This window comes from Streptomyces shenzhenensis, from assembly GCF_021462265.1.
GTDB lineage: Bacteria > Actinomycetota > Actinomycetes > Streptomycetales > Streptomycetaceae > Streptomyces > Streptomyces shenzhenensis.
In genome coordinates this window covers 1-56,814 of the sequence record NZ_JAJONF010000005.1, presented here as the reverse complement: position 1 = coordinate 56,814, position 56,814 = coordinate 1, and the positions used below count along the sequence as shown (strand labels likewise).

53 protein-coding genes and 2 pseudogenes (1 of these 55 only partly in view) are annotated in these 56,814 nt (G+C 71.6%); 37 read left to right on the top strand and 18 right to left on the bottom strand.

Translation table 11 applies throughout. From position 1 onward, the window contains the following. From LQ326_RS08790 to LQ326_RS08770, 5 genes are all read right to left on the bottom strand, one after another. On the bottom strand, positions 1-1,071 hold the 5' portion of the coding sequence (locus LQ326_RS08790; protein ID WP_234534356.1) for a M1 family aminopeptidase. 771 nt of this gene lie to the left of the window's left edge; 1,071 of the gene's 1,842 nt are visible here — the first part of the coding sequence; the start codon lies at positions 1,069-1,071; its stop codon lies beyond the left edge, outside the window. A gap of 159 nt (positions 1,072-1,230) precedes the next feature. Further along, positions 1,231-1,854: a hypothetical protein gene (locus tag LQ326_RS08785; RefSeq protein WP_234534354.1), complete on the bottom strand. Its 624-nt coding sequence runs from the start codon at positions 1,852-1,854 to the stop codon at positions 1,231-1,233. Next, positions 1,851-3,554, bottom strand: a complete 1,704-nt coding sequence (locus LQ326_RS08780) for a PHP domain-containing protein (RefSeq protein ID WP_234534352.1) — start codon at positions 3,552-3,554, stop codon at positions 1,851-1,853. Before LQ326_RS08780 ends, LQ326_RS08785 begins: the two co-directional genes overlap by 4 nt. Before the next feature lie 225 nt (positions 3,555-3,779). Continuing rightward, complete coding sequence (gene katG, locus LQ326_RS08775) at positions 3,780-5,969, bottom strand: catalase/peroxidase HPI (RefSeq protein ID WP_234534350.1); 2,190 nt, start codon at positions 5,967-5,969, stop codon at positions 3,780-3,782. 36 nt (positions 5,970-6,005) lie between these two features. Then, complete coding sequence (locus LQ326_RS08770; protein WP_234534348.1) at positions 6,006-6,443, bottom strand: Fur family transcriptional regulator; 438 nt, start codon at positions 6,441-6,443, stop codon at positions 6,006-6,008. 208 nt (positions 6,444-6,651) lie between these two features. Here LQ326_RS08770 and LQ326_RS08765 point away from each other — a divergent pair, with 208 nt between their 5' ends. The 5 genes from LQ326_RS08765 (at position 6,652) to LQ326_RS08745 (ending at position 10,078) form a co-directional block, all read left to right on the top strand. Continuing rightward, a complete protein-coding gene (locus LQ326_RS08765) occupies positions 6,652-7,014 on the top strand; it encodes a Tat pathway signal sequence domain protein (protein WP_234534347.1) in 363 nt (120 codons plus the stop codon). Next, a complete protein-coding gene (locus LQ326_RS08760; RefSeq protein WP_234534345.1) occupies positions 7,011-7,622 on the top strand; it encodes a class F sortase in 612 nt (203 codons plus the stop codon). The genes LQ326_RS08765 and LQ326_RS08760 overlap by 4 nt, the downstream gene beginning before the upstream one ends. Before the next feature lie 95 nt (positions 7,623-7,717). After that, complete coding sequence (locus tag LQ326_RS08755; protein WP_234534344.1) at positions 7,718-8,209, top strand: RNA polymerase sigma factor; 492 nt, start codon at positions 7,718-7,720, stop codon at positions 8,207-8,209. Beyond that, complete coding sequence (locus LQ326_RS08750; RefSeq protein WP_234534342.1) at positions 8,193-8,651, top strand: hypothetical protein; 459 nt, start codon at positions 8,193-8,195, stop codon at positions 8,649-8,651. Before LQ326_RS08755 ends, LQ326_RS08750 begins: the two co-directional genes overlap by 17 nt. 305 nt (positions 8,652-8,956) lie before the next feature. Continuing rightward, positions 8,957-10,078: an acyltransferase family protein gene (locus LQ326_RS08745; protein ID WP_234534340.1), complete on the top strand. Its 1,122-nt coding sequence runs from the start codon at positions 8,957-8,959 to the stop codon at positions 10,076-10,078. A 14-nt stretch (positions 10,079-10,092) separates the two neighbouring features. Here LQ326_RS08745 and LQ326_RS08740 read toward each other — a convergent pair whose 3' ends face one another. After that, positions 10,093-12,225, bottom strand: coding sequence for a discoidin domain-containing protein (locus LQ326_RS08740; RefSeq protein WP_234534338.1), 2,133 nt, complete (start codon positions 12,223-12,225; stop codon positions 10,093-10,095). Between the two features lie 193 nt (positions 12,226-12,418). Next, the gene (locus LQ326_RS08735; RefSeq protein WP_234534336.1) at positions 12,419-13,120 is read right to left on the bottom strand and encodes an SDR family oxidoreductase; all 702 of its coding nucleotides are present in this window, start codon (positions 13,118-13,120) and stop codon (positions 12,419-12,421) included. A gap of 285 nt (positions 13,121-13,405) precedes the next feature. Here LQ326_RS08735 and LQ326_RS08730 point away from each other — a divergent pair, with 285 nt between their 5' ends. The 3 genes from LQ326_RS08730 (at position 13,406) to LQ326_RS08720 (ending at position 16,186) form a co-directional block, all read left to right on the top strand. Then, positions 13,406-14,329, top strand: coding sequence for an SGNH/GDSL hydrolase family protein (locus tag LQ326_RS08730; protein ID WP_234534334.1), 924 nt, complete (start codon positions 13,406-13,408; stop codon positions 14,327-14,329). 872 nt (positions 14,330-15,201) lie between these two features. Continuing rightward, positions 15,202-15,852 (top strand): hypothetical protein, encoded by a 651-nt coding sequence (locus tag LQ326_RS08725; protein ID WP_234534898.1) that lies wholly within the window; start codon positions 15,202-15,204, stop codon positions 15,850-15,852. Continuing rightward, complete coding sequence (locus LQ326_RS08720) at positions 15,779-16,186, top strand: transposase (RefSeq protein WP_234534865.1); 408 nt, start codon at positions 15,779-15,781, stop codon at positions 16,184-16,186. Before LQ326_RS08725 ends, LQ326_RS08720 begins: the two co-directional genes overlap by 74 nt. A gap of 31 nt (positions 16,187-16,217) precedes the next feature. Here LQ326_RS08720 and LQ326_RS08715 read toward each other — a convergent pair whose 3' ends face one another. The 3 genes from LQ326_RS08715 to LQ326_RS08705 form a co-directional block, all read right to left on the bottom strand. Continuing rightward, on the bottom strand, positions 16,218-16,814 hold the full coding sequence (locus LQ326_RS08715) for a TetR/AcrR family transcriptional regulator (RefSeq protein ID WP_234534332.1): 597 nt from the start codon (positions 16,812-16,814) through the stop codon (positions 16,218-16,220). A gap of 136 nt (positions 16,815-16,950) precedes the next feature. Further along, entirely contained in the window at positions 16,951-17,964 is a 1,014-nt protein-coding gene (locus LQ326_RS08710; protein WP_234534862.1) for an NADP-dependent oxidoreductase, read from the bottom strand. Positions 17,965-18,362: 398 nt separating this feature from the next. Further along, positions 18,363-19,178, bottom strand: a complete 816-nt coding sequence (locus tag LQ326_RS08705; RefSeq protein WP_234534330.1) for an oxidoreductase — start codon at positions 19,176-19,178, stop codon at positions 18,363-18,365. Between the two features lie 453 nt (positions 19,179-19,631). Here LQ326_RS08705 and LQ326_RS48255 point away from each other — a divergent pair, with 453 nt between their 5' ends. The 3 genes from LQ326_RS48255 (at position 19,632) to LQ326_RS08685 (ending at position 21,116) form a co-directional block, all read left to right on the top strand. Further along, a complete protein-coding gene (locus LQ326_RS48255) occupies positions 19,632-20,117 on the top strand; it encodes a zinc finger domain-containing protein (RefSeq protein WP_234534328.1) in 486 nt (161 codons plus the stop codon). Further along, the gene (locus tag LQ326_RS08695) at positions 20,006-20,326 is read left to right on the top strand and encodes a recombinase family protein (protein ID WP_308401886.1); all 321 of its coding nucleotides are present in this window, start codon (positions 20,006-20,008) and stop codon (positions 20,324-20,326) included. Before LQ326_RS48255 ends, LQ326_RS08695 begins: the two co-directional genes overlap by 112 nt. 298 nt (positions 20,327-20,624) lie before the next feature. Continuing rightward, positions 20,625-21,116 (top strand): peptidylprolyl isomerase, encoded by a 492-nt coding sequence (locus LQ326_RS08685; protein WP_234534326.1) that lies wholly within the window; start codon positions 20,625-20,627, stop codon positions 21,114-21,116. Positions 21,117-21,207: 91 nt separating this feature from the next. Here LQ326_RS08685 and LQ326_RS08680 read toward each other — a convergent pair. After that, positions 21,208-22,027, bottom strand: a pseudogene (locus tag LQ326_RS08680) (GNAT family N-acetyltransferase); the annotation flags it as partial. Between the two features lie 380 nt (positions 22,028-22,407). On the opposite strand from LQ326_RS08680, the gene LQ326_RS08675 reads away from it, so the two are divergent. The 6 genes from LQ326_RS08675 (at position 22,408) to LQ326_RS08650 (ending at position 28,590) form a co-directional block, all read left to right on the top strand. Then, positions 22,408-23,499: a sugar ABC transporter substrate-binding protein gene (locus LQ326_RS08675; RefSeq protein WP_234534323.1), complete on the top strand. Its 1,092-nt coding sequence runs from the start codon at positions 22,408-22,410 to the stop codon at positions 23,497-23,499. An 82-nt stretch (positions 23,500-23,581) separates the two neighbouring features. Continuing rightward, on the top strand, positions 23,582-24,670 hold the full coding sequence (locus LQ326_RS08670) for a mandelate racemase/muconate lactonizing enzyme family protein (protein WP_234534321.1): 1,089 nt from the start codon (positions 23,582-23,584) through the stop codon (positions 24,668-24,670). Beyond that, on the top strand, positions 24,667-25,731 hold the full coding sequence (locus LQ326_RS08665) for an ABC transporter permease (RefSeq protein ID WP_234534319.1): 1,065 nt from the start codon (positions 24,667-24,669) through the stop codon (positions 25,729-25,731). Before LQ326_RS08670 ends, LQ326_RS08665 begins: the two co-directional genes overlap by 4 nt. Then, positions 25,728-26,750 carry an ABC transporter permease gene (locus LQ326_RS08660; RefSeq protein ID WP_234534317.1) on the top strand — a complete coding sequence of 341 codons (1,023 nt, stop codon included), beginning with the start codon at positions 25,728-25,730 and terminating at the stop codon, positions 26,748-26,750. The genes LQ326_RS08665 and LQ326_RS08660 overlap by 4 nt, the downstream gene beginning before the upstream one ends. Further along, entirely contained in the window at positions 26,747-28,270 is a 1,524-nt protein-coding gene (locus LQ326_RS08655) for a sugar ABC transporter ATP-binding protein (protein ID WP_234534315.1), read from the top strand. Before LQ326_RS08660 ends, LQ326_RS08655 begins: the two co-directional genes overlap by 4 nt. Continuing rightward, positions 28,267-28,590 carry an L-rhamnose mutarotase gene (locus tag LQ326_RS08650; RefSeq protein ID WP_234534313.1) on the top strand — a complete coding sequence of 108 codons (324 nt, stop codon included), beginning with the start codon at positions 28,267-28,269 and terminating at the stop codon, positions 28,588-28,590. Before LQ326_RS08655 ends, LQ326_RS08650 begins: the two co-directional genes overlap by 4 nt. Here the strand turns inward: LQ326_RS08650 and LQ326_RS08645 are convergent. Next, entirely contained in the window at positions 28,580-29,320 is a 741-nt protein-coding gene (locus LQ326_RS08645; protein ID WP_234534312.1) for a GntR family transcriptional regulator, read from the bottom strand. The two genes, LQ326_RS08650 and LQ326_RS08645, sit on opposite strands and share 11 nt — an antisense overlap. Positions 29,321-29,502: 182 nt before the next feature. Between LQ326_RS08645 and LQ326_RS08640 the strand changes: the two genes are divergently transcribed. The 7 genes from LQ326_RS08640 to LQ326_RS08610 all read left to right on the top strand — a co-directional run bounded on the left by LQ326_RS08640 (position 29,503) and on the right by LQ326_RS08610 (position 35,730). Beyond that, positions 29,503-30,246: a YqjF family protein gene (locus LQ326_RS08640; RefSeq protein WP_234534310.1), complete on the top strand. Its 744-nt coding sequence runs from the start codon at positions 29,503-29,505 to the stop codon at positions 30,244-30,246. 115 nt (positions 30,247-30,361) lie between these two features. Beyond that, positions 30,362-31,570, top strand: coding sequence for a carbohydrate-binding protein (locus LQ326_RS08635; protein ID WP_234534308.1), 1,209 nt, complete (start codon positions 30,362-30,364; stop codon positions 31,568-31,570). A 128-nt stretch (positions 31,571-31,698) separates the two neighbouring features. Further along, entirely contained in the window at positions 31,699-32,475 is a 777-nt protein-coding gene (locus tag LQ326_RS08630) for a polysaccharide lyase family 7 protein (protein WP_234534307.1), read from the top strand. A gap of 102 nt (positions 32,476-32,577) precedes the next feature. Then, positions 32,578-33,090 carry a winged helix-turn-helix transcriptional regulator gene (locus LQ326_RS08625; RefSeq protein ID WP_234534304.1) on the top strand — a complete coding sequence of 171 codons (513 nt, stop codon included), beginning with the start codon at positions 32,578-32,580 and terminating at the stop codon, positions 33,088-33,090. A gap of 10 nt (positions 33,091-33,100) precedes the next feature. Then, on the top strand, positions 33,101-33,946 hold the full coding sequence (locus LQ326_RS08620) for an MBL fold metallo-hydrolase (RefSeq protein ID WP_234534303.1): 846 nt from the start codon (positions 33,101-33,103) through the stop codon (positions 33,944-33,946). A gap of 202 nt (positions 33,947-34,148) precedes the next feature. Then, the gene (locus tag LQ326_RS08615; protein WP_234534301.1) at positions 34,149-34,601 is read left to right on the top strand and encodes a hypothetical protein; all 453 of its coding nucleotides are present in this window, start codon (positions 34,149-34,151) and stop codon (positions 34,599-34,601) included. A 154-nt stretch (positions 34,602-34,755) separates the two neighbouring features. Further along, positions 34,756-35,730, top strand: a complete 975-nt coding sequence (locus tag LQ326_RS08610; protein ID WP_234534299.1) for an SMP-30/gluconolactonase/LRE family protein — start codon at positions 34,756-34,758, stop codon at positions 35,728-35,730. Between the two features lie 51 nt (positions 35,731-35,781). On the opposite strand, the gene LQ326_RS08605 is transcribed toward LQ326_RS08610, so the two are convergent. Both LQ326_RS08605 and LQ326_RS08600 read right to left on the bottom strand, forming a co-directional pair. Further along, on the bottom strand, positions 35,782-39,156 hold the full coding sequence (locus LQ326_RS08605) for a pyruvate carboxylase (protein ID WP_234534297.1): 3,375 nt from the start codon (positions 39,154-39,156) through the stop codon (positions 35,782-35,784). 190 nt (positions 39,157-39,346) lie between these two features. After that, positions 39,347-40,264, bottom strand: coding sequence for a hypothetical protein (locus LQ326_RS08600; protein WP_234534295.1), 918 nt, complete (start codon positions 40,262-40,264; stop codon positions 39,347-39,349). A gap of 308 nt (positions 40,265-40,572) precedes the next feature. On the opposite strand from LQ326_RS08600, the pseudogene LQ326_RS08595 reads away from it, so the two are divergent. From LQ326_RS08595 to LQ326_RS08540, 12 genes and pseudogenes are all read left to right on the top strand, one after another. Continuing rightward, positions 40,573-40,816 (top strand): annotated as a pseudogene (locus LQ326_RS08595) (serine hydrolase); the annotation flags it as partial. A 301-nt stretch (positions 40,817-41,117) separates the two neighbouring features. After that, positions 41,118-42,701, top strand: a complete 1,584-nt coding sequence (locus LQ326_RS08590) for a sensor histidine kinase (RefSeq protein WP_234534293.1) — start codon at positions 41,118-41,120, stop codon at positions 42,699-42,701. Beyond that, positions 42,698-43,105, top strand: coding sequence for a roadblock/LC7 domain-containing protein (locus LQ326_RS08585; RefSeq protein ID WP_181807431.1), 408 nt, complete (start codon positions 42,698-42,700; stop codon positions 43,103-43,105). Before LQ326_RS08590 ends, LQ326_RS08585 begins: the two co-directional genes overlap by 4 nt. After that, entirely contained in the window at positions 43,102-43,449 is a 348-nt protein-coding gene (locus LQ326_RS08580) for a DUF742 domain-containing protein (protein WP_234534291.1), read from the top strand. The genes LQ326_RS08585 and LQ326_RS08580 overlap by 4 nt, the downstream gene beginning before the upstream one ends. Continuing rightward, positions 43,430-44,056, top strand: a complete 627-nt coding sequence (locus LQ326_RS08575) for a GTP-binding protein (protein ID WP_372496781.1) — start codon at positions 43,430-43,432, stop codon at positions 44,054-44,056. The genes LQ326_RS08580 and LQ326_RS08575 overlap by 20 nt, the downstream gene beginning before the upstream one ends. Next, a complete protein-coding gene (locus LQ326_RS08570) occupies positions 44,053-45,261 on the top strand; it encodes a cytochrome P450 (protein ID WP_234534290.1) in 1,209 nt (402 codons plus the stop codon). Before LQ326_RS08575 ends, LQ326_RS08570 begins: the two co-directional genes overlap by 4 nt. A gap of 80 nt (positions 45,262-45,341) precedes the next feature. Continuing rightward, on the top strand, positions 45,342-46,568 hold the full coding sequence (locus LQ326_RS08565) for a cytochrome P450 family protein (RefSeq protein ID WP_234534288.1): 1,227 nt from the start codon (positions 45,342-45,344) through the stop codon (positions 46,566-46,568). Positions 46,569-46,882: 314 nt separating this feature from the next. After that, positions 46,883-47,872 (top strand): aldo/keto reductase, encoded by a 990-nt coding sequence (locus LQ326_RS08560; protein ID WP_234534286.1) that lies wholly within the window; start codon positions 46,883-46,885, stop codon positions 47,870-47,872. 109 nt (positions 47,873-47,981) lie between these two features. Further along, positions 47,982-49,154, top strand: a complete 1,173-nt coding sequence (locus LQ326_RS08555) for a PP2C family protein-serine/threonine phosphatase (RefSeq protein WP_234534284.1) — start codon at positions 47,982-47,984, stop codon at positions 49,152-49,154. Positions 49,155-49,522: 368 nt separating this feature from the next. Then, entirely contained in the window at positions 49,523-51,664 is a 2,142-nt protein-coding gene (locus tag LQ326_RS08550; protein WP_234534282.1) for a glycoside hydrolase family 9 protein, read from the top strand. Positions 51,665-51,725: 61 nt separating this feature from the next. Then, positions 51,726-52,058: a hypothetical protein gene (locus LQ326_RS08545; RefSeq protein WP_234534897.1), complete on the top strand. Its 333-nt coding sequence runs from the start codon at positions 51,726-51,728 to the stop codon at positions 52,056-52,058. A 285-nt stretch (positions 52,059-52,343) separates the two neighbouring features. Further along, complete coding sequence (locus tag LQ326_RS08540; RefSeq protein ID WP_234534279.1) at positions 52,344-53,129, top strand: NPP1 family protein; 786 nt, start codon at positions 52,344-52,346, stop codon at positions 53,127-53,129. 1 nt (position 53,130) lies between these two features. Here LQ326_RS08540 and LQ326_RS08535 read toward each other — a convergent pair whose 3' ends face one another. The 4 genes from LQ326_RS08535 to LQ326_RS08520 form a co-directional block, all read right to left on the bottom strand. Next, a complete protein-coding gene (locus LQ326_RS08535; RefSeq protein WP_234534277.1) occupies positions 53,131-53,592 on the bottom strand; it encodes an SRPBCC domain-containing protein in 462 nt (153 codons plus the stop codon). A gap of 77 nt (positions 53,593-53,669) precedes the next feature. Beyond that, a complete protein-coding gene (locus LQ326_RS08530) occupies positions 53,670-54,485 on the bottom strand; it encodes an SAM-dependent methyltransferase (protein WP_234534275.1) in 816 nt (271 codons plus the stop codon). 122 nt (positions 54,486-54,607) lie between these two features. Continuing rightward, a complete protein-coding gene (locus LQ326_RS08525; protein WP_177233215.1) occupies positions 54,608-54,844 on the bottom strand; it encodes a DUF397 domain-containing protein in 237 nt (78 codons plus the stop codon). A gap of 1 nt (position 54,845) precedes the next feature. After that, positions 54,846-55,721, bottom strand: a complete 876-nt coding sequence (locus LQ326_RS08520; RefSeq protein ID WP_234534273.1) for a Sco1979 family transcriptional regulator — start codon at positions 55,719-55,721, stop codon at positions 54,846-54,848. Positions 55,722-56,047: 326 nt separating this feature from the next. Here LQ326_RS08520 and LQ326_RS08515 point away from each other — a divergent pair, with 326 nt between their 5' ends. Continuing rightward, positions 56,048-56,725: an ATP-binding protein gene (locus LQ326_RS08515; RefSeq protein WP_234534271.1), complete on the top strand. Its 678-nt coding sequence runs from the start codon at positions 56,048-56,050 to the stop codon at positions 56,723-56,725. Positions 56,726-56,814 lie beyond the last annotated feature (89 nt).

Sequence of the window (56,814 nt, the reverse complement as noted above, 5' to 3'; positions counted from 1 at the left end):
GCTGGTGGGGTGGTCCAGGGTCACCTTGAAGTCGGCGGCCAGGGAGTAGAAGGACTCGCCGTTGTTGGTGTACGGGTCCAGGTGCCAGCCGGATCCGTCCTGGACCGCGAGGACGGGCAGGGCGTTGCCGATCATGCTGAAGGAGCCGTCGTAGCCGAAGCGGTCGGCGCCGCTGGGCACGGTGATGCCCAGGTCGAAGCCGATCGTGGTGCTCTGGCCCTGGGCCAGCGGTGCCGGCAGCGCGACCTGCAGCGCCGTGCAGGCGACCGAGAGCGCGCCCGCGGTGCCGCCGGTGACGTTGGTGACGGTGATCGGCGGGGCCGAGCAGGTGCCGTGGTAGTTGTCCCACAGCCTGAGGTAGACCTCGCTGAGCGCGGTCGCGGAGGCGTTGGTGAAGGTCACGCTCTCGTGGCCGGTCCAGCCGGTGCCGGTGGAGTTGCTGGTCAGGCTGACGGTGTACGACGGGGAGGCCGGCGTGCGGGTGGGGTCGCCCGGGGTGGTGGCGGCCGAGGTGTCCAGGGCGATGTCGTCCAGCACGAAGCTGGTCTGGAGGCTGGAGTCCTCGGCCCCGGAGAAGGCGACGGTCACGGTCTGGCCGGCGAACGCGGACACGTCGAACGACTTCTTCACGTACCCGGTGGTCTTGTCCAGGTTGGAGTAGGTCGCCAGCGTGGTGCTGCCGATCTTCGCGGTGAGTTTGTCGTAGGCCGTCGAGCTCGTCGTCTCGGCGGTGTCGGTGTGCAGCCAGAAGGAGAGGGTGGCGGCGCACCCCGAGGGGATGGTCACGCTCTGCGAGAGCGTGTCGGTGTGGGTGGCGCCGGTGCCGTCCAGCCAGGCGAAGCTGGTGCCGCCGTGGGCGGACTGGCCGGTGCGGTTGGTGATGACGCTGGCCGACGACTGGGTCCAGGGTGAAGTGCCGCTCTCGAAACCGCCGTTGGTGATCAGCTGGCTCGACGTGCAGGCGGCGGCGGAGGTCGCCGCCGACGCCGTGGTGCCGGGCAGCAGGGCCGCGGCCAGTGCCGTGACGGCCAACGCGCTGGTGGCGAGGGCCCTGTGGGGGGTCGATCTCACACGAAACTCCTTTGCAGGGGCCGGGATTCCGGCCTGCTCGGTGACCGCCGTTCCGGCTGGGGTGCGCCGGGGGTGGCCTCAGGTCACGCGTCATGAGTGGTGCGAGTCGGAAGCCTGACAGACTTGACCAGGCCATGTCACTAGGGGATTGCCCTCGCGTCAGTCGTGGTCCGCGCAGCACGGGGTGGGGTTGGGGACCTCGAAGGGGGCCAGCAGGCCGCCCGCCGCGGGGACCAGGGTGAGGGTGAGGGTTCCGGCGCGCCACTCGGGGCGTACGTGGTTCCGCGTCCACACCCGGGTGGTGCCGGGGAGTTCGCCGGCCGGCGCGCCGAGCACGACGAGGTGTTCGACGGCGGTCCGGTCCAGTACGTCCGCCACGGTGACCGTGCCGGTCAGCTGCTCCACGCCGGGGTAGAGGACCGCCCGGCCGGTGCTCGGGGGCGCGGCCGCCGCCTGCCGCGCGGTGCCGACGGCCTCGGCCGGTCCGTGCGAGCGCTCGCCCAGGACGAGACCGGTCCCCGCCGGCAGCGTCGTCAGCAGTTCCTGCCACACCGTGTCCGTGCCCGCCCGCGTGGCCGCGTCCCTGGCCGGCAGGGTCAGCGAGATCGTCGCACCCCGGCGTTCGCCGGTGCGGAACAGGTGGGTGCAGGCGAACGTGCCCGCCGGGAGCGTGAGCCGGTCGCGCAGCTCGTGGATCAGGTGATCGGCCTCACGCGGGGTCGCCGTACCGGCGTCCACCCCGATGACGGAGTGGACGCCGGACGCGTGGTGCGGGGAGGTCATGCGGGCAGGACCCACATCGGGTTGGAGTAGAACCACAGGTCCTTCCACGGGTCGGCGTCGCCGAGGACGTCGATGGCCGGGCCGGCCGGGTCCACGGCGGCACCGTTGATGCCGACCGCGGAGCGGTTGCCGTCGGTACCGCGCAGCCGGACGTAGACCGGCTTGTCGAGACGGCCGAGGGAATACCTCAGTCTGACCGAGCCGGTCGCCTTGTTCACCTCGAAGGACTTAACGACCTTGGTGGCGGGCGTGGCGAAGGTGTCCTTGTCCGAGACCGCACCGGTGACATCGCCCTGGATGACGTCGACGCGGGCCAGCGAGGGCACGAACTGGGCCCAGTTGGGGCCGTTGGCGAGGCTGATCTCGACGACGAGGTCGACCTGGCTGCCCTTGCGGACCTGGAGCGCCCCGCCCAGGGTCACCGCGCGGGACCCGGAGCGCAGCTGGGCGTTCAGGCCGCTGATCAGGCCGCCGTGGTCGACCCAGACCCGGCCCGCGCGGATGCCGTCCATGACCGACTTGTAGGAGAAGGAGGCCGCTCCGACGTGGGTGCGGGAGTACTGGCCCGGCCAGAAGTCGGTGTCGGTGAGGCTGATGCCGGTGCCGTAGACCGGGTCCTCGTAACGGCCGTTGGCGTTGAAGTCACTGTTCGGGCCACGCACCGCGGTGTCGGCGTAGACGTTGTGGGAGTCGGAGTTGGCGGTGATCCACCAGGGCTTGCCCTCGGCGAGCAGGCTGTCCCACAGGCCGCCGACGGTGGCGGTCATCCAGTCGAAGCCGCCCCAGGTGCGGTAGCTCTCCAGCGGGTACCCGGCGAAGGAGTCGGCGCTCGGGCTGTTGTCGTAGATGCCACGGGCCGATCCGGGGCCGTTCGGCTTGGGCAGGCCGCCCGCCTGGTGGCCGGGGGCGCCCTCGAAACCGACGGCGATCGACGGCTGGGCGTCGCGCCAGGCGCGGATCTCGTGCGGGGAGTCGATGCCCTTGCGCGCCGGGTGGTTGGCGAGGAACAGGACGTCCTTGACGTTGCGGCGCCGCACCTGCTCGGCGAGGAAGTTGAGGCCGGAGATGGCCAGCGCCTCGTTGGCGGGGGTGCTGGCGGAGGCGCCCTTCACCGAGCCGTCGAAGGAGGTCTCGAACTCCTTGAGGACGGCGACCTCGTTCTTGCCGGGGTGGACGAAGACCGTGCCGTGCTCGGCGGCCGGGATGTTCCACTCCAGGCCCTGGAAGACCAGCGTGTCGTCGATCTGGTCACGGGCGGCGACGATGTCCGGGTTGACCTTCTCGACACCGATCTTGGCGTGGGTCTCGCTGCCGTGGTCGGTGATGACCATCCAGTCCAGGCCGTGCGCGTTGGCCTGCCGGACGTGGTCGATGACCCGGTACTTGCCGTCGGAGCTGTGCTGGGTGTGGATGTGGTGGTCGCCGGCCAGCCACAGGTAGCCGCCGGAACGGCTGTCGTGGGAGTCGGCGGCGAAGACCGAGGCGGCGGCCTGGCCCGCGCCGACGAGGACACCGCCCGCCGCGAGGCCGGCGCCCAGCAGGCCGGTGCGGCGCAGCATCGAACGGCGGGAGAGCTGACCGGGCGTCAGTTCCGCGTCGGGCACGGACAGATCGAGGGCGGGCGGCAGCGAGGCGGCGTCGCCGTCCCCGTGGTGGTGATGGTGGTGGTGACCGTGGTCGTGGCTGTGACCGTGGCTCATGCTCGGAACTCCCGCGGGCGGCCGGTACAGGGGGGTGGCTCGGGACCTGCAGAGTCTGCGAAGGCCGCGTGAACAACGGGAGTCGAGGTCATGGTGGGGTAAAGAACGACTCGTGTGCAGCGTGCTACGCACGGGCCCCGGCGGGAGCCGGCCAGGCAGCCGTGGGCATGCCGATGCCCGGCCCGGCCCGCGAGGGCCGGTCCGGGCATCGGGTGTGCGGGACGGTCAGACCAGGTCGAACCGGTCCGCGTTCGCGACCTTCGTCCAGGCGGCGACGAAGTCCTTCACAAACTTCTCCTTGGCGTCGTCGCCGGCGTAGACCTCGGCCACCGCGCGCAGCTCGGAGTTGGAGCCGAAGACCAGGTCGGCACGGGTGCCGGTCCACTTGACCGCGCCGCTCGCGTCGCGGCCCTCGAAGGTGGACTGGTCCTCGGAGGTCGACTTCCAGGTCGTGCCCATGTCGAGCAGGTTGACGAAGAAGTCGTTGGTCAGCACGCCCGGCGTCTCGGTGAGGACGCCGTGCTTCGACTGGCCCTGGTTGGCGCCGAGGACGCGCAGACCGCCGACGAGGACGGTCAGCTCGGGGGCGCTCAGGCCGAGCAGGTTGGCACGGTCGAGGAGCAGGTACTCGGCGCGCAGGCGGTTGCCCTTGCCGATGTAGTTGCGGAAGCCGTCCGACGTCGGCTCCAGGGCCGCGAAGGACTCGGCGTCCGTGTGCTCGTCGGTCGCGTCGACCCGGCCCGGGGTGAAGGGCACCTCGATGTCGACACCGCCGTCCTTGGCGGCCTTCTCCACCGCGGCGGCACCGCCGAGGACGATCAGGTCGGCCAGGGAGACCTTCTTGGCGCCGGTGTTGAAGTCCCGCTGGACACCCTCCAGGACGCGCAGCACCTGGGCAAGCTCGTCGGGGTCGTTGACCTCCCAGCCGCGCTGCGGCTCCAGGCGGATGCGGGCACCGTTGGCGCCGCCGCGCTTGTCGCTGCCGCGGTACGTCGAGGCCGACGCCCAGGCGGCCTTGACCAGCTGCGAGACGGTCAGGCCCGAGGCGAGGAGCGTGGCCTTCAGGGCCGCGACGTCGGCCGCGTCGATGAGCTCGCCCTCGCGCTCCGGCAGCGGGTCCTGCCAGATCAGCGTCTCCTCCGGGACCTCCGGGCCGAGGTACAGGGACTTCGGGCCCATGTCACGGTGGGTCAGCTTGTACCAGGCGCGGGCGAACGCGTCCGCGAACTGGTCGGGGTTCTCGTGGAAGCGGCGCGAGATCGGCTCGTAGATCGGGTCGAAGCGCAGCGACAGGTCGGTGGTGAGCATCGTGGGCAGACGCTTCTTCGACGGGTCGTGCGCGTCGGGGACGATCGCCTCGGCGTCCTTGGCGACCCACTGCTTGGCGCCGGCCGGGGACTCCGTCAGCTCCCACTCGTAGCCGAAGAGGATGCTGAAGAAATCGTTGCTCCACTGGGTGGGCTTGGTGGTCCAGGTGACCTCCAGGCCGCTGGTGATCGCGTCGCCGCCCTTGCCGGTGCCGAAGGTGCTCTTCCAGCCGAGGCCCTGCTGCTCGATGGGCGCACCCTCGGGCTCGGCGCCCACGTTCTCGGCGGGGCCGGCGCCGTGGGTCTTGCCGAAGGTGTGGCCGCCGGCGATGAGCGCGACGGTCTCCTCGTCGTTCATCGCCATCCGGCGGAACGTCTCGCGGATGTCGCGGGCCGCGGCGACCGGGTCCGGGTTTCCGTTGGGGCCCTCCGGGTTGACGTAGATCAGGCCCATCTGGACGGCGCCGAGCGGGTTCTCCAGGTCACGGTCGCCGGTGTAGCGCCGGTCGTCCAGCCAGACCTTCTCGGGACCCCAGTAGACGTCGTCCTCCGGCTCCCAGACGTCCTCGCGGCCGCCGCCGAAGCCGAAAGTCTTGAAGCCCATCGACTCCAGGGCCACGTTGCCGGTGAGGATCATGAGGTCGGCCCAGGAGATGGCCTGGCCGTACTTCTTCTTGACCGGCCACAGCAGACGGCGCGCCTTGTCGAGGTTGCCGTTGTCCGGCCAGCTGTTGAGCGGGGCGAAGCGCTGCTGGCCGGCGCCGGCGCCACCGCGGCCGTCGGAGATGCGGTAGGTGCCCGCGCTGTGCCAGGCCATGCGGATCATCAGCGGACCGTAGTTGCCGAAGTCGGCCGGCCACCAGTCCTGCGAGCTGGTGAGCACCTCCGCGATGTCACGTTTCACGGCCGCGAGGTCGAGGTTCTGGAACGCCTCGGCGTAGTCGAAACCCTCGTCGAGCGGGTTCGCGACGGCGGGGTTCTTGGCAAGGATCTTCAGGTTGAGCCCCTCGGGCCACCACTGGCGGTTACCACCGCCCTGGGTGGGGTGCGGAGCGCGGTCGTGCGCGACCGGGCACTGGCCCGCGGCGTTCTCCTGGGTCTCAGACATGGGGGAAATCCTTCCGGAATGGGCGGATCAACGTACTCAGGAACTGTTGACGGTGGAACAGGCGGGGCACAGGCCCCAGTAGATGACCTCGGCCTCGTCGATCGCGAAGCCGTGGTCGTCCGAAGCGGTCAGGCACGGGGCGTCGCCGACCGCGCAGTCGACGTCGGCGAGGGCACCGCACGACCGGCACAGGACGTGGTGGTGGTTGTCGCCGACGCGTCCCTCGAACCGGGCCGGGCTGCCGGCCGGTTCGATACGGCGTATGAGTCCTGCCGTGGTGAGCGCGTGCAGCGCGTCGTACACGGCTTGGAGCGATATGTGGCCTACGCGCTCACGGACACCGGAGGCGATGGTCTCGACGTCGAGGTGGTCGCCGTGGCGGACGGTCTCCAGCAGCGCGACACGGGCGGCCGTCACCCGCAGGCCGGCATCGCGCAGCTCAGCGGCGGTTGTCGGGGGCTGGGACGCGGTCATGGCGCCAACCTATCGCCTTAAACATGAGTGATTCAAGAAAACAACCCACTCAAGTCTGGTGGCGACCCGGACGACCCCCGTCCCGCCGCACCACGCCACCCGCCTTTGCCATCTCTTTACAACCCGTCCCGGTGCCGGGTCGTCTCTCCGCTCGATCCGTAACTCAGCCCGCCCCGATCATCGCGGGCCGACGAAAGAGAGCGTCTTCATGCGCCGAACTGTCCTGAGCGCCGCGGCACTGGCCTGCACCGCCGTCCTGGCGGGCACCGTGCCCGCGTTCGCCGACAGCACCACCCCGCGCCCCGTCCCCACCGTCGTGGCGTCCGAGGCCCCCTCCACCGCGCAGTCCGCCCGCCCGTCCGAGGTCCCCTCCCCCGTGCCCACCCGGGTGTCGAAGCGGGACAGGGGCCAGGTCGCCGCCGTACCCGCGGGGGCGCCCGACACCGGGGTGACGGAGTCCTCCTCGGGCTCCGGCTCCGAGGCAGCGCTGATCGGCGGGGGCGCGGCGGCAGCGCTCGCCGCCGGTGCGGTGCTGTTCACCGTCCGTCGCCGCCGGGCCACCGGGGCATGACCTCGCTCTCCAGGCGCGCCTTCGTCACCGCCGCGACGGCCTCGCTGCTGGCGGGCTGTGCGGGAGCGGCACCTCACCAGGTGACCACGACCGCCCACCGGAGACAGGCGCCCGCGCCCACCGCCACGCCCACGGCGCGCACCGCGCTCGGCCGTTCCGTGCCGGTCCGGCTGCGCATCCCGGCGATCGGGGTCGACACCCCGCTGCTCCGGCTGGGTCTCGCGGCCGACGGCACCGTCCAGGTACCGCCGATCACCGCGCACGACCGGGCGGGCTGGTACCGCTACTCGCCCACCCCCGGTCAGGCCGGCCCGTCGGTCGTCCTCGGCCATGTCACGGTCGGCAGCTACGGGGACGGCGTCTTCCGGCGCCTCGCGGAGCTACGCCGGGGCGACGAGGTCGAGACGCGTCTGGAGAACGGCCGGTCGGCGGTGTTCACCGTCGGCGAGGTGCGTACGGTCGCCAAGGCACAGTTCCCGACGAAGGACGTGTACGGGGACGTGGACCGCCCGGAGCTGCGGCTGATCACCTGCGGCGGTCCGCGCAGCGGCCACGGCTACCTCGACAACGTGATCGTCTTCGCCACGCTGACCGGCACGCGGGGCTGATCCAGGGATGCCGGTCCGGCGGAACGAACGCCGCCGGACCGGCATCCTCCCCCACGGACCAGCGAACCCACGAACCCCCACGACCCTGGAGAACGTTGAAACGGTCCCGTGACAAGGCGGCCTCCGAGCTCTTCGCCGCCCTGTATCCGCGCCTGGCCGGCTGGTGCCGCCGTCTGGTCGACGACGACGAGACGGCGCACGAGATCGCCTCGGAGGCGTTCACCCGGCTGTGGGCCCGGTGGACGTCGGTGGAGGAGCCGCGCGGTTTCCTCTACGTCACCGCGGCGAACATCGTCCGGGACCACTGGCGCAAGCTGGAGCGCGAGCGCCGGGCCGTGCGCCGCGTCGGCTCGGAGGCCGCGACCCGCCCGCACACCGAGCAGACCGATCCCTCGGTACGGCTGCTGGTGCAGTCCCTGCCGGAGCGACTGCGGGTGCCGATCCTGCTGCACTACTACGCTGACATGCCGATCCGGGAGGTGTCCGAGCTGACCGGACGGAAGGAAGGAACCGTCAAGGCCGATCTGCACGCGGCCCGGGAACTGCTCCGCGTCCATCTGAGGAGAAGCCTTGATCACACGCTTTGACGACGAGCCGGAGTTCGACGGCCCGGACGATCCCCTTGCGGTCATCCTGCGACCGCCCTCCGCCCATCTCGGCCCGCCGCCGGGCCGCTACGAGGAGATCCGCCGCGCCGCGAGCCGCCGCCGGCTGGTCCGCGCCGCGGCCGGAGCCGGGGTGACCTGTGCCGTCGCCGTGCTCGTCGCCCTGCCGCTGCACCTGACGGCATCCTCGCCGCCGACGACACCGACGGTGCCCCTCGCGCCGCCGGCCGTCCGCCCCACGGCTCCGGAACGCCCCTCGGCGTCCCCCACGACCGCCGGTTCCAGGCCGAGCCGCAGCGCCGCACCCACCACGAGGGAGACCGCCCAGGCTCCCACCCGGAGAACGCCGTCGGCCCCTTCGGCGGTCCGGACCACACCGTCCGGCAGCCGGCCGAGCGTCGTCCCCACGCCGTCCCGCCGGTAACGGCGTCAACCGCGCACCGGACGAGTCATCCGTTCGTTTCGTTGCTGTGGCGTTTCGGCACACCGGCCGCGGCCCGAAGGCGCGGGCCAGGGCGTCGCGCCCGCGGGTGAGGGGGGTGGCGAGAGCCGTAGCCCGCGCCCGCCGTCCGGGTAGGGTCGCACCCGCCCGTCCGGCCCGCGCGGCCCGTATGGCCGAGGCCTTCCCTCGGCGTTGGTGTGATGTTCGTCCGTGGCCGGAGTGAAAGGTGTGGAACGGGCAACGCTCCGTTTCATGCTCCACGCGCGAACCCTCCGGCAGGTGACTCGATGACGACGGCGACCCAGGCCCCTTTGACCGCTCCGGCCGCCGCGCCACCCGCCCGCACCCTGCCGTCCGCCCCCGCCCCCGCACTGCCCTCGCTGACCGGACTGAGATGGATGGCCGCACTGCTGGTCTTCGGGCTGCACGTGCACAACTTCCGCTATTTCGGCGGCACCGGCGGCCGGTTCATGTCCTGGGGGTTCGAGGCCGGCGCCTCCGGGGTGTCGTTCTTCTTCGTCCTCTCCGGGTTCGTGCTGATGTGGTCCGCGCGGCCGGGTGACCGGGCGGCGCGCTTCTGGTGGCGACGGGTCGCCCGGGTCTACCCCGTGCACCTGGTCACCGCCGCCGTCGCGCTGGTCATGGTGTGCACGCTGCCCCGCCAGCCGAAGCCGACCCTCCTGCAGGGACTGGCCGACGTCTTCCTGGTGCACTCCTGGTGGCGGCCGTGGTGGCAGACGCTGGACCCGGTCAGCTGGTCGCTGGCCTGCGAGGCCTTCTTCTACGCCGCGTTCCCGCTGCTGGCACTGCTGCTGCGCCGCCTGGGCGCGCGGGGCGCCGCGGCGCTGGCGGCACTGGCCGCGCTGACGGTGCTGGCGCTGGCCTGGACCGACGCGCACCACTGCTGGACGCAGCCGATCAGCTCCTTCCCGGCCGCCCGGCTGCCGGAGTTCGTGCTGGGCGCGGCCATCGCGCGGCTGGTGCTGCTCGGCCGGTGGCGCGGCCCGGGACTGGAGGCCTCGCTGGCGCTGGCGATCATCGGCTACTTCCTGGTCCCGCAGGTCACCGCCGACTACGCGGCCACCGCCTGCACCATCACGGGCTTCGCCCTGCTCATCCCGGCGGCGGCCCTCGCGGACCTGCACGGCCTGCCGTCGCTGTGGCGGCGCCGGTGGCTGGTCCGCCTCGGCGAAGTGTCCTTCGCGTTCTACATGGTCCATCTGCTGGTGCTGCGGGCGGGCACCCATCTGCTCGGCACCCGCCCGCGGTACGACCTGCTCACCGGCACGGCCGTCACCGCCGTCGCCTTCGCCGTGTCGCTGGGCCTGTCCTGGCTCGTCCACGAGGGCGTGGAGCGGCCCGCGCGACAACTGCTGCTACGGCGTCCGGCACGACGGCGAACGGCCTAGCCGGATCCGGCCCGTTACGGGAACTGGGTCACCTTCGACGGAATCGTGCTGGTCCCCGACGTCGGCGACCCGGTGGTGTCGACGACGTGGGCGTACTGGCCGTTGCCGCCGAGGGAGATCACCAGCAGGTCGTGCATCCTGATCCCCGGACCGGTCGGCACCTGGAAGCCGTTGGACTGGACGATCGTCGGATCGGCCGTGTAGTTGCAGTAGCTTCCCAGGCCCCACGCCTCGTGGGTGGTCACGGTGTCGGCGACCTTGTAGGCCGCGTAGCCGACGACGCCGTCATGGGTGACGGCGGCGGCGTTCGGGGCGTCGTACGCCTTCTCGTTCTGGAAGAAGACCGTGCGGCCGCGTTCGCCGTTCCAGTAGACGTCGTACTTGTTGAAGTGCTCGACGAACAGGCCGGTGGCGAGGACGTCGTCGCCGTTGACGCGCAGGCCGTAGTCGGCGCGGTTGGTGTCCCAGCCGACGCCGCTGCCGTGGTCGGCGCGCCACAGCCAGGTGTGGTCGATGATCACGTCGTTGCTGTCGACGACCACGGAGTTGGTGGCGAGGCCGGGTCCGGCACCGCCGATACGGACGAACACGTCCTGCATGGTGGTGGGGTCGGCGGAGTGGTCGGCGCCGGAGCCGGGGTCCCCGATCCGCAGCAGCGTGTCGGTGTTCACGCTGCCCGCGTCGATGAGGAACCCGGCGAGCCTGACGCCGTCGACGTCGGCGACGTGCATGGCGTCGACGCCGTTGTCCGGGACCAGGGTGGCGAGGCCGAGGCCGAGGACCACGGTGTCCGCACGGGTGACGTCGATGGTCCGGTCGAGGTGGTACACGCCCGGGGTGAAGAGGAGGTTGAGGCCCTGGGCGAGGGCCTGGTTGATGGTGGCGGCGGTGGCGCCGGGCTTGACGACGTAGAACTGGTCCAGCGGGATCGAGGTGCCCGCGTCCGCCGGCCAGGAGACGCCCCGGGCGCCCGTGCGCTTGGCCGGGACGAAGACCTTGTAGTCGTTGCCGTCCAGGTAGAGGAACGGCTTCTCACGCGAGACGGGGGTGGTGTCCAGCGTGGTGTAGGGGCCGGTGTCGAAGTTGGTCGCGGGCGCGCCCTCGACTCCGGAGAAGGTCATGTTCCACACGCCGTTGGTCCAGCCGCCGACCGAGCTGTCGCGGGTGTACCACTGCTGCTGGGAGTACGGGCCGACGGTGCCGTCGATCTTCGAGTCGGCGATGTAGCCGCCGGAGGCCCAGCCGTAGCCGTTGGGGGCCAGGTTGAGTCCGCCCTTGACGTGGATGCGACGGAAGGGGGCCGCCTGAGCCACGGCCCAGCGGTCCGTGCCGTTGGACGGCGTGATGGCGAAGTTCTCCGCCGAACGCCAGAAGTTCTGGGTGGCGTTGCCGTTGAACCAGCCGGCGTCGACGGTGACGTCACCGTTGATCTGCGTGTCGTCGGGGTTCAGACCGAGGCCGGAGATCGAGGTGTAGAACCCGATCTGGGCGTTGATGCCGTTGTAGGTGCCCGGCTTGAGCAGGAACTGGTAACGGCCGGTGCCGAACTGCGCCGACTCCTGCTGGGCGAAGACGGAGTCGAACTTCGCCTGGAGGTTCGGCGTGGACGGGTCGACGACGATCACATTGGGCCCGAGGTCGCCGCCGCCCTGGACCGGGGTGGTGCCGGCGGTGGTGCCGTACACCTGGAACTCCCAGAGCGAGTAACCCCACTGGGTGGCCCGGTGCACGCCCAGCATCCGGACGTAGCGGCCCTGCCCGGACACGGAGAGGGTGTCCGTACCGCCGTCACCGCCGGTCACGGACCGCAGGTCGGTCCAGTTGCTGCCGTCCGGGGAGATCTGGACCTTGTAGTCCTTGCCGTAGGCGGTCTCCCAGGTGAGGACCACCTGGTCGACCTGGGCGGTGGCGCCGAGGTCGACCTGGAGCCACTGGTCGTCGCTGAAGGCGGACGACCAGCGGGTACCGGTGTCGCCGTCCACCGCGTTTCCGGCGGCGGTCCCGGCGTTCTCCTCGGAGGACGCGGTGGCCGTCCTGCCCTGGGACAACGGGGCGTCGGCGGCCTGGGCCGCCGGCGCGTGGACGGCGGGGAGGGCGAGCAGTGCTGCCAGGGCGGCGAGCACCACGCCCAGGGGTCTCAGTCTCATCAGCGGCTCCCGAGTCGGCACGGGGTGCGCGCGACCGGCGCACCTCCCTGCTTAGTTCAGGATTTGATTTAAGTGGTGAGGCAATCCGGCGACAACCCTTCGGCGGCGGAATTCTCATCGATCGGCCGGCGGCCGCCGCCGAGCGGGCCGCGCCCGCGGGCCCCGGCACGGCGAAGCCGGCCGGAGCACCCCGTCACCCGGCGAGCTGCTGGTACATGGCGGCGAGGTCGCCCGACAGGGCCCCCTTGGCCCAGCGGGTGATGTCGTCGGCGAGCACCTCGAAGGCACCCGACTCGACGCCGTCGAGGGCGGCCGCGGCGATGTCCCGCGGCTTCGACTTGGGGCCGTCGGCGCGGGCCGCCATGTCGGTGTCGACATAGCCCATGTGCAGGCCGGTGACGTCGATGCCACGCGGCCGGAGCGCCAGGCGCAGGCTGTTGGTCTGCGACCACAGGGCCGCCTTGGAGGCGCTGTAGGCGCCGCCCTCGGCGAGCCAGGACAGGACCGAGTGCACGTTCAGGACGTGGCCGCCGCCGTTGCGCTCGATGACCGGGACGAAGGCGCGGGTGAGCAGCAGCGGGCCGTAGAAGTTGACGTCGAACTCGCGGCGGATCTCGTCCAGCGGGGAGGTGAGGAAGCGGGTTCCGGTGGCGATCCCGGCGTTGTTGACGAGGACGGTGACATCCTGCGCCTGCTCGGCGACCGCGGCCACGGAGCCGGGGTCGGTCACCTCCAGGGCCAGGGCGACGGCGTCGGGGTGGGTGACGGTGCGCGGGTCCCGGGCGGTCGCGTAGACCTTGCCGGCGCCACGTGCGTACAGCTCCTCCACCAGCGCCTTTCCGATGCCTCGGCTGCCGCCGGTGACGAGGACGACGGAATCCTTGATCGCGGTCATGAGACTCACGCTCCAGTACAGACAGAGAATCGGGAAACCGATCGGTTTCCCTTGGTCGCCACCCATCGTAAACCGATCGGTTTCCAGGTTCAATCACGGAGGCCGTCCTTCGGCCGCCGGCCGGACCCGAGGTCCGTACGGGCAGAGCGGGTTGCCCGATCCGGTTCCTTGCGTCCGACCTCTGGCTACGGACTCCTACCGGGCGGTATACAGACCCCCGACACACGCGTGCGGACCGCCCGCCGGGACCGGTTCCGTGCGCGTCCTGGTTCCAGGGGGGACTCCATGGCGTACGGCATCCCGTCCGACGGTTCGGCGAGACGGCGCCGGCGGAAGGCCACCGTGGCGGCGGCGCTGGGCGGCTGCGCCCTGGTGGCCGCGTCCACGGCACCGGCCGCCGCGCACGGCGACCCCGGTCGCGGCTCCGGACACGACCGCGGCACCGGTTATGTGGCGCTCGGCGACTCCTACACCTCGGGCCCGGTCATCCCGACCCAGGTCGACGCGGGCTGCGCCCGCTCCGACCACAACTACCCCTCGCTGGTGGCGGCTGCCCGGCACGTGAGCGCGTTCAAGGACGTGAGCTGTGCCGGTGCGACGACCGCCGAGATGTGGAAGGCACAGGGCACCAACGGGCCCCAGCTCGACGCCGTCCAGCGCGGCACCGACCTGGTGACCGTCCAGATCGGCGGCAACGACGTGGGGTTCGGCTCGATCATCGCCACCTGCGCGGCCCTCAGCTCCCGGGACCTGACGGGCAACCCCTGCCAGCAGTACTACAACGCGTCGGGCACCGACCAGCTGGCGCTCAACGTCGCGCAGACCGCGCCCAAGGTCGACCGTGTGCTGCGGGCGATCCGCGCCCGGGCCCCGCACGCCCGGATCCTCGTCGTCGGCTACCCCGACCTGCTGCCGGACGACGGCAGCGGCTGCTACCCGACGGTGCCGTTCGCGGCCGGGGACTTCCCCTACCTCCGCGACACCGGGAAGCGGCTGAACCTCATGCTGCGGATGGTCGCCGCCTGGAACGGCGCCCGGTACGTGGACACCTACGGCCCGACGGTCGGCCACGACATGTGCAAGTCCCCCGCCGACCGCTGGATCGAACCCCTCCAGCCGGCCTCCCCGGCCGCCCCGGCCCACCCCAACGCCAAGGGAGAGGCGGCCATGGCCCAGGCCGTGCTCAACCGCCTGGTGCGGCACCACTAGCGCCGCACCGGAGAACCTTTGCTCTGCGGGGGCGTGACGCTTTGTCGGCGCTGGTCCGGACGGCGCGTTGTCGCCAGGCCGTACGGTGACGGAACACGCACGCCCCCGGCGGATCGCTCAAGACCAGAGGCAGCGCCTGCCGCAGATCATCCGTGGAGGCACCGGGTCGGTCGCGACCCGTACCTGGGGCATTGGCGAATGGCGTGCTGCGAGAGCACGCCGGTGTGGAACGCCGGTGGCGCGCAGCCAAACGGGCTGAAAACGCGGTACACCCGTGGCGCCCGGTCCGAGTCAGGAAGGAGTTGTCTGTTCGAGGGCGGCGACGAGGTGGCCGAGATCACGGCGGTGGGGGCCGGCGGGCCAGACCGCCCAGGTGCGTCGGACAAGGGGGTGGCCGATGAGCGGGGCCCAGGTAACTGTCTCGGGCAGGGCGTCCAGGTCGGCATGGCCCTGGAGGGCCTGACCGCGGCCGACCTCGCCTACCAGGGCTGAACCCGTTGCGCCCTCGGGTCCCGTCACCCGACAGGCCGGCGCGGCCGGAACCCGAGGGCGGTCCGACCTCACCGACTTTCACGCATCCCCCGCTCGGAGGTGACCTGTGCTGCGCAGACGCGTACTGATCACGGGAGCTGTCCCAGGGCATCGGACGCGCGGTCGCCGCACGGCTGTCGGCCGCCGGCCACCTGCCCGTCGGCATCGCCCGCTCCTGCGGACCGGAGCGGAGGACGCCGTACAGGACGCGTCGCCGACCGCGCCGCGGCGCACCGGCGACGTACGGCAGCATGTGCGACGACAGGTCGGGGAGGGGCGTATTTCGTTGGCCTCGCAGCGTCACCGCCGCTTAGGGTCACCGCAGCCCAGGAGGTGAGGTCGTGACCACGTACGGCACGATATTGATTCCCGCGCCGCTCGAACAGGCGGCCCCGGTCCTGCGTAAAACCTGCGCGGCGGGCTACGCGACCTCTGCCGGGCCGGGATTCTGCCTCGTCCATCCGGACCGGTCCCTCGACGAGAACGGCGTCTTCGCGCTCGCCGGGCCGATCAGCGCCGAATTGGGTGCTCCGGTACTGGCAGCCTTCCAGTACGACGGTGACCGGCTGGAGTTGGAGGTCTGGCGCGGCGGAGTTCGCGCCCACCGCTACGACTCCTGGCCAGCCCGGGACGACGACGCCGCCGACGACGCACCCGTGGGCGCGGACCCCGCCGCGTTCCTGGACTTCGCCGCCGGGTCCGTGGACAGCCACCGCCTGGCCTCCGCGCTCGCGGACACCCCTGTCGACGCGGAGGACAAGGACGTCGACGGCGACCCGGGGTACGTCTGGGCCCAGGCCCTGCACTGGGACGTGCTGCGCGCGCTCAGCCACCCGGACCGGGCGATCCGCCGCGCGCAGTGGGACTACTTCCACATGCGCGGGGCGCCGCAGGCGCTCTCGGAGGTGCTGGACAGCACTGAACTCGTCGTCCTGGGCTCAGCCGAGCACCCGTTCCAAAACCTCCCTCACGCGCCGCAACAAATGCGCTGAGGCCCACGCGGGGCGGGGAAGGGCCACGGAGTCGTCCCGGCCCGCCAGGCAGGCCTGTCCGCCCCCGGCCCTGCACCTGCTGCAGGCCGCCCTGGTCCACGTGAACACCCTGCTGCTGCAAGAAGTCCTGGCCGAGCCGAAGTGGGTGGAGCGCCTCGGCCTCGCCGACCGGCGCGCGCTCTCCCCGCTGTTCTGGACCCATGTCAACCCCTACGGCCGGTTCGAGCTGGGCATGAGCAACCGGCTCGACCTCCACCCGGCCGCGGTCATCCCCGGCCAGCGGGCGGATGCTCGGCAGACGGCGCCTTCCCGGGAGAGCACCGGGCAGTGGTAGGAGGGCACCTCGTCCCCGTCGAACAGCACCTTCAGCCGCTGCCCGGTGGTTGTGCGCTGAGCAGAGTGAGGGCGTTGCGGATGCCCTCTTCGAGGAGCCCGTCGGAGAGTCGCCGGTCGGCCAGGGCGCGGGAGAGCTGCAGCGTCCCGACCATCATGGCGTAGACGCTGAGGGTCTTCGTGCGCACCGAGCGCGGATCGGCAGGCGCCAGGCGAGCGGCGATACCGTCGATGACGGCGAGCACGCCGTCGGTGTACGCCTGCTTGGTCTCGTCCGCGCAGCGCCCGATCTCGTCGAGGAGTGCGGCGGAGGGGCAGCCGTCGTCGGGACTGTCGCGGTGCTGGGGCGACAGATACCACCGTACGATCTGCTCGACTCCGGCGATGCCGGGGGCCGCCTGCTCGATGACGTTCGCGTACTGCGTGCGCAACTGGTCCGCGACCGCGGCGGCCACGAGGTCGCCCTTGGTTTCGAAATGGCCGTAGAAGGCGCCGTTGGTCAGTCCGGCGTCCGCCATCAGCGTCGAGATGCCCGAGCCGTCGATACCGTCCTTCTTGAACCGGCGGCCGGCGGTCTCGATGATCCGCTGCCGGGTCGCCTGCTTGTGCTCTTTCCCGTAACGCACCACGCGCTCGCTCCTCTGTACGCCGGAAGGGTCGCCTGCCCTCCGCCGGCTTCGCCATCATATTGGATTATGAACGAACTCCAATGAGAGGCGAGCGCCATCTGGAGCACCGCCACGCCTTCTCTGCGGCCAGCCCGATTCAGTCGCTGCCGGGCGTCATCGAGATCACGACCTTTCCGGCCGTGGTACGCCCCTGCTCTACGTACGCCATCGCCTCGAGGGTCTGGTCGAAAGGGAAAGTGCGGTCGATGACCGGGCGGAGCCGCCCGCTGTCGTACAGGGCACCGAGTTCGCGGAGCTGGGCGCCGCTGGCCTGCATGAAGAAGAACTCATAGCGCACGCCCAGGGCCTTGGCCTGCTTGCGCACCTTGCGGCTGAGCGCGTTCATGGCCATGCCCATGAACGAGGGGGCGTCGAGTTGCCTGGCGAAACCGGCGTCCGGCGGGCCGGCGACGCCGATGGCCAGGCCGCCCGGCTTCAGCACGGTCAGCGACTTCTCGAGGTTCGCCCCGCCCATGGAGTCCAGCACCAGGTCGTAGCCGGACAGCACCTTGGAGAAGTCCTCTTTGGTGTAGTCGATGACGATGTCGGCGCCGAGGCTCCTGACCAACTTCTCGGTGCGGGTGTTCGTGGTCGTCGCCACCGTGGCGCCGAGGTGCTTGGCGAGCTGGATGGCCGTCGATCCGAGGCCACCGGCACCGGCGTGGATGAGCACCTTCTGACCCGGCATCACGTGGGCGCGGTCGACGAGGATCTGCCAGGCGGCCAGGGCCACCAGGGGCACCGCGGCCGCCTCGCGGGGGGTGAGGGACTGCGGCTTGGGTGCAACGTCGTCCTGGTCGATCGCGATGAACTCGGCGAAGCCTCCGATCCGCAGGTCGCGGGGACGTGCGTAGACCTCGTCGCCGACTGTCAAGTCGCGCACGGCCGACCCGACCTGCGTCACGATGCCGGCGACGTCGTGGCCGAGCACGAACGGAAGCCTGTGCTTCAGGAGTCGTTTGAACTCCCCGTTGCGGAGCATCCTGTCCAGCGGGTTGATGCTGGCGGCGCTCACCCGGACCAGGACGTCGCCGTCCCCGACGGTCGGCTCGGGAACGTCTGCGGCGCGCAGGCCGTCCCTGCCGTACATCTCGACGACGAATGCCTTCATGTCAGCCTTCCCTTCGCGTGATCTTCTCGGTTGCCTACTCGGCGGACGATGCGCATGTCCGGGCGGCTTCCACGTCAGCTGCCGAGGTGCCGGCGAAGCCAGCAGCGCCCTGTCGGGGTCGGCGCCCTCGGGGATGGCCCACAGGGCGGGGACGCCGTCGGCGTCCACGTCGGCGTAGGTGACGCCTTCCGGCTCGGTCGATGCCGAAGCGTGTGTGTCGACGATGTCGCGGACGACGGCCAGATCGAGGCCCGGAGTCGACGCCTTTACGCGCACGTTTTCGAGGAACTGCGCGAACTGCTGTGCTTCCGTACTGATTCCCATGGTGATGCTCTTGTTCAGGTCCGAGGGGCGCGCGCCTATCGCGCGCAGTGCAGGTCGATGAGCCGGGTGTGACGTCAGCCGGGCATCCGGTTGAATCTGCGGATCTGCCTGTCGAAGATCCCGGCGGGGACGAGGCGTCGCGCGGTGGTGATGCGCGAGGCGAGCGGTCCGGCGGTGTAGCGCAGCTTCGGCTTCGGGGCGGTGGCCGCCGTGACGATCTCCTTGGCGACGACGGCGGGGTCGTCGCCGGCCTTCATCGCCTCAGCGACCAATTCGTCGAAGACACGCCGCCGCTCCGCATAGAGCGGCAGCGGGGTGTCGGGCTGCGCGGCATTGGCATCGAAGGCGGTCCGGGTGTAGCCCGGTTCGACGAGCAGGACGCGGACACCGTGCTCGCGGACTTCGTGGTCCAGAGACTCGGAGTAGCCCTCGATGGCGTGCTTCGCGGCGACATAGAGGGCCATGAACGGCTGCGGGATGACGCCGAGGACGGACGAGAGGTTGACGATGCGCCCACGGCCCTGGGCGCGCATGTGCGGCAGGACGGCCTTCGTCATGCGGACGAGACCGAAGAAGTTGAGGTTGAAGAGGCGCTGGGCCTGGGCGACGGAGTTCTCCTCGGCGGCGCCGGCCGAGCCCAGACCGGCGTTGTTGACGAGGACGTCGATCCGTCCGAACCGTTCGATCACTTCCTGGACGGCGGCGGTGACGGATTCGTCGCTGGTCACGTCGAGGTCGAGGAAGGTCACACCGGCGGGCGGGGTGAGTCCCGAGGTGTTCCGCCCGGTTCCGATCACCTCGAACCCGGCTGCGGCGAAGGCGCGAGCGGTTGTGTTGCCGATCCCCGATGACGCCCCCGTCACGAGTGCTACCGGCCGCTGTGTCGCCATGACGGACTCCTGAGTAATTGAATTACGATCGTTTGGCTTACGATCGTAATGCTATGACGGTGCGGAGCGGATGGCAAGGAGCGGCCCCGGCGGCCCCGCACGGCCGAGAACCTCCGGCTTGACGCGGGTCGTCGGCAACGGACCGCAAGGCCACTCCGAAGGCGCCGAGTGCCACGCCGTGATCGCAGCCTGCGCGGTACGCACCGTCCCGCCGCCCTGGCTGTGGCAACTCGGTGATGCCGGCACCGTCACCACCACCCCGCGCGACCGGCTGCTCGCCTCGCGTCTGGTCCGGCCAGCGTCGTGCGTTCTCTCATGAACGACCCTTTCCGGGAGCACATCGGAAACGGCCGTCGGAGCCGGCCCGAGCACCCGTTCGGTTCTCAGAACTCGTTCTCACTCAAGCGGTGCCGGCACCCTGTTCCGGGAATGGTTTGTGAGGAAATTTCGAGTGTGACGGGCCCTCAGGACACCACCGAGAGCGACGCCGACGACGTCGGGCGCCACGACTGCCCGCGCTGCGGCGTCCAGCCCGGCTCACCCTGCCGCTCGCGCTCGGGCGCGGTCGCCGGGATCTACCACACCGGCCGGTTCAAGGAGGTCGCCCGGCTCGCCAAACTGCTGCGGGTGCCGGCCCCGGCCGACCGCGGACCCGGCCAGCCCTGGCGTCCCGGCACCCCGCCGCCGGCCGCGCCCGAGACGGACAACCCGGGCGCGGACATCCGCATCGGATACGCCCGCTGCAGCCGCCTCACCCAGGAGCTGCAGTCGCAACTGGAGGCGCTCAGCGCGCACGGCATCCCCGGGACAAGATCTTCTCCGAGAAGATCAGCACCCGCATCCGGGTCCGCCCCCAGTTCGAGGCCGCTCACACCCTGGCCCGCGAAGTCAGGGCCCACGCGCCGCACTGCCGCGTGCTGTTCACCGTCTACGAGATGAAACGCCTCGGCCGCGACGCCGCCGAGCTCACCGCGCTGGCCGACCGCCTGACCGCCCACGGCCTGGTCCTGGAGATGCCGGCCGGCCCGCTGCCCGGCATCTACGGCCCGTCCGGCCCCGGCCGGATGCTCTTCGGGTTCTTCGCCGCCATGGCCGAGACCGAGCGCGAGAGCATCCGTGAAGCCACCAGTGCCGGATGTGGCCACTGAACGGCAATGGCGCTACGTCGGCTCCGGACACACCCCGGGCGCTGCACTGACAGCCGCCGGCGTCGCCTTCGGCATCTTCCTCAACCGGGAGATCGCACGTAGTGAGGCGCGCATCGGCGACGGGGGTGCCGCCTGGTGAACGACCCGCGCACGGCCACCTCAATTCCGCGAGCGGCCTCGGTGACCGGCCTGCCGGCCGGGAGCTGCTGCGGACCCTGGTGGGCACCCGAGCGGCCCCCGCACCCCGACACCCCGGGCTGTGCGGCCCCGCAGGACGGTTCGCGATAGGTTGACCTGCATGAGCGACAACGTTTATTTCGACATCTCGATCAACAACGAGCCGGCCGGCCGGATCGTGTTCAACCTGTTCGACGACGTGGTGCCGCAGACGGCCCGCAACTTCCGTGAGCTGGCCACCGGGCAGAACGGCTTCGGCTACGCCGGTTCCGCCTTCCACCGGATCATCCCGCAGTTCATGCTCCAGGGCGGTGACTTCACCCGGGGTGACGGCACCGGCGGCAAGAGCATCTACGGCGAGAAGTTCAAGGACGAGAACTTCCAGCTCAAGCACGACCGGCCGTACCTGCTGAGCATGGCCAACGCGGGCCGCAACACCAACGGCTCGCAGTTCTTCGTCACCACCGTCGTGACGTCCTGGCTGGACGGCAAGCACGTGGTCTTCGGTGAGGTCGTCGAGGGCCAGGACATCGTCGACAAGATCGAGAGCTACGGCTCCCAGAGCGGCGCCCCCAAGGCCAAGGTCGAGATCACGGCGAGCGGCACCGTCTGATCCCCGACCGGCGTTCTTCCGCGGGGACCGGGCGGCCCGTCCGGTCCCCCGGCGCCGTACACCGGGTGCCGCGCTCGCGCCGCGGTTCCGGTCACCCCTTGCGCAGCCCGTCCGCCCGGCGGGCCGCGCGCAGCGTGCCGACGGTCCTGAGCAGCCGGTCCGCCGGGTCGCGCAGCCGTGGATGGGCGAGGACGGTGTTGGCCGGCCCGCGGACCGGCCGGCGCCACAGGCGGTGTGCCACGGCCACCGGGTGGACACGGGTGGCGAAACCCCCGCCCGCCCTGAGTTCGCGGGTCTTGAGCCGGTCCTTGCACTCCTTGGTACTCCTTGCCGCCGCTCCCCAGGCCGACGAGGGTGCCTCCGCCCCGTGCCACGGCCTCCGCGGTACGCAGGCGTCATCAACCCTTGTGAGCAGCAGTGCGGTTCGGGGTCGTGTGCGGTGAACCCGGCGGCGAGTACGGTGCCCGAGCGCGGGCCGAAGTGCGCGGCCACCGGCCGGTCGCCGGCGTAGAGCACGGACAGCCCGCCGGTGAAATGATCCGCGCGGACGTAAAAGAGGTGGCCCACGAGGTCGACCGTCCAGGGGCGGGCGAAGCGGTCCATGCGTCCGGTCCGCCGGTACTGGGCGGACGTCCGGCGCATCAGGGTGCGCAGGGCCGCGGGGTCGCACTCGTCGAACTCCGAGCGCCGGGGGCCGATGTCACGGCCGAGGCGCCGTTCCTTCTTCATGGTGGTCTTCGCAAGTCCCGGGCAGGTGACGCGCCGCCACTCGGGGTAGCCGCCGTCACCTGGCTTCACGTCGATCGCCGGTGAGGCGAAGGTGCCGGTGACACGGGGGGGGCGAAAGGTCTCTGCTCGGCGACCAGGTGGTCGAACTCGGAGATCGACATCCCGCAGGCACTCAGCAGCTGGAGGGCCGCCTTCCGCACGGGTGCGGGCGGTGCGGGAGACATGGCCGGGATCGCCGGGCGGGACGACAAGGTGGCGCCGCCGGCAGCAGGCGATCAGAGCGGCGGCCGGAGTCGCGCGTGCTCAGATCGCGGCCGAATCACCGGGCGGGCGGGCCGAGTTGAGCGGAAGCGGAAGCAGTCGGGGTGCGCCGGGTACCCTCAGGTGCACCCACCCCCCTTCGACGTTTCCTATATGATTTTTCGGCACCTTGGGGACCCGGGTTCGCCAACTTTGGAATCATCCCTGATAGAAACGGTTCCTGTCGCAGGCCTTGACGCACACCTCCCCCTGACCCACGATCTCCGCATCGTTTTCCTATCTGATCCCGCAGGGGTGGGAGATGCGCTTCCCGACCAGATCCGTCCTGTCCGGGGTGCTCACGGCGACGCTGCTCGCCATGGGGACCGCGGCCTGCACCTACCGCAACGCACCCGCTCCCGCCACCGGGCAGGCCCCGACGGCCGGACGCGCCGGCGCCGGCGCCGACCTGGCCGACGGGTCGAAAACCAAGGTGGCCCTCGTGCCCGGCGGCGCCCATCCGTACTTCCAGCCGTGGAAGACGGCCGGGGCCGCCGCGAAGAAGGCCTACGGCCTCGGGGACGTCACCTTCGACGAGACGGCGGAGTGGGACCAGCAGAAGCAGAACAACCTGCTGTCCACGCTCGCGGCCCGCGGCTACAACGCCTTCGGCGTGTTCGGCGTCTCCCCCACCGACATCAACACCACCTTCGGCGATCTCACGTCGCAGGGCTTCCCGGTGGCGTCCCTGGGCTCCTGCCCGGCCGGGAACACGGACGAGGCCGACTTCTGCCTCTCCACCGACGTCGAACTCGCCGCCTACAAGGCCGCGAAGGCCGCCATCGAGGCCATGGGCGGCAAGGGCACCCTGGTCCACCTGACCGGCAACAACGTGGACGCCAACACCCAGTTGCGGATCAAGGGCGTGGCCCGGGCCGTCAAGGAGTCCGGCGGCAAGGTGCGGCTCCTGCAGACCGTCACCGACATCGACACGGACCTGCAGACCGCGCAGAAGGCCGTGTCCGACCTGATGGCGGCCAAGGGCGGCCAGATCACGGGCATCGTCGCCACCGCCTACAACCCGGCCGTCGCCGCGGCCGACGCCGTCCGGTCGTCCGGCTCGAAGGCGAAGGTCGTCGCCATCGACGACGACGCCAAGATCCTCAGCGGCATCCGGCAGGGCACGGTCACCGCCACCGTCGTACAGAACCCCGCCGGGCAGGCCGAGATCGGAGTCTGGGCGCTCGCGCTGCTCCAGACGAAGCAGTGCGCCATGCGCGACCCCGGGGTGAAGGTCGACTCGGGTTCGTTCGTCGTCACCAAGGCGAACGTCACCGGCTACGACCAGGCCCGGCAGGCGAAGACCAGGCAGCTGAAGACCGAGTTCGCCGACAAGTACCTCGCGTGCGGCTGACCGCCCGAAAGAGGCCCCACAGAGCCCCCAACGAGCCCGGAAGAGCAAGAAAGAGCCAGAACCAGAAAGAGAACGGACACCGATGAGCATCATCACGACCGCGACCGCCCGGCTGGCCGACATCGCCGTCGAGACGGACCGCACCGACGCGGTGCAGTCCTTCGTCAAACAGGAGACGGTCCTGGTCGACCTGGAGACGGCCGACGGTCTCACGGGCACCGGCTACGCCTACACGATCGGCACCGGCGGCACCTCCGTGCTGGCCCTGCTCCGCGACCATCTGCTCCCGGCCCTGGCCGGGCAGGACGCCCGCAACATCGAGGCGCTGTGGCAGCGGCTGTTCGCGCTGACCCGGGCCACCACCACCGGCGCCATCACCTCCCTCGCCCTGGCCGCCGTGGACACCGCCCTGTGGGACGTGCGCTGCAAGCGGGCCGGCGAACCGCTGTGGCGACTGGCCGGCGGACACCGCCGGGAGGTACCGGTCTACGACACCGAGGGCGGCTGGCTCCATCTGGGCACCGAGGAACTGGTGAAGGGCGCCCTGCGGGCCCAGGAGGCGGGCTGGGCGGGCGTCAAGATCAAGGTGGGCAAGCCGCATCCGGCCGAGGACGCGGAGCGGCTGCGCGCGGTGCGGGAAGCGGTCGGTTCCGCGCTGCACGTCATGACCGACGCCAACCAGTCCCAGACGGCGTCCTCTTCGCTGCGGCTCGCGGCCGCGCTGGAGCCGTACGACCCGTACTGGCTGGAGGAGCCGCTGCCCGCGGACGACCTCAGCGGCCACGCCCGGCTCGCGCGGGCGACCCGGATCCCCGTGGCGGTCGGCGAGTCCATGTACTCCCTCATGCAGTTCCGCAGTTGCCTGGAGGCCGGGGCCGCGTCCGTGGTGCAGGTCGACGCGGCCCGGATCGGGGGAATCACCCCGTGGCTGAAGGTCGCGCACCTGGCGGAGAGCCACAACGTGATGGTCTGCCCGCACTTCCTGATGGAACTGCACGTCAGCCTCGCCGCCGCGGTGCCCAACGGGAGCTTCGTCGAGTACATCCCGCAGCTGCGGGCCGTGACCCGGACCGAGCTGGCCATCCGGGACGGCCTGGCCGTGGCCCCGGACGTGCCGGGCATCGGCATCGACTGGGACCTGGACGCGCTCGACGACCGGAGGGTGGCATGACGACCTCCGTCAGTCCCCCGGACACCGTCCCGAAGGAGCGGACGGCCGGCCACCGGATGCCGTTCTGGGTCAACCAGCGGCTCGGCCTGCTGGTGCTGGTCATCGCGCTGAGCGTCCTGTTCGGCGTGGTGCGGCCCGCCTTCCTCGACCAGCGCCTGGTGCTCTTCCCGCTGCTGCGGGACGTGGCCACGCTGACCGTGGTGGCGCTCGCCCAGATGGCCGCCCTCTCGGTGGGGCACATGAACCTCGCGGTCGGGCGGATGGCGGCGTTCGGCGCCATGTTCGCGGGCATCGGCTACGACAAGCTCCATCTGCCCATGCAGGCCGGCCTGTTGCTGTGCCTGGCCGCCGGCGCGGCGATCGGCGCGGTCACCGGCTGGCTGATCGCCCGTACCGGGGTGAGCTCCTTCGTCGTCACGCTGGCGACGGACTTCGCCCTGCTGGGCCTGGTCTCCCTCATGTACTCCGCCCTCACCGAGGACGCCGCCTTCACCACCCGCCCGGCCGGCGTCGACGCCCTGCGGTCCTATTCGCTGGCCGACATCTGTGCGGGCCCGGTCTGCGGCTCGCCGGCCGTCCCGCAGCTGGCCCAGTTCACCGTGCTCGCCATGCTCGGCCTCGGCTTCCTGTACGGCGGTACCCGCGTCGGCAGGGAACTGCTGCTGACCGGGGCGAACCCGGCCGCCGCCGAGCTGTCCGGCATCCCCACCGGACGCCGGGTGCTGCTCGCGCACACCCTCTCCGGGCTGCTCGCGGCCCTCGCCGGGTTCATGGCCGCCGCCGGAACGGGCACGTTCCGCGCCTCCATCGGCGACGACTTCATGCTGCCGTCCTTCCTGGGCGCGGTGCTCGGCGGCACCCTGCTCACCGGCGGGGTGGTGTCCGTGCTGGGCACGCTGCTCGGCACCGCGCTGGTCGGCGTGATCCGCAAGGGGCTCGACCTGCTCGGCGTCGGCCTGGAAAGCCTCAACATCTACCTCGGCTGCATCCTGCTGCTGGCCCTGTCGGCCGACCGGATCCGCACCGTGGTCTCCTATCGCAAGGTGGTGCGCTCCACATGAGCACGATGCTCGATCAGCAGGGCCGGGCCGCCGCGGTGCTGCGCCGGTTCTCGCGTACGACGACGGCCATGCTGCTGCTGGTCGTCGTGGCAGGGGCGGTGGCGCTGGAGGTGGCGTCCTCGGGCTCCTTCTTCGAGGGCTCCTCGGTACGGGTCTTCCTGCAGTACCTCGCCACGCCCATCCTCATCGGCCTGGCCCAGATGGTGGCGCTGTGCGTGGGCCAGCTCAACCTCGCGGTCGGCGCCCTGGGCGGCTTCACCGCCTGTCTGACGGGGGTCCTGATGGCCGATCACGGGGTCCCCGCCGTGGTCGCGGTCGGGGCGGGGCTGGTGACGGCGACGGCCGTCGGCCTGGTGACCGGTCTCGCCATCGTGGCCACACGGATCAACGGCTTCATCGTCACCCTGGCCACGATGACGATCCTGCTGGGCGCGCAGTACCGGCTCGTCGGCACCCGGACCGTCGACGGCTACTCCGCCACCCTGCGCGACCTGGGCTCGGCCGCACCGCTGGACATCCCGCTCGTCTTCGTCACGGCGATCGGCGCGGCGGTCCTGCTGGGCGCCGTCATGTACCGCACGGTCGCGGGCCGGCGGCTGCTCGCCGCCGGCGGCAACCCGCTGGCCGCCCGGCTGTCGGGGATCTCCACCGACCGGCAGATCGTGGCCGCGCACACGCTGTCCGGGCTGCTGGTCGGGGTGGCCGCCGTGACCGCGACCGCCTCGCTGCCCGGCGTCAACCGCAGCGTCGGCGGCGACTGGCTGCTGCCCAGCTTCGCCGCTCCCATCATCGGCGGGGTCGCGCTGACCGGCGGGTCCATCGCGGTGTTCGGGACCGTGCTGGCGGCGTTCGTGACCCGGCTCATCGACGCGGCGCGCGCCCAGTTCTCGCTGGACCCGAGCTGGGTGAACCTGCTGATCGGGCTGGTCGTCCTCGGCACGGTCGCCGGCGGGCACCTGCACCAGACACGGCTCGCGAGGACCACCGCGCCCTCACCGCAGCCGGGAGGTGCGCGATGAGCGCGGTCCTTCTCGAATGCCACGACCTCGTGAAGGTCTTCCCCGGTGTCCGTGCCCTGGACGGCGTGGGGCTGCGGCTGACCGCCGGCAGTGTGCACGCGCTCCTCGGCGAGAACGGCGCCGGCAAGTCCACCCTCATCAAGGTCCTGACCGGGGTGCACTCGCCCGACGGCGGCACCCTCACCTGGTGCGGCGAACCGGTGCGGCTGCGCTCGCCGCTGGAGGCGGCCCGGACCGGCATCGGCGTCGTCCACCAGGAACGCAACCTCATCCCCGGCTTCTCGGTGGCCGAGAACATCACCCTGCAGAAGCCGCCCGCGCGCCGTGGTCTGGTCGACCACGCGGCGATGACCGAACCGGCCGTGGCCTGTCTCACGGAGCTGGGCGTCGACCTCGACCCGGCCCGGCCGGTGCGCGAACTGTCGGTCGCCCAGCAGCAGTTGGTGGAGATCGCCAAGGCCCTCCACACCGAGAGCCGGGTGCTGCTCCTTGACGAGCCAACCGCCTCCCTCTCCCCGGAGGAGACGGACCGCCTGTTCGGGGTGGTCCGGCGGCTCGCCGGGCGCGGCGCCTGCGTGGTCTTCGTCAGTCACAAGCTGGAGGAGGTCTTCGCCCTCTGCGACACGGTCACCGTGCTGCGCGACGGCAGGTCGGTGCTGGCGTCGGCGCCGCTGGCCGGCCACTCCCACGACGACATCGTGAGCCTGATGGTGGGCCGCGCGCACACGGCGGCCGGGATGCGCCCGCGCACGGTCGACCGGTCCGCGAAACCGGTCCTGGAACTGGACGGTGTGGCCACGGCCGGCGGGCACCGGGACATCAGCCTCGCGGTGCGGCCCGGGGAGATCGTGGGCCTGTACGGGCTGGTGGGCGCCGGGCGCAGCGAGCTGGTCAAGGCGGTGCTCGGCCTCGACCGCGTCACCGCCGGGGAGGTCCGGGTGCACGGCAGCCCGGCCCGGATCCGCTCGCCCCGGCAGGCCCTGCACGAGTTCGGTATCGGGTACGTGACCGAGAACCGCAAGGAGGAGGGCGTCTTCCTGGAGCAGCCGATCGTCCGCAACATCACGGTGACGGTGTGGCGGAGGCTGGCCAGGGCGCTCGGGTTCGTCCCGGCGGGCGAGGAGCGCGCGGTCGCCCAGGACCTCGTCGACCGGCTCGGCATCCGGATCACCGGGCTCGGGCAGCACGCCGGTGAGCTCTCCGGCGGCAACCAGCAGAAGGTGAGCCTCGCCAAGTGGCTGGCCGCCGACACCCGGTTGCTGGTGATCGACGAACCGACGGTGGGCGTCGACGTCCGTACCAAACGCGCCTTCCACGAACTCATCTGGGACCTGGCCCACGACGGCCTGCCCATCCTGCTGATCAGCAGCGACCTCGCGGAGATGGTCACCCTCGCCGACCGGATCGTCGTCATGACCGGCCACCGCGTCCGCGGCGAGGTCGACAACGACCGGGACTACGACCGGATGAGCGGCAGGATCATCCGCCTGATCCACGACCGCGACGAGGTGCGCTCGTGAGGCGGGTGGCCCAGGTCATCGCCGTACTCCCGGAAATGCTGGACGAGTACCGGGAGCTGCACCGCGAGGTGCCGGAGCCGGTCCTGGACCGGCTCCGGCGCTGCGGTGTCGCCAACTATTCGATCCACCTGCTCGGCGACCGCCTGTTCGCCTACTTCGAGTACCACGGCGACGACCTGGCGGCCGACCTGGCGCTGATGGCCGCCGACGAGGCGACCCAGGAGTGGTGGCGGCGCACCGTGCCCTGTCAGGCGCCGGTCGCGGAGGCGGCCCCGGGTGAGTGGTGGGCCACGGCGGAGCAGGTGTTCCTCATGGAGTAGCCGGCTCGCCGCCGTCGCCGTCGCCGTCCTGGAGCTGGCGTTCCATGCTGCGGGTGAGGTGCTCGGTCATCGCCTCGGCCGCCCGCTCGGGGTTGCGGCGCAGCACGGCCCGGACGATCCGCTCGTGCTCGGCGACGGTCGGGCCGCCGGCGCCCACCACGTTGCTGAGCCGGAAGATGTGCAGGTGGGCGTGGAGGCGCTGGACGGCGTCGGCCAGCAGCGGCCGGTGCGCGGCCAGTCCGATCGCCTCGTGGAAGCGCTGGTCGAGGGCGGCGAAGTCGCGGTAGGACGCGTACCGCCCGTTGGGGCTGGGCTCGTCCTGCATCTCCTCGACGATCCGTTCCAGACCGTCGAGCTGCTCCTCGGTGGCGTGGACGGCGGCCAGCGCGGCGGCCCTCGGCTCCAGCAGCAGCCGCATCTCGAAGAGTTCCGTGAGGCCCTGACGGGTCAGCAGCTCCGTGGCCCGGTACCCGGACAGGGCCCGCTTGACCACCAGTCCGTCGGACTCCAGCCGTGCCAGCGCCTCCCGGACCGGGGTGGGGGACACGCTGAGGGTCCGGGAGAGCGCGTCGATGCCGACGCGGGCGCCGGGGGCGATCTCGTGGTCCATGACCATCGCCTTGATGCTCTCGTACACGCTGTCCGACAGCGCCTGCCGGACGGGCGGCGGCTCGCCGGGCCCGTCGCCGTCGCCCGGGACGTCGGCCGCGGAAGAGCTGTGCGGCGGCATCCCGGCTCCTCCTTCTCAAGGCCTGCGTGTCGCCCACAGTTTACCCGTGTTACCGGGCCTGGCGGCGCGGAAGTCCTGATCACCGGGCCGTGGCCGGCGAAGCGCACCCGGCGGGGCGGGCGGCACCCCACTCGCGTGGAACACTCCCGCCGGCTCGTACTGGCGTGCTATCAACCTGTGTCATGGAGATCGTGGCGAGCGAGGCCATAACCCCGTCCACCCCACGGCCGGTACACCGGCCGACGATGGTGCAGGGGTGGTACGACCTGACCTTCGTGCACTGGCCGGTGGAGCCGGAGCGGGTGGCCGGGCTGCTGCCCGCCGGCACCCGGCCGGACACCCTGGACGGGGTCACCTACGTCGGCCTCGTCCCGTTCCTGATGCGGGGCACCGGGTTCGGGCCGGGGCCGGGGCTGCCGTATCTGGGCACCTTCTGCGAGACGAACGTGCGGCTGTACTCGGTGGACGAGCGCGGCCGGCGCGGGGTGGTGTTCAGGTCCCTGGACTCCGCCCGGCTGCTCCCGGCGCTGGTGGGCCGGTACGGGTTCCGGCTGCCGTACGTCTGGTCCGCGATGCGGCTGCGCCGCGAGGGCGACGCGATCACCTACACCTGCCGGCGGCGGCGCCCGGCGGCCACGAGCCGGGCGGTCGTGCGGACCGGGCCGCCGATCACCGAACCCTCACCGCTGGAGCACTTCCTGACCGCGCGCTGGGGGCTGCACGTGACCTGGCACGGCCGTACCGCGTACCTGCCGAACGAGCATGCGCCCTGGCCGCTGCATCGGGCCGAACTCCTGCACCTGGACGACGAACTGGTCGAGGCGGCGGGCCTGCCGACGCCGTCCGGGCCACCGGTCAGCGTGCTCTGGTCGCCGGGCGTGAAGGTGCGCTTCGGGGCACCGCACCTGCTTCGCGCCGCCAGGTAAAGAAACCGTATGGTCTAGTCCAAAGTGCATTTTGGTCCAGTCCAATTCATTGACGTGACCGCGACACCTCTGGAAGCTGGGACCCACCCCACCTCCCCGGCCCCTGGAGGCACCAGTGAGACCCCTACGCGCATGTCTGGGCGCGGCCGCCGCCGTCACCCTCGCCGCCGCCGGCACCACCGCGCTGGTCGCGAGCGACGCCTCGGGTGCGACCACCGCCCTGAGCAACCGGTGGTACGCGGCGGCCCCGTACCTGATGCCGCTGGACAACAACCCGCCGAACGCGGCCGCCATCATGGACGCCACCGGCCTCAAGGCCTTCCAGCTGGCGTTCGTCCTGGCCCCCGACGGCGGCGGCTGCTCGCCCACCTGGGGCGGCACGGCCGCGGTCTCCTCGGACACCGCCGTCCAGTCGGTGATCGACACGATCCGCGCCAAGGGCGGTGACGTCTCCGTCTCCATCGGCGGCTACGGCGGCACCAAGCTGGGGCAGACCTGCGCGGACGCGGCCTCCACCGCCGCGGCCTACCAGCAGGTCATCACCAAGTACGGGCTGCACGCGATCGACTTCGACCTGGAGGAGCCGGAGTACGAGAACACCGCGGCGATCAGGAACGAGATCGGTGCCGCGAAGATCCTCCAGCAGAACGACCCGGGACTGTACGTCTCGGTCACCACGCCCGGCACGGCCGACGGGACCGGCTGGTTCGGCAAGCAGATGCTGCTGGAGGCGAAGTCGCAGGGGTTCACGCCGAACAACTTCTCCATCATGCCCTTCGACGGCGGTTTCAGCGGGGCGGCCTCGCAGACCAGCGCGCTCACCAACTTCAACGCGATCCTGCAGTCCACCTTCGGCTGGGACCAGGCGACCGCCTACGCCCACGAGGGCTTCTCCGGGATGAACGGCCGCAGCGACACCGGCGAGTACTTCACCCAGGCCGACTTCCAGACCGTGCTCGACTACGCGACGAGCCACAACATGAACCGCTTCACGTTCTGGTCCCTGAACCGCGACCGCCAGTGCAGCCCGGTCGACAACAACGGCACCACGTCCGGGACCTGCTCCAGCGTGGCGCAGGGCGACTGGGACTTCGCCAGGTACTCGGTGCAGTTCGCCGGGGTCACCCCGCCGACCCCCACCCCCACCCCGACCCCCACTCCGACACCCACCTCCTGCAAGTCCGCCTGGAGCTCGACGGCGGTGTACACGGCCGGGAACGAGGTCTCGTACAACGGCCACAACTGGAAGGCCAAGTGGTGGACCCAGAACGAGGTGCCCGGCGCCTCCGAGTGGGGTCCCTGGCAGGACGAGGGCGCCTGCTGACCCCCTTGACGGGATTGGTTCGGACCTTTAGCTTCACGGGTCATCGACGGTTACGGATGCGTCCGGAGTTCACGTATACAAACGACAGTGAGCCCCGGGCGCAGCCTTCTGACGAAAGGACCCCCCACGTGAACCGTTCCCGGCTGCTCGCGGCGCCGACCGCCGCGAGCCTCACCCTCGCACTCACCCTCCTGCTCGGCGGCAGCGCGGAGGCGGCGGACCCGGACGTCGCGCCCGGCGGCAACTTCGACCTGTCCGTATGGCAGCTCCAGGAGCCGGTCGGCTCCCCCGGCTCGCCGACCACCATCCCCTCGTCCCGGCTCCAGGGCGCGGACGGCTACCAGGACGCGTACTTCTACACCGACACCCGCGACGGCGCGATGACCTTCTGGGCGCCCGAGAAGGGGGTCACCACCCCGAACTCCAGCTACGCCCGCTCCGAGCTGCGCGAGATGAACCGGGACGGCAGCGCCGCCAACTGGTCACTGAGCGGCAGCCACAGGATGAGCGCGACCCTGCGGGTGGTCTCGGTGACCAAGAACGTGTGCGTGGGGCAGATCCACCTCGGCACCGGCGGCTCGTCCACCAAGCCGCTGCTGGAGCTCTACTACCACGCGGGCGGCGACATCGTGCTGGGCACCGAGAACTCCCCGGACGGCGGCCAGACCACACACAGCGTGGGCCATGTGCCGGTCGGCAAGACCTGGACGTACACCATCGCCGTCTCCGGCGGGAACACCATCGACCTGACCGTCAACGGCACCACCACCCACTACGCCATTCCGTCCTCCTTCAACCAGTACAAGCAGTACTTCAAGGCGGGCTCGTACAACCAGTCGTCCTCCGACAGCACGACCAACGGCGCCCGGGTCGCGTTCTACGGCCTGACCGTCAAGCACGACTGAGTCCGCCCGGCAAGCACAGCCGTCACAACCTCCACCCTGGATTCGAAATTTGATGCCAGCACCTGCGTTCATTTTTCAGAGCCAGCGTGTAGGGTGGCAGCCATGGACGCCATGTCACTGCCGGCGAATCAGAACTGCTCCATCGCGCGCACGCTGACCGTGCTGGGGCAGAAGTGGAACCTTCTGCTGCTTCGCGAGGCCTTCCTCGGGCGCACCCGCTTCGCGGAGTTCCAGCGGATCGGCATCCCGAACGCGACCCTCGGCCAGCGCCTGAACGACCTCGTGTGCGCGGGGCTCATGGAGCGTGTGACGTATCAGGAGGAAGGGGAACGCAGCCGCGAGGAATACCTCCTCACGGAGGCCGGCCGCGACGTGCTGCCGGTTCTGGCGGCCCTCAGCGCGTGGGGGGACCGGCACCGCCCGCAGGAGACAGGACAGGGCGTCCTCTACGCGACCGCCGGGGAGCGGCCGGTTCACCTCGAATTCCGTGACGATCACGGTGAGCCGGTCGACCAGGACACCGTCTCGATCATCCGAGGCCCGGCCTACTACGCCGCCCTCGCCGCCGCCGGCCGGTCGTCCGACCGCGCCCGCGGCGACGACCATGCCAGTTGAGGAACGCACCATGCCTGCACACAGTCCGCTCGCCTACGACGTCTTCGTCGCCGACCCGATCGCGCAGAACGTCACCGACCTGGTCCCCAACGGGGACCGGCGGATGTTCTCGCCCCTGTCGGTCACTCTCGTCCATGGAGACCAGGACGCCGTCCTGGTCGACCCGCCACTGACCTCCGCCCAGGCCGAGGCGGTGGGGGACTGGGTCGAAGCCACCGGCAAGAACCTGACCCACATCTTCGCCACCCACGGTCACGGCGACCACTGGTTCACCGCGGGCGTCCTGGCGGAGCGTTTCGGCGCGCGGGTCGTCGCCTCCGCGGGCACCATCGCGGAGATGCACCGCAACGTCTCCCTCCGCCCGCACTTCTGGGACAAGCTCTTCCCCGGACAGATTCCGGACGCCCCCGTCACCGCCGTCACCGTGCCCGGCAACCGGCTCACCCTCGAAGGGCACGACCTGGTCATCGTGGAGGTGGGCCACAGCGACACCGACGAAACGAGCGTGCTGCACGTCCCCGACCTCGAACTCGTCGTGGCCGGAGACGTCATCTACAACGGCGTGCACCAGTACCTCGCCGAATCCCGGGACGGCGGCCGCGACGCCTGGCGCGAGGCCATCGCCGTCGTCGAAGGCCTGCGGCCGCGCCGGATCGTGACCGGCCACAAGAACAAGGAACTCGACGACGACGCCGCCCGCGCCGTCGCCGAGACCCGGCTCTACCTCGACACCACCGACGAACTCCTCGGCAAGCACGAAGACGCGCTCGGCTTCTTCCACGCCATGCTGGAACGCTTCCCCGAGCGCCTGAACCCGGGCGCGCTGTGGGGCGGAGCCGTCGCGCTGTACGCGTAGTCGCGCACCGGAACCGGCACGGCCGGACGCACCACCACCCGAGGACCGTCGCCCGACGGTGGTGGCGCCGCCGGCCCCGCCCGCCGGACACACCGGTCGGGGATTCACCCTTCTGGGCGGTGAATACGCCGCAAGTGGTACATCTCGCGGGACGGTCGTAGCGTCGAAGGGAACACGTACGGCGGAACGGGCGGGAGCGACCATGCGACCAGTGGTGGGAACGGCGATCGGACTCGGGGCGGCCCTGCTGCTCACGGCAGGTATGACGACGGCCTCCGCGACTCCGCCGGCACGGCCCCCGGCGCGGGCGCCGGCCCACCACCCGGTGCTCGTCGACTGCCTCTGGCACCAGCGGTTCAGGCCGACCGACTTCCTGCTGGCCTGCGGCGACGGCAACAGCATCCTCACCGGCATGCACTGGGCCAAGTGGAACGACAGCACGGCGGTCGCCCAGGGTGTGAACGTGGTGAACGACTGCAAGCCGTACTGCGCGGCCGGCACGTTCCACAAGTACCCGGTGACCGTACGGCTCGACCGCCCGGTGGCCTGGACGAAGCACCCGAACGTGCAGCACTTCACGCGCCTGAGCCTGACCTATTCCGGCGCAAGGCCCGAGGGATACACGCAGGTCATGAACTACCCCATGTGGAACTGAGCGGGGCCGTCACCCGGCTGCGCGGCATGCGGGCCCACGACGTGCGCCGGGCGGGCGACGTCGCGGCCGCGGCTGCCGCGGCCCGAGGACGGGGAAGCGTCATGTTGGTGTGACCGGTACGCCGGAGCCCTGCGCTCCCGTCGAAAGAGGTCACATGCCCCGATTCTCCCGCCGGTGCGCCGCCGCCCCGGCCGCGGTCGCGATCGGCCTGCTCGCGGCGGTTCCGGCCGCGAGCGACGACCCGGTCCTCGCCCGTCCCCACACCGTCGCCCATTTCGATCTCGCCCGGGGACAGACACCCGAGAGCGTCGTCGCCGAGCGGGGCGGCGCGGTCGACATCTCCTTCGCGTTCGCCCGGCAGGTCGTCAAGGTCACCCGGGAGCGCCGGGTCCGTGTCCTCGCCACCCTGCCCGACGAGAAGAGCCCCCGGACGCCCCTCGTGAGCAGCGCGGTCACGCACGGCCTGGTCCGCGCCCTCGACGGCACGCTGTACGTCACCTACGCCACCGGCACCGACAAGACCGGCGTCTGGCGCATCCCGGCCGGCGGCGGCACGCCCGAACAGATCGCCGAGCTGCCGGCGAACGGCCTGCCCAACGGTCTGGCCCTCGACGAGAGGCACGGCGTGCTGTACGCGGCCGACTCCGCACTGGGCACGGTGTGGCGCATCCCGCGGTCGGGTGCCGAGCCCACGGCCTGGGCCACCGGCCCCGCGCTCACCGGGCTCCCGTCGGCCACCGGCTTCGGCGCCAACGGGATCAAGGTCCACAAGGACGCGGTGTGGGTGACCAACACCGACCGGGGCACGCTGCTGCGCATCCCGGTCGGCGCGGACGGCTCGGCAGGGGCGGCCGAGACCAGGGCGACCGGTCTCGCCGGGGTGGACGACTTCGTCTTCCCCGGGCACTCGGACATCGTGCTGGCCGCGCTCCCCCAGTCCAACGAGGTCGCGCTGGTCGGCCCGGACGGCAGCCACAGTGATGTCCTGACGGTGCAGGAGGGGCTGTCCAACCCGACCGCGCTCGCGGTGAGCGGCCGTGACGTCTTCGTGGCGAACGCCGCCTACTTCACCCAGCGCGACCCGAACCTGGTGAAGGCGCGGCTGGGCACGCACTTCTCCCGTTCGTAAGCCGGGGAGGGCCGCCTCCGGCCGGCCCTCCCCCGCCCCAGGGGCCCGTGCTCAGGCGATCTCGACCAGCAGGTCGCCGCCCTCCACCTGCTGGATGCGGTTGATGGCGAGCCGGGAGATCCGGCCGGCCTTCGGGGCGGTGATGGTGGCCTCCATCTTCATGGCCTCGATCGTGGCCACCGTGGCGCCCGCCTCGACCTCCGCGCCCTCGGCCACCGCGAGGGTGACGACGCCGGCGAACGGGGCCGCGACGTGTCCGGGGTTGGCGCGGTCGGCCTTCTCGGTGGCCGGGATGTCCGAGGCCGCCGCCCGGTCACGGATCTGGATCGGCCGCAGCTGCCCGTTGAGGCTCGACATCACCGTGCGCATGCCCCGCTCGTCGGCCTCGCCGACGGCCTGGAGCTCGATGAGCAGCCGGACGCCGGGCTCCAGGTCGACCGAGTACTCCTTGCCCGGGCGCAGGCCGTAGAAGAAGTCCTTGCTGTCGAGGACGCTGGTGTCGCCGTACGTCTGGCGGTGGGTCTCGAACTCGCGGGTCGGCGCCGGGAACAGCAGCCGGTTCAGGGTCGAGCGGGGCTCCTTGGCCAGGCCCTCGCGGTCCTCGGCGGTCAGCTCGGGTGCCGGCTTGGCGGGGGCGCGGCCCCGCAGGGCCTTGGTGCGGAACGGCTCGGGCCAGCCGCCGGGCGGGGTGCCCAGCTCGCCGCGCAGGAAGCCGATGACGGAGTCCGGGATGTCGAACCTGTCGGGGGTGGCCTCGAAGTCCTCCGGCGCCACCCCGGCGCCCACCAGGTGCAGGGCGAGGTCGCCGACCACCTTGGAGGACGGGGTGACCTTGACCAGCCGGCCGAGGATGCGGTCGGCGGCCTCGTACATCGCCTCGATGTCCTCGAAACGGTCGCCGAGACCGAGCGCGACGGCCTGGGTGCGCAGGTTGGAGAGCTGGCCGCCCGGGATCTCGTGGTGGTAGACCCGGCCGGTCGGTGAGGCGAGACCCGCCTCGAAGGGGGCGTAGACCCTGCGGACGCTCTCCCAGTACGGCTCCAGGTCCTCGATCGCCCGCAGGTCGAGCCCGGTGGGACGCTCCGAGTAGTCGGTCGCGGCCACGATCGCCGACAGCGAGGGCTGCGAGGTCGTACCGGCCATGGAGGCCACCGCGCCGTCCACCGCGTCCGCGCCCGCCTGGATCGCGGCGAGGTAGGTGGCCAGCTGGCCGCCCGCGGTGTCGTGGGTGTGCAGGTGGACCGGGAGGTCGAACTCCCGGCGCAGGGCCGAGACCAGCTTCGCGGCGGCCGGGGCGCGCAGCAGGCCCGCCATGTCCTTGACGGCGAGGATGTGCGCGCCGGCCTCGACGATCTGCTCGGCGAGCCGGAGGTAGTAGTCGAGGGTGTAGAGCCGCTCGCCGGGGTTGGACAGGTCGGCCGTGTAGCAGAGGGCCACCTCGGCGATCGCGGTGCCCGTCTCCCGTACGGCCTGGATGGCGGGGCGCATCTGGCCGACGTCGTTGAGGGCGTCGAAGATGCGGAAGATGTCGATGCCGGTGGCGGCGGCCTCCTGGACGAAGGCGTCGGTCACCTCGGTCGGGTACGGGGTGTAGCCGACGGTGTTGCGGCCGCGCAGCAGCATCTGCAGGCAGATGTTGGGGACGGCCTCGCGCAGGGCGGCCAGCCGCTCCCAGGGGTCCTCGGCGAGGAAGCGGAGCGCCACGTCGTAGGTGGCGCCGCCCCAGCACTCGAGGGAGAGCAGTTCGGGCAGGGTGCGGGCGACGACCGGGGCGACGGCGAGGAGGTCCTTGGTGCGCACGCGGGTGGCGAGCAGGGACTGGTGGGCGTCGCGGAAGGTGGTGTCCGTGATGCCGAGGGCGGGCGACTCGCGCAGCCAGCGCGCGAAGCCCTCCGGGCCGGCCTCGACCAGCCGCTGCCGGGATCCGGCGGGGATCTCGCCGGCCGGCAGCGGGGGCAGCTTGGTGGTCGACTCGATCAGGTGGGGACGCTCGCCGTGCGGCTTGTTGACGGTGACGTCGGCGAGGTAGGTGAGCAGCTTGGTGCCGCGGTCGGCGGAGGAGCGGGCGGTGAGCAGGTGCGGGCGCTGCTCGATGAACGAGGTGGTGATCCGGCCGGCCCGGAAGTCCGGGTCGTCCAGGACGGCCTGGAGGAAGGGGATGTTGGTGGCGACACCGCGGATGCGGAACTCGGCGACGGCACGCCGGGCGCGGCCGATGGCGGCCCTGAAGTCCCGGCCCCGGCAGGTGAGCTTGACCAGCATGGAGTCGAAGTGCGCGCTGATCTCGGTGCCGGCGTGGGTGGTGCCGCCGTCGAGCCGGATGCCGGAGCCGCCCGGGGACCGGTAGGCGCTGATGCGGCCGGTGTCGGGCCGGAAACCGTTGGCGGGGTCCTCGGTGGTGATACGGCACTGCAGGGCCGCGCCGTGCAGCTTCACCGTCTCCTGGGAGAGCCCGAGGTCGGCGAGGGTCTCGCCGGCGGCGATGCGCATCTGGGCCTGGACCAGGTCGACGTCGGTGACCTCCTCGGTGACCGTGTGCTCGACCTGGATGCGGGGGTTCATCTCGATGAAGACGTGGTTGCCGTCGCGGTCGAGGAGGAACTCGACGGTGCCTGCGTTGCGGTAGCCGATCTCGCGGGCGAAGCGGACGGCGTCGGCACAGATGCGGTCGCGCAGTTCCGGGTCGAGGTTGGGTGCGGGGGCCAGCTCGATGACCTTCTGGTGGCGGCGCTGGAGCGAGCAGTCCCGCTCGAAGAGGTGGATGACGTTGCCCTCGCCGTCGGCGAGGATCTGCACCTCGATGTGGCGCGGGTCGATGACGGCCTTCTCCAGGAAGACCGTCGGGTCGCCGAACGCGGAGGCCGCCTCGCGGGAGGCCTGCTCGATGGACTCGCGCAGCGCGGCCGGATCCTCGACGCGGCGCATGCCGCGACCGCCGCCGCCCGCGACGGCCTTCACGAACACCGGGAAGCCGATCTCGTCGGCGGCGCGGACCAGTTCGTCGATGTCGTTGGAGGGCGCGGAGGAGCCGAGGACCGGCACGCCGGCTGCGCGGGCGGCGGCCACCGCACGGGCCTTGTTGCCCGTCAGCTCCAGCGTCTGGGCGCTCGGCCCGACGAACGTGATGCCCGCCTCCTCGCAGGCGCGGGCGAGTTCCGGGTTCTCGGAGAGGAACCCGTAACCGGGGTAGACGGCGTCGGCCCCGGCCCGCCGGGCCGCGCCCACGATCTCCTCGACGGAGAGGTAGGCGCGCACCGGATGTCCTGGCTCCCCGATCTCGTAGGCCTCGTCGGCCTTCAGCCGGTGCAGCGAGTTGCGGTCCTCGTAGGGGAACACGGCGACCGTGCGCGCTCCCAGCTCATAGCCCGCGCGAAAAGCGCGGATGGCGATCTCTCCACGGTTGGCGACCAGCACCTTGCGGAACATCCCTGGATCCCTTCAGCCTGCCGGCGACGAACACCATGGTGTCAGCCGCGCCCGTCCTCATGGGGTGTCCGGCGGATCATGTCGGCGTCGCGGGCCGGCCGCGTTGTCGTCACTCGCCGGCTCCCCCTGCGCCTCGCGACCGCACGCACCAGGCCCCGCCCCGGCGGACACCCCCTGGCTCGCCGCAACATTAGGGGTTGCCCGAACCGGCTGAAGTGCGAAAACCATCACATTGACGTTGTTGAGCAGTTCGGCGGGCGGGCCGCGTGACATAGGGGGTTTGGGGGAAGGCGGGAGGGTCGGGGAGGTGGGGGGAGGGTACGGGCCGGCGCGGTGGGCCCGGGCGGGGTGCCGGCGGTCCCGAGCGGGATGGGGCCGGGGTGATGCCGAGGCGTTCGGCGAGGCGGGTGGCCGGCGACAGGCGGCGGCCGTGCAACAGGCCGAGGACGCACGCCGCGCCCACGGCGATCAGGTGCTCGCGGCCGGCGAGGTTCGGTACGGCGAGGGACTCCCACACCATCGAGCCGCCGGTGAGAGCGAAGACGACGGGGGCGCGCCGGACCACCGCCAGGTAGGTGAACAGTCCCACCACCGCGGCGGACGGCCCCGTGTCGAGGATACGGCCGGCCTCCGGCGGCAGGCCGAAACCCCACCAGCCGGGGCCCAGCGCGACCATCACCCGGGCGGTCATGGTGCCGGCGAGGGTGGTCAGGTACGCGATGGCGAGGGTACGGCCGCGGCCGAGGGTGAGTTCGGCGAGCGCGAAGGCGACGAAGAGCTGGGTGATGCCCGCCCAGACCGGCAGGTCGAGCGCCGGGACGTACAGCGACACCGGGGTGCGCGACAGGGAGAGCCACAGCGGGAGGTCGGCGGTGACACCGCCGAGGTGCCACACCAGCCGCCTGCCCAAGGGGTGCTGGGCGACGGCGTGGAAGAAGATGACGCCGAACGCGGCGACGAACGCGAGCACGAGCCCGGACAGTCCGCGCCGCACCAGCTGCCGTAACGGCTCCACGACGATGGCCTGCCATTCGTCGCGCAGCGTGCGCCGCACCAGGCGGACCGCCTCCGCGACCACCCGGCTCCAGTCGCCTTTCATGAAAGGCATCGCCCCCCTCGACACCGTCCCCGTCATCGGCCTGCGCCCTCCAAGAGGTTCTCCGTCCCCGGGCCGTTCCACGCGTCATCGTAGAGACGTTTGGATCATTTGCGATGATGCGGGAGCTATGGTCGGCCGGATATCAGCGTCGGATTTGTCACCCGCTTCCGGCTGAACCCGCACGCCCGCTGTCGCGTCCCCTTTCCGCGTCGTACCGGTGGAGGAGCAGTCATGCGGACGTATTCAGCCGGGTCGTGCACTACGACGAGGGCGGCATCGACAGGGCGGGCGGTGCTCCGGTCACCGGAGAGCCCGGGAATCTCACCGCCGGAATGACCGTCGCCGAGTTGTGCGGTGCGGCGGTCTCGCACAGCGACAACACCGCGGCGAACCTGTTGCTGGAGCAACTGGGCGGCCCGGCGGCGGCTCACCGGCCGGCTGCTCGCCGGCACCACCGGCGGGGAACGGGTCCGCGCCGGGCTCCCCGGCGACTGGACGGTGGGCGACAAGACCGGAACGGGCGGGTACGGCACCGCCGACGATGTGGTGGTCGCGTGGCCCCCGCGCGTCCCTGGTCGTCGCCGTCCTCTCCACCCGCGCCGACGCCGCCGAGGCCGACTCCCCGCTGGTCGGCGCGGCCGCCGCGATCGTGGCGGACACCTTCGAGCACGGTGGCACACAAGGCCGCGCACAGCCTGGGCACAGCAAGCCACCTTGCGCACAGCCGGTTTTCGGCAATGAGACCGGAACTGTTCTGTTTAGATCACAACCTCTCGTATAGTGACGCCCAGTTCAGCACCGAGCGTCACAACTCCTTCACTGGAAACCCATCCCTACCTGCTCCGAGGACCAGACCGGACCGATGACCGCGCCCACGCACCCCGGCGAACGACCTGCCCCCCGTACGCTCGTTCCGACCTTCGCGCTGACCGCCGTGGTGTCGGCCCTCGTCGTCGTCGCCGCGGTGACCGCCGCGCCGGCCTCGGTGCGCGCGCCCCTCGCCCTCGGCGCGAGCGCGGCGGCGCTGCTGCTCTGCGCGGCGGTGACCTGGGCCGTGCACGCGGCGCGGGCCGCGCGCGGCGCCCGGCGCCGGCTGGAGGCGGTGAGCCAGGACATCGGGCGGCTGCTCCAGCAGCAGGCCCGGACCACCGAGGAGGCGCGCCAGGAGCAGCAACGGCTGATCGACGAACTGGCGCAGCAGCGCAGCGAGTTCGCCGAGTCCTTCGAGCAGGAGCGAACCCGGAACCAGCAGGACGTCGGCAAGGAACTGGACTGGTACCGGCAGGAGAACGACCGGCTCACCGCCGAACTGGAGCGTGCCCTGCGGGAACGGGCCGTCGCGATCGCCGCCGCCGGCAACGCGGCCGGCCGGATGCAGGCCCTCGCCACCGCCACCCTCGCCGACCTGCGGGCCATGGAGGACCGGCACACCGGCGAGGACATCCTCGCCGACCTGCTGCACCTCGACCACCGCACCGCGCAGGCGGGCCGGCTCGCCGACTCCATCGCCGTCCTCACCGGGGCGCGTTCCGGCCGCCGCTGGGCGCGGCCGATCAGCATGGAGTCGATCCTGCGCGGCGCGATGGGGCGCATCAGCGGCTACCGCCGGGTGCGGGTGCACTCGGTGAGCGAGATCGCCGTCGCCGGGCACGCCGCCGAGGGGGTCATGCACGCGCTGGCCGAACTCCTCGACAACGCGGCCAACTTCTCGCCGCCCACCGCCGAGGTCCATGTGTACGTGGAGGAGGTGCCGGCCGGGGTCATCGTGTCCGTGGAGGACAGCGGGCTGGTGATGGGCGATGTGCAGCTGCGCCGCGCCGAACGGGCGGTCGCCGGCGACATCACCGAGCTGGGCGGTCTCACCGGCACCCGGCTCGGGCTCGCGGTGGTGGGCCGCCTCTCCCGCAAGTACGGCCTGAAGGTGTCGTTCCGGCCGTCGGCGCGCGGCGGCACGGGGGTGCTGATGCTGGTCCCGCAGGACCTGCTGACCCGCCCGGTCACCGACGAACCCGAACCCGCCGAGGAGACGGAGCCGGCCGAGCCGGTGCCGGTCGCGGCGGATCCCCCGCCGGTGCACGAGTCCGCCGCGTCCGACTCTGCCGAGGAGTTCGAGGAAGGGCCCACCGGGCTGCCCAGGCGCCGCCGTGGCCGGACCCTCGCCGAGGCCGAGCGCCGGTCGGCGCCGCCGCCCGCGGAGCCGCGTCCCGCGCCCCGCGGTGCGGATGCCCAGCTCCGTGCCGCCCGTTTCAACAGCTTCCGGCAGGCCGTCCGCCCGCCGGCGCCCGACTCCGCCGAAACGTCCGCCGAGGCATACGGCGCGCCCGGCGAAGCCGCTCCGCATGCCCCCGTCCCCGCGCACGACCCGGTCCCCGCGCCTCACCCGGAGTCCGGCTCGGAGCTCACGTCCCACCCGCACGCGTACCCGGAAGGCGACCCCACTTCATGACCGGCAGGACCACCGCCGACGACAAGCTCACCTGGCTCATCGAGGGTCTCCTGGAGCGCACCCCCGGCGCGCGGCACGCCCTCGTGCTCTCCCGCGACGGCCTGAAGCTCTGCCGTACCCCGGAGCTCTCCGTCGACCAGGCCGACCAGCTCGCGGCGATCGCCGCCGGCATCCAGTCACTGTCACACGGGGCGTCCGTCGAGTTCGGCGACGGCAGCGGCGGCGTGCGGTCGGCGATGACCGAGTTCTACGGGGGCGTGCTGTTCATCGTGGAGGCCGGCGAGGGCGCCCATCTGGCCGTGGTGACCAGCGAGGACGCCGACCCCGGGCTGATCGGGCACAACATGAGCGAACTCGTCGAGCAGCTCGGCGAACACTTGACCGCGCAGCCCCGCACGTCATGAGCCGGCCCGGCAGGGACGACGCACCCGACCGTCTGTACACCATCACCGGCGGCCGCAGCGGCACCGGGTCCGACAGCCCCTTCGACCTGGTCACCCTGGTCGTCGCGGAGTCGGAGCCGGTTCCCGGCATGCAGTCGGAGCACGCGGCGATCCTGCGCCTGGCCAAGTTCCCGACCTCGGTCGTGGAGATCGCCGCGGAGCTGAAGCTGCCGGTGAGCATCACCAAGGTCCTGCTGTGCGACCTGCAGGCGGCCGGCCGGGTCAGCGCCCGCCACCCGTACCGGCCGGCCATCACCGACCCCGACATCCTGGAGCAGGTGCTCGTTGGACTCCGCAACCTCTGACGCGCGCACCCCGTTGGGTGCCTCCGCCGACCACGGATTCAAGATCGTGGTCGTGGGCGGCTTCGGCGTCGGCAAGACCACGCTGGTCCGCTCGGTCAGCGAGATACGTCCCCTCAACACCGAGGAGACGATGACCCAGGCCGGCGAGGCGGTCGACGACATCCGAGAGGTGAGCGGCAAGACCGCCACCACCGTCGCCTTCGACTTCGGCCGGATCACGCTGGACGCCCGCAATGTGCTGTACCTGTTCGGGGCACCGGGCCAGGAGCGGTTCTGGTTCCTGTGGGACCGGCTGTTCTCCGGCACCCTCGGCGCGGTCGTGCTCGTCGACACCCGTCGGATCGGCGACTCCTGGTACGCCATCGACCGGCTGGAGAAGCACGGCACCCCGTTCATCGTGGCCTGCAACCACTTCGGCGGCCCGGTGCACCCGCCCGAGGACGTCCGGCACGCCCTCGACCTGGACCCGCACGTCCCGCTGGTCAGCTGCGACGCCCGCTCCCGGGAGTCCGGCAAGCAGGTGCTGATCACACTCGTCCAGCACGTCAAGAACCGGTACGCCGACCGCTCGGCACCGGCGGACCTGCCCCGACAGGAGTTCGTGTGACCCCCGACGCCGTACCGCTCGGCGGCCCCCGGTTCCAGACCGAACCGGCGCGACTGTACCGCGAGATGCGGCGCGACCACGGCGCCGTCACCCCCGTCGTGCTCGACGGGGACGTGCCCGCCTGGCTGGTGGTCGGCTACCGCGAGCTGCACCAGGTGACCGGGGACCCGGTGCTGTTCAGCCGGGACTCGGACCTGTGGAACCAGTGGGACCTGATCCCCGACGACTGGCCGCTGCTGCCGATGATCGGCCGCAAGCAGCCGTCGATCCTCTACACCGTCGGCGAGCGGCACCGCGAGCGGGCCGGGATGATCAGCGACGCGCTGGAGGCCGTCGACCCGTTCGAACTGCGCGGCCACGCCGAGCGGTTCGCGGACGAGCTGATCGACGTACTGTGCACCAGCGGCGAGGCGGACCTGATCGGCCAGTACGCGATGCTGCTGCCGGTGCGGGTGCTCGCCCGGCTGTACGGCTTCGCCGACGACGAGGGCCCCGGCCTGGTCACCGCCCTCAACGACATGATCGACGGCCGGGAGCGGGCCCTCGCCGGGCAGACCCATCTGGCGATGTCCATGGCCCAGTTGCTGGCCGACCGGAAGGCGAACCCCGCCCACGACGTGGTCTCGCGGATGCTCCAGGACAAGAGCGGGTTCACCGACGAAGAGATCATGCAGGACCTGATGGTCATGATGGCGGCCGGGCACCAGCCGACCGCCGACTGGATCGGCAACTCGCTGCGCCTGATGCTCACCGACGACCGGTTCGCCGCCTCCCTGTTCGGGGGCCGCAACAGTGTCGCCGAGGCGATGAACGAGGTGCTGTGGGAGGACACCCCCAGCCAGAACATCGCCGGCCGCTGGGCCTCCCGCGACACCCAGCTGGGCGGCCGCCGGATCCGCGCCGGTGACCTGCTGATCCTCGGCCTCCAGGGCGCCAACTCCGATCCGCAGGTGCGCACCGACGCCTCCGCGCTGACCGGCGGCAACAACGCGCACTTCTCCTTCGGGCACGGCGAGCACCGCTGCCCGTTCCCCGCCCAGGAGGTCGCCGAGGTGATCGCCCGGACCGCCATCGAGGTCGTCCTCGACCGGCTCCCGGACATCGACCTCGCGGTGCCCGCCGAGTCCCTCACCCGCCGGCCCTCGCCGTGGCTGCGGGGGCTGAGCGAACTGCCCGTCAGGTTCACGCCCGTACCCGCCCTCTGATCCGCACCTCCCCCTCGAGAGACAGGCGCAGCACACCGAACGGCGAAGTTACCCGACCCTGCCCTGGGAGACACGTCACGATGACGACCGGTACCGGACAAGCACGGATCGCCCTCGACCCCTTCGTCACCGACCTCGACGGCGAGAGCGCGCGACTGCGCGCCGCCGGTCCGCTCGCCGCCGTGGAACTGCCCGGCGGGGTGCCGGTCTGGGCCGTCACGCACCATGCCGAGGCCAAGGCGCTGCTCACCGACCCACGGCTGGTCAAGGACATCAACGTGTGGGGTGCCTGGCAGCGCGGGGAGATCGCGCCGGACTGGCCGCTGATCGGCCTCGCCAACCCCGGCCGTTCGATGCTGACCGTGGACGGTGCCGACCACCGCAGGATGCGCGCCCTGGTCGCGCAGGCCCTCACTCCGCGCCGGGTGGAGCAGCTGCGCGAGCGGGTCGAGAAGCTCACCCAGGACCTGCTCGACGCGCTCCCCGAGGACGCGGAGAGCATCGACCTCAAGGCGGCGTTCGCCTACCCGCTGCCGATGTACGTGGTCGCCGACCTGATGGGCATCGACAAGGCCGAACTGCCCCGCCTCAAAACACTGTTCGAGAAGTTCTTCTCGACCCAGACCCCGCCCGCCGAGGTCATCGCGACCCTGACCGAACTGGCGGGGATCATGGCGGCGACGGTCGCCGCCAAGCGGGCCGAGCCCGGCGACGACCTCACCAGCGCGCTGATCCTGGCCTCCGAGGACGGCGACCACCTCACCGACGAGGAGATCGTCTCCACCCTCCAGCTGATGGTGGCGGCCGGGCACGAGACGACGATCTCCCTGATCGTCAACGCCGTGGTCAATCTCTCCACCCACCCCGACCAGCGGGCCAGGGTCCTCTCCGGCGACGTGGACTGGTCGGCCGTGGTCGAGGAGACCCTGCGCTGGTCGACCCCGACCTCGCACGTCCTGATCCGGTTCGCCACCGAGGACGTGCCGGTGGGCGACCAGGTGCTCCCGGCGGGCGACGCGCTGATCGTGTCGTACGCCGCGCTCGGCCGCGACGAGAACGCGCACGGGCCGAGCGCCGGGGAGTTCGACATCACCCGGGAGTCGCCGAACCGGCACATCGCCTTCGGGCACGGCCCGCACGTCTGCCCGGGTGCGGCGCTCTCCCGCCTGGAGGCCGGCGTGGCGCTGCCCGCGCTCTACGGCCGCTTCCCCCGCCTGGACCTCGCGGTGCCGGCCTCCGAGCTGCGCAACAAGCCGGTGGTCACCCAGAACGACCTGTTCGAGCTGCCGGTCCGGCTCAACCCCTGACGGGAGTTCACCGGGTACGGCCTGGCTCCCGCGCCGGCCACGACCTGGGGATCTCCCCGGTGCCGGCCGCGCGGCGGGCCCCGGCGCAGCGGCCGGGGCCGGAGAGGCGCGGAGTCGTCCCCTGGCGCGGCACGGTCCGCCAGGGGTACGCCGCGGGCGCGGGCTGCGGGTACGCCGCCCGTGTACCCGGCCGGGGGGGGGCCGGGTGTACCGGATCGGCGGTGCCCGTTTGACTTCGAGTGCTCTTCAGGTCGTAGCGTCCATGAGGAAAGCGAGTCAGCGGAAAGCAAGTCAGTGGGAAAGGCTGGAGTCACATGCGACAGCGCAATCTGGGGGATCTGTCGGTTTCCGCCATCGGCCTCGGCTGCATGGGCATGTCCGCCTTCTACGGCACCGCCGACCAGGACGAGAGTGTGCGGACCATCCACCGCGCGCGGGAACTGGGCGTCACCTTCCTGGACACCGCGCAGCTCTACGGGCCGCTCACCAACGAGATCCTCGTCGGCGAGGCGATCCGGGGGCACCGGGACGAGTACGTGATCGCCACCAAGTTCAACTACCGCATGGACCACGCCGTGCCGGGCGACATGAGCAGCATCGGCCCGCAGGACGGCTCGGCCGAGCATGTCCGCAGCTCGGTGCACGGCTCACTGGAGCGCCTGGGCACCGACCGCATCGACCTGTACTACCAGCATCGCGTCGACCCGAACGTGCCGATCGAGGAGACCGTGGGCGCCCTGGCCGAGCTGGTCGCCGAAGGCAAGGTCCGGCACATCGGGCTGAGCGAGGCGAGCGCCGAGACGATCCGGCGGGCCCACGCGGTGCACCCGGTCGCGGCCGTGCAGAGCGAGTACTCGCTGTGGACCCGGGACCCGGAGGACGAGGTGCTGCCCGCCTGCCGGGAGCTGGGCATCGGGTTCGTCCCCTACTCGCCGCTGGGCCGCGGCTTCCTCGCCGGCCGGTTCTCCTCCCCCGACGACCTCGACACCGGCGACTGGCGCCGCACCGGCCCCCGCTTCACCGGCGACAACCTGGACGCGAACCTGCGGCTCGCCGCCAAGGTGAAGGAGATCGCCGCCGAGAAGGGCGTGCCCCCGGCGCAGCTGGCTCTGGCCTGGGTGCTGGCGCAGGGCGACGGCATCGTCCCGATCCCGGGCACCAAGCGCGTCGGCTACCTGGAGCAGAACGCGGCCGCCGTCGACGTCGAGCTGACCAAGGAGGACCTGGCCCGGATCGAGGCCGAGGTGCCCCGGGCGGCGGGCGAGCGCTACGACGAGGCCGGGATGCGTTCCGTGAACCTCTAGCGCGCCTCCAGCACCTGCCTCGGGCACGGGCCTTCGGGGAGGCGGGTACGTCCGGGGAGCCGGCCGGCTCGCGGTGGCCGGTCCCCCGGCGGCGGCGCACGCCGGTGGCATGGGCAGGCTGCTGAGCTGTACGACGGGGCTGCGGCGGTCGCGGCAGCCGTCGCACGCGCTGCTGCTGCTCCCGATCGCCCTCATCGTGGTGATCACGGTGGCGGCCATCCGGTCGCCTCCCGACGTCCACCTGGCTTCCGCCCTGGTCATCGCGCCCGCGCTCACCCCGTCGTTCGCCGGCCCCCGTACCACCGCGCTGGTCGGCGCGCTCGCGGTGGCCTCCGAGGTGGTGATCGGCGAGTTCCGCGGCGGACTGATCAACATGAACCGCATCGTGCAGATCGTCACCCTCGCGCTGCTCTCGGTGATCGTGGTGGTCTACAGCGCGGTCCGCGAGCGGCACCGGGCCCAGCTGGCCCAGGTGCGCACGGTCGCCGAGGCCACGCAGCACGTCCTGATGTGGCCGTTGCCGGAGCGCCTCGGGCCGCTGCTGATCGCCTCGCTGTACCTGGCCGCCGAGGACGAGGCGCAGATCGGCGGTGACTTCTACGCGGCGACCCGCTGCGAGGGCGGGGTCCGGGTACTGATCGGCGACGTGCGGGGCAAGGGGCTGTCCGCGATCGGCGAGGCGGCGCTGCTGCTCGGCGCCTTCCGGGAGTCCGCCCACCGGCACGTCACCCTGCCGGCCCTCGCCTGCGCCCTGGAGCAGAGCGTGCACCGGTACGCGGCGGACTTCGAGACCCCGGAGGAGCCGGGCGAGCGGTTCGCCACCGCCCTGCTGATCGACATCCCCGACGAGGACCCGGTCACCCGGATGACCAGCAGCGGCCATCCGCCGCCGCTGCTGCTGAGCTCGGGACACGCGGTGACGGTGCCGAGCCTGCACCCCTCGCCGCCGCTGGGCGTGCCCGGGGCGGGCGGCGCCGAGCACACCCTGGACGTGTTCTCGTTCGAGCCCGGCGACACGCTGCTGCTCTACACCGACGGTGTCATCGAGGCCCGGGACGCCCAGGGCCGCTTCTACCCGCTGACCGAGAGGGTCGCGCAGTGGACCGACGCCGCGCCGGAGGTGCTGATGCACCACATCCGGCGCGACCTGCTGGCGCATGCGGGCGGCCGCCTCGGCGACGACGCGGCCCTGATCGCCCTGCACCGCGCGCCGGCCGTGCGCCACCGTCACCACCACGGCGTCCTCGGCCACGGCACCGGGCGCGGCTCCGTGCGGGCGTAGGGCCTGTTGCGGAGGTGCCGTCTGCCGCGCAACGGCCGGCACGCACGCTCGCCGCACCGGACGCCGCGCCCCCCAGGACGGTCTGAGCAGGCTGGTAGACCCGCGCTTCGAGATGTTCGACCACTTCGTTCTCGGCACCTTCAGCGGCGAGGAGTGAGCGGCGCCGCACCAGGCCCCGGCGCTGTTCGCCCCTGAGTCGGTCGACTGCGCCCGGTGGGCGGTCGCCGCGGCCGCGGCGAACAGGCGCGGGGCGGGCGGCACGGCGTTGCCTGCGCTCCTATCGGTTGACTGACGGTCATGCCCATGCCACCCTCACAATGGGAGCGCTCCCATGACCGACCCACCCGTCCATCCCCCAGGAGCCGCTCATGCCCGCCTGCACGTCGTTACGCCTCCTCAACAGGCCCCTCACCGCCGCCCTGCTGACTGGTTCGCTCCTCCTCGGCGGCTTCCTCGCCTTCCCGGCGGCCGCCGCGGGGACCACAGCCGTACGCGTCAACCAGGTCGGCTACCTGCCCGACGGCCCCAAACAGGCGACGGTCGTCACCACGGCCGCGCAGTCCCTCACCTGGCAGTTGAGCAACGCCTCCGGCACGGTGGTCGCCTCCGGCTCCACGGTCCCGCGCGGCGCGGACACCCCCTCCGGCCAGTCGGTGCAGGTCGCGGACTTCTCGTCGTACCAGGGGACGGGCTCGGGATACGTCCTGACGGTGGACGGCAGCTCCAGCGACCCGTTCGACATCCGCGCCGACCTCTACGACGGGCTTCGCTCCGACGCGATGGCGTTCTTCTACCACCAGCGCAGCGGCATCGCCATCGACGCCTCCCTGGTGGGCTCCGCCTACGCCCGCCCGGCCGGCCACCTCGGGGTCTCGCCGAACATGGGCGACACCTCCGTCCCCTGCCAGTCCGGGGTGTGCGACTACACCCAGGACGTCCGGGGCGGCTGGTACGACGCGGGCGACCAGGGCAAGTACGTGGTCAACGGCGGCATCTCCACCTGGCTGGTCGTCAACTCCTTCGAGCGGGCCGCGCGCGCCGGCACGGACGCGGCGCTGGGCGACTCGACGCTGCGCGTCCCCGAGCGCGGCAACGGTGTCCCTGACGTGCTGGACGAGGCGCGCTGGGAACTGGAGTTCCTGATGCGGATGCAGGTGCCCGAGGGCAAGCCGTACGCGGGCATGGCCTTCCACAAGATCCATGACGCGGCCTGGACCGGCATCCCGACCCGCCCCGACCAGGACGCCCAGCCCCGTGAGCTGCACCGCCCCTCCACCGCGGCCACCCTCAACCTCGCGGCCACCGCCGCCCAGTGCGCCCGCGTCTTCCGCCCCTACGACTCGGCGTTCGCCGACCGTTGCCTGACGGCCGCCCGCCGGGCCTGGACGGCGGCGCAGGCCAACCCCGCGATGTACGCGCCGGACTCGGACAGCACGGGCGGCGGGGCGTACGGCGACAGCCAGGTCACCGACGAGTTCTACTGGGCGGCCGCGGAGCTGTACGCGACGACCGGCGAGAGCACCTACCGGGACGCGGTCACCTCCTCGCCCTGGCACACCTCCGCAAGCGCCTTCACCCCCTACGGCTTCGGCTGGGCGGAGACGGCCGCGCTCGGCCGGCTCACCCTGGCCACCGTTCCCAACGGGCTGCCCGCCTCCGACCTCGCCCGCATCCGCTCCTCGGTGGTCTCGGCCGCCGACGGCTACCTGTCCACGATGGCCGGACAGGGCTACGCCGTGCCCATCCCTTCGGACGGCTACTTCTGGGGCTCCAACAGCGAGGCCGCCGACAACGCGGTCGTCATGGCCGTCGCGGGTGAGCTGACCGGTGCCGCGCGCTACCGCGCCGGCGTGCTGGAGACGATGGACTACCTGCTCGGCCGCAACGCCATCGGCCAGTCGTACGTCACCGGCTACGGCGAGAAGTCCTCGCACAACCAGCATCACCGCTTCTGGGCGCATCAGCTGGACTCCTCTCTGCCCAACCCGCCGGCGGGCGCGCTCGCGGGCGGTCCCGACAGCGCCCTGCAGGATCCGGTGGCGCAGGAGAAGCTCGCCGGCTGCGCCCCCGCCGCCTGCTACATCGACGACATCGGCTCCTACTCCACCAACGAGGTGGCGATCAACTGGAACGCCCCGCTGGCCTGGCTCGCCGCCTACGCCGCCGAGCGGACGTCCACCGGCGGACAGCCCACGGCGTCCTGCGCGGTGACGTACAAAGTGGACAACGCCTGGAGTGACGGCTTCACCGCGACCGTGACCGTCAAGAACACGGGTACGTCCGCGGTGGGCGGATGGCAGCTGACCTGGAGCTACCCGGGCGGCCAGCGCGTCACCAGCGCCTGGAACGCGACCGTCACCCAGAGCGGCGCCGACGTCGTCGCCCGCAACGCCGACTGGAACGGGACGCTCGCGCCCGGAGCCACGGCGAGCTTCGGGGTCCAGGGCTCGCTCACCGGCAGCAACCCCTCCCCGACCGCCTTCGCCCTCAACGGGGGCGCCTGCGGCTGACCGGCGCGGCGACACGACCCGCCGCGCCTCCGGGGTGTCGGCGCGTCCGCCGCGGCGGGCCGTGGCCGTCGACGACCGGGAGCTGTGCCTGGTCGCGGTCAGGGAGGAGTCGGGACGCCGGGGTGTGAGTAGCTCCGGCGCCCTCGGCTCCAACGTGGCCGGCCTGCCCGAGAGCCCCTCCAGCGCGCCGACGCCCCGTGAGTCCAGCACCACGGCGATCGGTCGACGGACAGCGCCGTACGTCCACGTCCACGTCCAGCAGGATCCGATCTCCACCACCCCGGACCACCCCTACACCCGAGCGCTGACACGGCACCCTGATCCGTTCACCCGTCGCCACCTCGGCCGTGCCGTCCGGCCGGCTGATCAGCACCGCGCGCCCGGGCCGGGGTGAGCGCAACGTGACCGAAGTCGGCGGTGGTGTCGGCGGCGGCCCGGGTGCCGGTGTCGTCGGCGTGCAGCGCGCGGGGCCGCGAGATCGTCGGCCCCCGGCGAGCGCCGGCGGCCCGCGCGGCAACCGCCGCCTCCGTGCGACTCACAGCAGCTCAACAGCTGCTGTCAGCACAGGAGTTGAATGAGCTGTTCAATTGTCTTTGGGTCAAAGTTAAGTCGTAAGGGTGGTCTCCCGCGGGAACCGGCTGCCAGACTCCGCATCGCCTTTCACCGACAGGGAGTCGACATGTCCGACCTGCAGTCCCCCACCCGCAGACGGCCGTTGCGCAAAGCCCTCGCCGCGGCACTCGGCGCGCTCGCACTGGTCGTCGCCGTGCCGGCCACCGCGCACGCCGACGTCCTGACGCTGCTGCCGCAGAACGCCGACGGCCTGGAGCAGACGTTCTCCCCTGCCTACGACTACGACGGCGACGGCTGCTACGCCACCGCGGCCATCGGCGCCGACGGCACCATCAACCCCGGTCTGGGGCTCGGCGGTGACGTCAACGGCCACTGCCACGACTACGCGCAGCTCGCCAACGCCAACACCTACTCCCGGGAGAAGTGCAACAACGGCTGGTGCGCGGTGATGTACGCCAGCTACTTCGAGAAGGACCAGGCGACGTACGGGCCGCTGGCCATCGGGCACCGGCACGACTGGGAACACGTCATCGTGTGGATCCAGGACAACCAGGTGCAGTACGTGTCGGTGTCCCAGCACAGCAGCTACCAGGTGGCGGCCGCCTCGGCGATCCGGTTCGACGGCACCCACCCGAAGATCGTGTACCACAAGGACGGCCTGTCCACGCACGACTTCCGCTTCGCCAACTCCAACGACGACCCGCCGGAGAACGTGACCGGCGGCTGGTTCTACCCGCGCCTGGTGGGCTGGGACGGCTACCCGGCCGGCTACCGCGACAAGCTGATGAACGCGGACTTCGGCGAGGCCACCATCAAGATCAAGGACGGCTCGTTCGACGCCAACCTGTCGTACTCCATGCCGTCCGGGATCTCGTTCGACCCGAACGCCTGAGTCAGGCGGGGCCCTCGACCAGCCGGGCCAGGTTGTCGAGGGCCATCCGGGTGCCCAGTTCGTTGTCCTCGGGGCGGATGCCTTCGGGGAGGTCCTCGTGCAGGACCTCGACATCCGTGGCGCCGTCCGCCCCGGTGAGCGTGGTCGTCATCGTCATGGTGCCGCGCGCGGTGTCGTCGCCGGTCTCGAAGTCGATGACCTCGACGACGAGCCGGTTCTCCACGAGCCGGGCGAAGTGGCCCCGGTAGGTGTCGGTGTGCCCGCCGGACTTCCCCGCGCGGCCCGGGTCGTCGTAGTCCAGTGACACCCGGAACTCGCCGCCCTCCCGGGCGTCGAAGGCGAGCACCCGGGCGGTCATGCCGTCCGGGGCCCGCCAGGCGGCGACCGCCTCCGGGTCGAGCAGAGCCCGGTAGACGGTGGCCGGGGGCGCCTGTACCCGTCTGGTGACACGCGTGGTGTACATGGCTTGGACAGTACCCGCGCGGCGACCGTGCCGGGGCCGGGAAGGTGAACCGGACCCCGGCACGGAGCCAGGAGATGTCACGGCTTGCGGGCGACCGCTCCGTACATCGCGATGTCCTCGTCGCGGATGCCCTGCTCGCCGCTGCCGTCCGGGTGCCACTTGTGGACCTGGACGATGCCCGGCTCGACCAGCTCCAGGCCCTCGAAGAACTCGTGGGCCTCGTCGATGGTGCGCAGCCGCATCGGCATGTTGCGGGCCGCGTACTCGCGGGCGACCCGGCCCACCTCCTCGGGCGCGAACTCGGCGGTGCCGATGGACATCGCCAGGTAGCTGCCCGGGGGCAGCGGTTCGAGCAGCCGCCGTACGACACCGACGGCGTCGTCCTCGTCGAGCATGAAGTGCACGATGGCGATCACCGTGAGCGCCACCGGCTTGCCGAGGTCGAGGGTCTCGCGCAGTTCGGGGGCGTCGAGGATGGCCGCCGGGTCGCGGAAGTCCGCCTCGATGTACGCCGTGCGGCCCTCGGGCGTGCTGGAGAGCAGGCCCTGGGACAGGGTGAGGACGATGGGGTCGTTGTCCACGTAGACCACCCGGGAGTCCGGGGACACCGCCTGGGCTATCTCGTGAAGGTTCGGCGAGGTGGGGATGCCGGTCCCGACGTCCAGGAACTGGCGCATCCCCGCCTCCTCGGCGAGCCAGCGCACGGCGCGGTTCATCCAGTCGCGGTTGGCGCGCATGTGGATCGGGAGCGCGGGCCACTCCCGCGACATCGCGTCACCCGCCTCCTGGTCGGCGGGGTAGTAGTCCTTGCCGCCCAGGATGTAGTCGTAGATCCGCGCGGAGTGCGCGTTCTCGGTGTCGATGCGGTCGGCCGGCCATCCGTTGTCGGGCAACGCCGTGTCTCCCATTCAGGTGAGGGGGGATGCGGGGTGTTCGGGGTCTGCGGGTGGTGCGTCAGCTGTGCGGGGTTGATTGAACGATCAGCCATACCAAGGAAGTTCCGGAAACACACCGGTCACATCAGGAAGTCGGCGTCACCCGCCTTCACACCGGACAGGAAACTCGTCATCTCACGGGGTGTGAAGACCAGCGCCGGACCATCGGGATCGGTCGACTGACGTACCGCGACCCGGCCGTCGGCGAGCTTCTTCACTTCGACGCAGGCGCCGCCGGCGTCGTCGCTCCACGGCTTGGACCAGCCGCGCGCGCCGAGTTGCCGGGACGGGATGCCGTTGCGTATGGGGTGGTGCACGTCAGAGCTCCTTGCGAATCGCACCGAGGACGGCCTCGGTCTTTCTGGCGGGCGCCGCCTGGGCGCCCAGCCGGTCCAGGGCCTCGCGATAGACCACGACATCGGCGCTCTTGTCCAGGTAGACAGCGCCCACCAGGCCGTTGAGATAGACGATGTCGGGCAGTTCGCGAGCCCGGAACCGGAAGAGGTGGTACGCGCCCGCGCGCATGGCGGGGTGCGGGCCGTTGGCGAACGGCATGATCTGCAAGGTGACGTTGGGCAGCCGGTTGACCTCGATGAGGTGGTCGATCTGGGAGCGCATGACCCCGGTACCGCCGACCGGCCAGCGCAGCACGGTCTCGTCCATCACGACCCACAGCCGCGGCGGTGCCTGCCGGGTGATCAGCTCCTGGCGGCGCATGCGCAGCGCCACCATGCGCTCGGTCGCCTCGCTGGGCGCGTGCGGGTTGCCGGCGCCGAGCAGGGCGGTGGCGTACTGGCGGGTCTGCAACAAGCCGTGCACGAACTGGTTCTCGTACGCGCGGATCTGCAACGCGGCCTGTTCCAGGCTGAGATACGCGGCGAACCAGTCCGGCATCACGTCCCGGTAGGTGTGCCACCAGCCGCGCTTGTTGGCCTCGCGCACCGACTGCAGGAAGGTGTCGATCTCCTGGCGGTCCGTCACGCCGTAGACCTGCAGGAGCTTCTCGGCGTCGGCCAGCCGGAGCCGGGCCACCTTGGCGGCCTCCATCCGGCGGATCGTGGAGTGGCTGACCCCGATGGCGGCGGCCGCCTGCTCGAAGGTCAGACCGGCCCTGGTCCGCATCTCCTCCAGCTGTCTGCCGAGGATCATGCGCAGGACGGACGGGGCTCCGCCCCAGTCGGTCTCCGAGGTCACGCCCTACCCCCTCGTGCCAGGTTTCAGGCTCACCGTCTCATGTACTCGTGATCGTGCACGGACTCGTTCGATCACTTCTTGTCGGGAGCAGCATGCACTTCGCTTCTTGCAATTTTCAACTTGCTGGTTGCGAGGCGCTGTTGGCAGATGCCAGAGTGGACCTACTGCTCCGGCCGACCAAGGAGCAGGCGAAGCAGTCCAGTCGGGGGAGACTGAGCTGCGGCCCGGCGCCGTCCAGGTACGGGTTGTCGTCTGCCCCCGCGTGGCCGGGGCGGACGCGACCGCTCAGCTCTCACGCTGCGAAGCCGGACGAAAGGCGCACGGCGATGGCCCCGCCCTCTCTCCCCCAGCCGCTCGACCGACTGCCCGAGGACCACATAACCGGCCTGCCCCGGCCGGCCCTGGCGGCCGCCGCCGAGGGCCCGCACCGCCCGTCCGACGCGACGGGCGTCCCCACACCACCCGGAGGCGAACGCCTCGGCCGACTCCCTGGGCCGCAAGGCCTCGGCCGGTTCGCCTCCGGGGACCGTCCCGCCCCGCTCAGCCGGGCCTTCGACCTGGCGCCGACACCGCGCGCGGTGGGCAACGCCCGCCGAAGCGTGGGCGAGCTGCTCGGCATGTGGGGCGTGTCCGAGGAGGCCCGCGACAACGCGGTCCTGGTGACCTCGGAACTGGTCACCAACGCGATCGTGCACTCGGCCGGCCGGCGGATCGTCTGCCGGGTGCACGCCGACGCCGACCGGATCCGCATCGAGGTCGAGGACCAGAACGGGAGCATCATCGCGCTCCCGGCGCCCCGGCGGGCCAGACCCGACGAGCAGAACGGGCGCGGCCTGTTCCTCGTCGACGCGCTCAGTCTCGACTGGGGCGTCGCGTCCGCGCCGGAGGGACGGCCCTCCTCCCGCGTCGTCTGGGCCGAGCTGTCGACGGCTCCCGACGCACCGCTCACCACCCCCCACACCGCAGGAGACCCCTCTGCCCATGGACCGTCCCCCCACTCCTGACCGTCCCGCCGCCGACCCGTCCTGGACCCGCACCCGCCCCAAGCCCGGCCCGGAACAACCCCACACCGCTCCGGCCGGGGGCTGACCCG

Excerpts from the sequence above, each read along its gene's own strand:
- LQ326_RS08785 (WP_234534354.1), bottom strand. The coding sequence starts at position 1,854 with ATGACCTCCCCGCACCACGCGTCCGGCGTCCACTCCGTCATCGGGGTG.
- LQ326_RS08780 (WP_234534352.1), bottom strand. The coding sequence starts at position 3,554 with ATGAGCCACGGTCACAGCCACGACCACGGTCACCACCACCATCACCAC.
- katG (WP_234534350.1), bottom strand. The coding sequence starts at position 5,969 with ATGTCTGAGACCCAGGAGAACGCCGCGGGCCAGTGCCCGGTCGCGCAC.
- LQ326_RS08770 (WP_234534348.1), bottom strand. The coding sequence starts at position 6,443 with ATGACCGCGTCCCAGCCCCCGACAACCGCCGCTGAGCTGCGCGATGCC.
- LQ326_RS08765 (WP_234534347.1), top strand. The coding sequence starts at position 6,652 with ATGCGCCGAACTGTCCTGAGCGCCGCGGCACTGGCCTGCACCGCCGTC.
- LQ326_RS08760 (WP_234534345.1), top strand. The coding sequence starts at position 7,011 with ATGACCTCGCTCTCCAGGCGCGCCTTCGTCACCGCCGCGACGGCCTCG.
- LQ326_RS08745 (WP_234534340.1), top strand. The coding sequence starts at position 8,957 with ATGACGACGGCGACCCAGGCCCCTTTGACCGCTCCGGCCGCCGCGCCA.
- LQ326_RS08740 (WP_234534338.1), bottom strand. The coding sequence starts at position 12,225 with ATGAGACTGAGACCCCTGGGCGTGGTGCTCGCCGCCCTGGCAGCACTG.
- LQ326_RS08735 (WP_234534336.1), bottom strand. The coding sequence starts at position 13,120 with ATGACCGCGATCAAGGATTCCGTCGTCCTCGTCACCGGCGGCAGCCGA.
- LQ326_RS08730 (WP_234534334.1), top strand. The coding sequence starts at position 13,406 with ATGGCGTACGGCATCCCGTCCGACGGTTCGGCGAGACGGCGCCGGCGG.
- LQ326_RS08710 (WP_234534862.1), bottom strand. The coding sequence starts at position 17,964 with ATGAAGGCATTCGTCGTCGAGATGTACGGCAGGGACGGCCTGCGCGCC.
- LQ326_RS08705 (WP_234534330.1), bottom strand. The coding sequence starts at position 19,178 with ATGGCGACACAGCGGCCGGTAGCACTCGTGACGGGGGCGTCATCGGGG.
- LQ326_RS08685 (WP_234534326.1), top strand. The coding sequence starts at position 20,625 with ATGAGCGACAACGTTTATTTCGACATCTCGATCAACAACGAGCCGGCC.
- LQ326_RS08675 (WP_234534323.1), top strand. The coding sequence starts at position 22,408 with ATGCGCTTCCCGACCAGATCCGTCCTGTCCGGGGTGCTCACGGCGACG.
- LQ326_RS08670 (WP_234534321.1), top strand. The coding sequence starts at position 23,582 with ATGAGCATCATCACGACCGCGACCGCCCGGCTGGCCGACATCGCCGTC.
- LQ326_RS08665 (WP_234534319.1), top strand. The coding sequence starts at position 24,667 with ATGACGACCTCCGTCAGTCCCCCGGACACCGTCCCGAAGGAGCGGACG.
- LQ326_RS08660 (WP_234534317.1), top strand. The coding sequence starts at position 25,728 with ATGAGCACGATGCTCGATCAGCAGGGCCGGGCCGCCGCGGTGCTGCGC.
- LQ326_RS08655 (WP_234534315.1), top strand. The coding sequence starts at position 26,747 with ATGAGCGCGGTCCTTCTCGAATGCCACGACCTCGTGAAGGTCTTCCCC.
- LQ326_RS08645 (WP_234534312.1), bottom strand. The coding sequence starts at position 29,320 with ATGCCGCCGCACAGCTCTTCCGCGGCCGACGTCCCGGGCGACGGCGAC.
- LQ326_RS08640 (WP_234534310.1), top strand. The coding sequence starts at position 29,503 with ATGGAGATCGTGGCGAGCGAGGCCATAACCCCGTCCACCCCACGGCCG.
- LQ326_RS08625 (WP_234534304.1), top strand. The coding sequence starts at position 32,578 with ATGGACGCCATGTCACTGCCGGCGAATCAGAACTGCTCCATCGCGCGC.
- LQ326_RS08620 (WP_234534303.1), top strand. The coding sequence starts at position 33,101 with ATGCCTGCACACAGTCCGCTCGCCTACGACGTCTTCGTCGCCGACCCG.
- LQ326_RS08615 (WP_234534301.1), top strand. The coding sequence starts at position 34,149 with ATGCGACCAGTGGTGGGAACGGCGATCGGACTCGGGGCGGCCCTGCTG.
- LQ326_RS08610 (WP_234534299.1), top strand. The coding sequence starts at position 34,756 with ATGCCCCGATTCTCCCGCCGGTGCGCCGCCGCCCCGGCCGCGGTCGCG.
- LQ326_RS08605 (WP_234534297.1), bottom strand. The coding sequence starts at position 39,156 with ATGTTCCGCAAGGTGCTGGTCGCCAACCGTGGAGAGATCGCCATCCGC.
- LQ326_RS08600 (WP_234534295.1), bottom strand. The coding sequence starts at position 40,264 with ATGCCTTTCATGAAAGGCGACTGGAGCCGGGTGGTCGCGGAGGCGGTC.
- LQ326_RS08590 (WP_234534293.1), top strand. The coding sequence starts at position 41,118 with ATGACCGCGCCCACGCACCCCGGCGAACGACCTGCCCCCCGTACGCTC.
- LQ326_RS08585 (WP_181807431.1), top strand. The coding sequence starts at position 42,698 with ATGACCGGCAGGACCACCGCCGACGACAAGCTCACCTGGCTCATCGAG.
- LQ326_RS08580 (WP_234534291.1), top strand. The coding sequence starts at position 43,102 with ATGAGCCGGCCCGGCAGGGACGACGCACCCGACCGTCTGTACACCATC.
- LQ326_RS08565 (WP_234534288.1), top strand. The coding sequence starts at position 45,342 with ATGACGACCGGTACCGGACAAGCACGGATCGCCCTCGACCCCTTCGTC.
- LQ326_RS08560 (WP_234534286.1), top strand. The coding sequence starts at position 46,883 with ATGCGACAGCGCAATCTGGGGGATCTGTCGGTTTCCGCCATCGGCCTC.
- LQ326_RS08555 (WP_234534284.1), top strand. The coding sequence starts at position 47,982 with ATGGGCAGGCTGCTGAGCTGTACGACGGGGCTGCGGCGGTCGCGGCAG.
- LQ326_RS08550 (WP_234534282.1), top strand. The coding sequence starts at position 49,523 with ATGCCCGCCTGCACGTCGTTACGCCTCCTCAACAGGCCCCTCACCGCC.
- LQ326_RS08540 (WP_234534279.1), top strand. The coding sequence starts at position 52,344 with ATGTCCGACCTGCAGTCCCCCACCCGCAGACGGCCGTTGCGCAAAGCC.
- LQ326_RS08535 (WP_234534277.1), bottom strand. The coding sequence starts at position 53,592 with ATGTACACCACGCGTGTCACCAGACGGGTACAGGCGCCCCCGGCCACC.
- LQ326_RS08515 (WP_234534271.1), top strand. The coding sequence starts at position 56,048 with ATGGCCCCGCCCTCTCTCCCCCAGCCGCTCGACCGACTGCCCGAGGAC.